The organism is Mucilaginibacter segetis (assembly GCF_016522075.1).
GTDB lineage: Bacteria > Bacteroidota > Bacteroidia > Sphingobacteriales > Sphingobacteriaceae > Mucilaginibacter > Mucilaginibacter segetis.
In genome coordinates this window covers 519,043-576,713 of record NZ_JAEHFW010000003.1, presented here as the reverse complement: position 1 = coordinate 576,713, position 57,671 = coordinate 519,043, and the positions used below count along the sequence as shown (strand labels likewise).

At 39.6% G+C, this 57,671-nt stretch carries 57 protein-coding genes (2 of these 57 only partly in view); 27 read left to right on the top strand and 30 right to left on the bottom strand.

The window, feature by feature from the left end:
• Positions 1 to 443 carry the 5' portion of an orotidine-5'-phosphate decarboxylase gene (gene pyrF, locus I5M19_RS16300; protein WP_200067700.1) on the bottom strand. Its footprint begins 388 nt before the window's first position, so only the first 443 of its 831 coding nucleotides appear in the window; the start codon lies at positions 441 to 443; its stop codon lies beyond the left edge, outside the window.
• Positions 444 to 698: 255 nt separating this feature from the next.
• Here pyrF and rho point away from each other — a divergent pair, with 255 nt between their 5' ends.
• The 3 genes from rho to purS all read left to right on the top strand — a co-directional run bounded on the left by rho (position 699) and on the right by purS (position 3,333).
• On the top strand, positions 699 to 2,288 hold the full coding sequence (gene rho, locus I5M19_RS16295; protein WP_200067420.1) for a transcription termination factor Rho: 1,590 nt from the start codon (positions 699 to 701) through the stop codon (positions 2,286 to 2,288).
• Between the two features lie 87 nt (positions 2,289 to 2,375).
• Positions 2,376 to 3,098: a CDP-alcohol phosphatidyltransferase family protein gene (locus I5M19_RS16290; protein WP_200067419.1), complete on the top strand. Its 723-nt coding sequence runs from the start codon at positions 2,376 to 2,378 to the stop codon at positions 3,096 to 3,098.
• Positions 3,079 to 3,333, top strand: coding sequence for a phosphoribosylformylglycinamidine synthase subunit PurS (gene purS, locus I5M19_RS16285; RefSeq protein ID WP_200067418.1), 255 nt, complete (start codon positions 3,079 to 3,081; stop codon positions 3,331 to 3,333). The genes I5M19_RS16290 and purS overlap by 20 nt, the downstream gene beginning before the upstream one ends.
• On the opposite strand, the gene I5M19_RS16280 is transcribed toward purS, so the two are convergent.
• Both I5M19_RS16280 and folK read right to left on the bottom strand, forming a co-directional pair.
• Entirely contained in the window at positions 3,330 to 3,707 is a 378-nt protein-coding gene (locus tag I5M19_RS16280) for an Hpt domain-containing protein (RefSeq protein ID WP_200067417.1), read from the bottom strand. The genes purS and I5M19_RS16280 overlap by 4 nt on opposite strands.
• A gap of 8 nt (positions 3,708 to 3,715) precedes the next feature.
• A complete protein-coding gene (folK, locus tag I5M19_RS16275; RefSeq protein ID WP_200067416.1) occupies positions 3,716 to 4,207 on the bottom strand; it encodes a 2-amino-4-hydroxy-6-hydroxymethyldihydropteridine diphosphokinase in 492 nt (163 codons plus the stop codon).
• A gap of 91 nt (positions 4,208 to 4,298) precedes the next feature.
• Between folK and sppA the strand changes: the two genes are divergently transcribed.
• From sppA to I5M19_RS16245, 6 genes are all read left to right on the top strand, one after another.
• Positions 4,299 to 6,062 (top strand): signal peptide peptidase SppA, encoded by a 1,764-nt coding sequence (gene sppA / locus I5M19_RS16270; RefSeq protein WP_200067415.1) that lies wholly within the window; start codon positions 4,299 to 4,301, stop codon positions 6,060 to 6,062.
• Positions 6,063 to 6,133: 71 nt separating this feature from the next.
• Entirely contained in the window at positions 6,134 to 7,810 is a 1,677-nt protein-coding gene (locus tag I5M19_RS16265) for a DNA polymerase/3'-5' exonuclease PolX (RefSeq protein WP_200067414.1), read from the top strand.
• A 50-nt stretch (positions 7,811 to 7,860) separates the two neighbouring features.
• The gene (rfaE2, locus tag I5M19_RS16260) at positions 7,861 to 8,364 is read left to right on the top strand and encodes a D-glycero-beta-D-manno-heptose 1-phosphate adenylyltransferase (protein ID WP_200067413.1); all 504 of its coding nucleotides are present in this window, start codon (positions 7,861 to 7,863) and stop codon (positions 8,362 to 8,364) included.
• Positions 8,365 to 8,381: 17 nt separating this feature from the next.
• Positions 8,382 to 9,350 (top strand): glycosyltransferase family 9 protein, encoded by a 969-nt coding sequence (locus tag I5M19_RS16255; protein WP_200067412.1) that lies wholly within the window; start codon positions 8,382 to 8,384, stop codon positions 9,348 to 9,350.
• Positions 9,351 to 9,422: 72 nt separating this feature from the next.
• Positions 9,423 to 10,040, top strand: coding sequence for a porin family protein (locus I5M19_RS16250; protein ID WP_200067411.1), 618 nt, complete (start codon positions 9,423 to 9,425; stop codon positions 10,038 to 10,040).
• Positions 10,041 to 10,106: 66 nt separating this feature from the next.
• On the top strand, positions 10,107 to 10,583 hold the full coding sequence (locus I5M19_RS16245; RefSeq protein ID WP_200067410.1) for a SixA phosphatase family protein: 477 nt from the start codon (positions 10,107 to 10,109) through the stop codon (positions 10,581 to 10,583).
• Here I5M19_RS16245 and dprA read toward each other — a convergent pair.
• The gene (dprA, locus tag I5M19_RS16240; RefSeq protein WP_200067409.1) at positions 10,580 to 11,677 is read right to left on the bottom strand and encodes a DNA-processing protein DprA; all 1,098 of its coding nucleotides are present in this window, start codon (positions 11,675 to 11,677) and stop codon (positions 10,580 to 10,582) included. The genes I5M19_RS16245 and dprA overlap by 4 nt on opposite strands.
• A 125-nt stretch (positions 11,678 to 11,802) precedes the next feature.
• Between dprA and I5M19_RS16235 the strand changes: the two genes are divergently transcribed.
• A complete protein-coding gene (locus I5M19_RS16235) occupies positions 11,803 to 12,180 on the top strand; it encodes a BlaI/MecI/CopY family transcriptional regulator (protein WP_200067408.1) in 378 nt (125 codons plus the stop codon).
• Complete coding sequence (locus tag I5M19_RS16230) at positions 12,177 to 14,183, top strand: M56 family metallopeptidase (protein WP_200067407.1); 2,007 nt, start codon at positions 12,177 to 12,179, stop codon at positions 14,181 to 14,183. The genes I5M19_RS16235 and I5M19_RS16230 overlap by 4 nt, the downstream gene beginning before the upstream one ends.
• Here the strand turns inward: I5M19_RS16230 and rsmG are convergent.
• From rsmG to I5M19_RS16215, 3 genes are read right to left on the bottom strand one after another with little or no spacing between them, the layout of a single operon-like run.
• Entirely contained in the window at positions 14,180 to 14,812 is a 633-nt protein-coding gene (gene rsmG / locus I5M19_RS16225) for a 16S rRNA (guanine(527)-N(7))-methyltransferase RsmG (protein WP_200067406.1), read from the bottom strand. The two genes, I5M19_RS16230 and rsmG, sit on opposite strands and share 4 nt — an antisense overlap.
• Positions 14,802 to 15,407, bottom strand: a complete 606-nt coding sequence (locus tag I5M19_RS16220; RefSeq protein WP_200067405.1) for an RNA polymerase sigma factor — start codon at positions 15,405 to 15,407, stop codon at positions 14,802 to 14,804. Before I5M19_RS16220 ends, rsmG begins: the two co-directional genes overlap by 11 nt.
• Positions 15,398 to 16,516, bottom strand: coding sequence for a glycosyltransferase (locus I5M19_RS16215; RefSeq protein ID WP_200067404.1), 1,119 nt, complete (start codon positions 16,514 to 16,516; stop codon positions 15,398 to 15,400). Before I5M19_RS16215 ends, I5M19_RS16220 begins: the two co-directional genes overlap by 10 nt.
• Before the next feature lie 179 nt (positions 16,517 to 16,695).
• Between I5M19_RS16215 and tgt the strand changes: the two genes are divergently transcribed.
• From tgt to I5M19_RS16195, 4 genes are all read left to right on the top strand, one after another.
• Positions 16,696 to 17,826 carry a tRNA guanosine(34) transglycosylase Tgt gene (gene tgt, locus I5M19_RS16210; protein ID WP_200067403.1) on the top strand — a complete coding sequence of 377 codons (1,131 nt, stop codon included), beginning with the start codon at positions 16,696 to 16,698 and terminating at the stop codon, positions 17,824 to 17,826.
• A complete protein-coding gene (locus I5M19_RS16205; RefSeq protein WP_200067402.1) occupies positions 17,826 to 18,938 on the top strand; it encodes an LptF/LptG family permease in 1,113 nt (370 codons plus the stop codon). The genes tgt and I5M19_RS16205 overlap by 1 nt, the downstream gene beginning before the upstream one ends.
• Positions 18,939 to 19,838 carry a DMT family transporter gene (locus tag I5M19_RS16200; RefSeq protein ID WP_200067401.1) on the top strand — a complete coding sequence of 300 codons (900 nt, stop codon included), beginning with the start codon at positions 18,939 to 18,941 and terminating at the stop codon, positions 19,836 to 19,838.
• A 795-nt stretch (positions 19,839 to 20,633) separates the two neighbouring features.
• Positions 20,634 to 20,912: a LapA family protein gene (locus tag I5M19_RS16195; RefSeq protein ID WP_200067400.1), complete on the top strand. Its 279-nt coding sequence runs from the start codon at positions 20,634 to 20,636 to the stop codon at positions 20,910 to 20,912.
• Positions 20,913 to 20,967: 55 nt separating this feature from the next.
• Here the strand turns inward: I5M19_RS16195 and ispE are convergent, their stop codons facing one another.
• Positions 20,968 to 21,771: a 4-(cytidine 5'-diphospho)-2-C-methyl-D-erythritol kinase gene (gene ispE / locus I5M19_RS16190; RefSeq protein WP_200067399.1), complete on the bottom strand. Its 804-nt coding sequence runs from the start codon at positions 21,769 to 21,771 to the stop codon at positions 20,968 to 20,970.
• Between the two features lie 164 nt (positions 21,772 to 21,935).
• Here ispE and I5M19_RS16185 point away from each other — a divergent pair, with 164 nt between their 5' ends.
• From I5M19_RS16185 to I5M19_RS16155, 7 genes are all read left to right on the top strand, one after another.
• Complete coding sequence (locus I5M19_RS16185) at positions 21,936 to 22,148, top strand: hypothetical protein (RefSeq protein ID WP_200067398.1); 213 nt, start codon at positions 21,936 to 21,938, stop codon at positions 22,146 to 22,148.
• A gap of 304 nt (positions 22,149 to 22,452) precedes the next feature.
• Entirely contained in the window at positions 22,453 to 25,830 is a 3,378-nt protein-coding gene (locus I5M19_RS16180) for an SMEK domain-containing protein (protein WP_200067397.1), read from the top strand.
• A gap of 397 nt (positions 25,831 to 26,227) precedes the next feature.
• Positions 26,228 to 27,049, top strand: coding sequence for a thymidylate synthase (locus tag I5M19_RS16175; RefSeq protein WP_200067396.1), 822 nt, complete (start codon positions 26,228 to 26,230; stop codon positions 27,047 to 27,049).
• A 64-nt stretch (positions 27,050 to 27,113) separates the two neighbouring features.
• A complete protein-coding gene (locus I5M19_RS16170; protein WP_200067395.1) occupies positions 27,114 to 27,596 on the top strand; it encodes a dihydrofolate reductase in 483 nt (160 codons plus the stop codon).
• Between the two features lie 114 nt (positions 27,597 to 27,710).
• Positions 27,711 to 30,680 carry a protein translocase subunit SecDF gene (secDF, locus tag I5M19_RS16165; protein WP_200067394.1) on the top strand — a complete coding sequence of 990 codons (2,970 nt, stop codon included), beginning with the start codon at positions 27,711 to 27,713 and terminating at the stop codon, positions 30,678 to 30,680.
• 100 nt (positions 30,681 to 30,780) lie between these two features.
• Positions 30,781 to 32,094, top strand: coding sequence for an NAD(P)/FAD-dependent oxidoreductase (locus tag I5M19_RS16160; protein ID WP_200067393.1), 1,314 nt, complete (start codon positions 30,781 to 30,783; stop codon positions 32,092 to 32,094).
• Positions 32,095 to 32,098: 4 nt separating this feature from the next.
• Positions 32,099 to 32,965 (top strand): hydroxymethylglutaryl-CoA lyase, encoded by an 867-nt coding sequence (locus I5M19_RS16155; protein WP_200067392.1) that lies wholly within the window; start codon positions 32,099 to 32,101, stop codon positions 32,963 to 32,965.
• Here the strand turns inward: I5M19_RS16155 and I5M19_RS16150 are convergent.
• The 3 genes from I5M19_RS16150 to fbaA form a co-directional block, all read right to left on the bottom strand.
• Positions 32,962 to 33,387, bottom strand: coding sequence for a GNAT family N-acetyltransferase (locus I5M19_RS16150; protein ID WP_200067391.1), 426 nt, complete (start codon positions 33,385 to 33,387; stop codon positions 32,962 to 32,964). The two genes, I5M19_RS16155 and I5M19_RS16150, sit on opposite strands and share 4 nt — an antisense overlap.
• Positions 33,353 to 33,853, bottom strand: coding sequence for a low affinity iron permease family protein (locus tag I5M19_RS16145; protein WP_200067390.1), 501 nt, complete (start codon positions 33,851 to 33,853; stop codon positions 33,353 to 33,355). The genes I5M19_RS16150 and I5M19_RS16145 overlap by 35 nt, the downstream gene beginning before the upstream one ends.
• A gap of 84 nt (positions 33,854 to 33,937) precedes the next feature.
• Positions 33,938 to 35,017, bottom strand: a complete 1,080-nt coding sequence (gene fbaA / locus I5M19_RS16140; protein WP_200067389.1) for a class II fructose-bisphosphate aldolase — start codon at positions 35,015 to 35,017, stop codon at positions 33,938 to 33,940.
• Positions 35,018 to 35,316: 299 nt separating this feature from the next.
• On the opposite strand from fbaA, the gene accD reads away from it, so the two are divergent.
• Positions 35,317 to 36,216 (top strand): acetyl-CoA carboxylase, carboxyltransferase subunit beta, encoded by a 900-nt coding sequence (accD, locus tag I5M19_RS16135; RefSeq protein ID WP_200067699.1) that lies wholly within the window; start codon positions 35,317 to 35,319, stop codon positions 36,214 to 36,216.
• A gap of 93 nt (positions 36,217 to 36,309) precedes the next feature.
• On the opposite strand, the gene I5M19_RS16130 is transcribed toward accD, so the two are convergent.
• The 4 genes from I5M19_RS16130 to glmM form a co-directional block, all read right to left on the bottom strand.
• Positions 36,310 to 36,525 (bottom strand): hypothetical protein, encoded by a 216-nt coding sequence (locus I5M19_RS16130; RefSeq protein WP_200067388.1) that lies wholly within the window; start codon positions 36,523 to 36,525, stop codon positions 36,310 to 36,312.
• Between the two features lie 79 nt (positions 36,526 to 36,604).
• On the bottom strand, positions 36,605 to 36,880 hold the full coding sequence (locus I5M19_RS16125; protein WP_200067387.1) for a hypothetical protein: 276 nt from the start codon (positions 36,878 to 36,880) through the stop codon (positions 36,605 to 36,607).
• A gap of 79 nt (positions 36,881 to 36,959) precedes the next feature.
• Positions 36,960 to 38,096, bottom strand: coding sequence for a cysteine desulfurase family protein (locus tag I5M19_RS16120; RefSeq protein ID WP_200067386.1), 1,137 nt, complete (start codon positions 38,094 to 38,096; stop codon positions 36,960 to 36,962).
• 60 nt (positions 38,097 to 38,156) lie between these two features.
• Positions 38,157 to 39,548, bottom strand: a complete 1,392-nt coding sequence (glmM, locus tag I5M19_RS16115) for a phosphoglucosamine mutase (protein WP_200067385.1) — start codon at positions 39,546 to 39,548, stop codon at positions 38,157 to 38,159.
• Between the two features lie 123 nt (positions 39,549 to 39,671).
• Here glmM and I5M19_RS16110 point away from each other — a divergent pair, with 123 nt between their 5' ends.
• Entirely contained in the window at positions 39,672 to 40,253 is a 582-nt protein-coding gene (locus tag I5M19_RS16110) for a phosphatase PAP2 family protein (RefSeq protein WP_200067384.1), read from the top strand.
• Positions 40,254 to 40,255: 2 nt separating this feature from the next.
• On the opposite strand, the gene I5M19_RS16105 is transcribed toward I5M19_RS16110, so the two are convergent.
• The 9 genes from I5M19_RS16105 to I5M19_RS16065 all read right to left on the bottom strand — a co-directional run bounded on the left by I5M19_RS16105 (position 40,256) and on the right by I5M19_RS16065 (position 46,398).
• A complete protein-coding gene (locus tag I5M19_RS16105; protein ID WP_200067383.1) occupies positions 40,256 to 40,705 on the bottom strand; it encodes a MarR family winged helix-turn-helix transcriptional regulator in 450 nt (149 codons plus the stop codon).
• Positions 40,706 to 40,735: 30 nt separating this feature from the next.
• A complete protein-coding gene (locus I5M19_RS16100; RefSeq protein ID WP_200067382.1) occupies positions 40,736 to 40,897 on the bottom strand; it encodes a DUF5522 domain-containing protein in 162 nt (53 codons plus the stop codon).
• Positions 40,897 to 41,835, bottom strand: coding sequence for an MBL fold metallo-hydrolase (locus I5M19_RS16095; RefSeq protein WP_200067381.1), 939 nt, complete (start codon positions 41,833 to 41,835; stop codon positions 40,897 to 40,899). The genes I5M19_RS16100 and I5M19_RS16095 overlap by 1 nt, the downstream gene beginning before the upstream one ends.
• Entirely contained in the window at positions 41,836 to 42,441 is a 606-nt protein-coding gene (gene coaE / locus I5M19_RS16090) for a dephospho-CoA kinase (protein ID WP_200067380.1), read from the bottom strand.
• Entirely contained in the window at positions 42,441 to 43,388 is a 948-nt protein-coding gene (locus I5M19_RS16085) for a CdaR family protein (RefSeq protein WP_200067379.1), read from the bottom strand. The genes coaE and I5M19_RS16085 overlap by 1 nt, the downstream gene beginning before the upstream one ends.
• Before the next feature lie 124 nt (positions 43,389 to 43,512).
• Positions 43,513 to 43,839, bottom strand: coding sequence for a preprotein translocase subunit YajC (gene yajC, locus I5M19_RS16080; protein ID WP_200067378.1), 327 nt, complete (start codon positions 43,837 to 43,839; stop codon positions 43,513 to 43,515).
• Between the two features lie 16 nt (positions 43,840 to 43,855).
• Positions 43,856 to 44,311 carry a DUF1573 domain-containing protein gene (locus tag I5M19_RS16075; protein WP_200067377.1) on the bottom strand — a complete coding sequence of 152 codons (456 nt, stop codon included), beginning with the start codon at positions 44,309 to 44,311 and terminating at the stop codon, positions 43,856 to 43,858.
• An 8-nt stretch (positions 44,312 to 44,319) separates the two neighbouring features.
• Positions 44,320 to 45,267 carry a transcription antitermination factor NusB gene (nusB, locus tag I5M19_RS16070; RefSeq protein ID WP_200067376.1) on the bottom strand — a complete coding sequence of 316 codons (948 nt, stop codon included), beginning with the start codon at positions 45,265 to 45,267 and terminating at the stop codon, positions 44,320 to 44,322.
• 45 nt (positions 45,268 to 45,312) lie between these two features.
• Positions 45,313 to 46,398, bottom strand: coding sequence for a Glu/Leu/Phe/Val family dehydrogenase (locus tag I5M19_RS16065; RefSeq protein WP_200067375.1), 1,086 nt, complete (start codon positions 46,396 to 46,398; stop codon positions 45,313 to 45,315).
• A 197-nt stretch (positions 46,399 to 46,595) separates the two neighbouring features.
• On the opposite strand from I5M19_RS16065, the gene I5M19_RS16060 reads away from it, so the two are divergent.
• Entirely contained in the window at positions 46,596 to 48,383 is a 1,788-nt protein-coding gene (locus I5M19_RS16060) for an ABC transporter ATP-binding protein (RefSeq protein ID WP_200067374.1), read from the top strand.
• Between the two features lie 123 nt (positions 48,384 to 48,506).
• Complete coding sequence (locus I5M19_RS16055) at positions 48,507 to 48,827, top strand: DUF3276 family protein (RefSeq protein ID WP_200067373.1); 321 nt, start codon at positions 48,507 to 48,509, stop codon at positions 48,825 to 48,827.
• Between the two features lie 54 nt (positions 48,828 to 48,881).
• Here I5M19_RS16055 and I5M19_RS16050 read toward each other — a convergent pair whose 3' ends face one another.
• A complete protein-coding gene (locus I5M19_RS16050; RefSeq protein WP_200067372.1) occupies positions 48,882 to 49,367 on the bottom strand; it encodes a DUF5362 family protein in 486 nt (161 codons plus the stop codon).
• A 61-nt stretch (positions 49,368 to 49,428) separates the two neighbouring features.
• A complete protein-coding gene (mgtE, locus tag I5M19_RS16045; RefSeq protein ID WP_200067371.1) occupies positions 49,429 to 50,799 on the bottom strand; it encodes a magnesium transporter in 1,371 nt (456 codons plus the stop codon).
• Between the two features lie 199 nt (positions 50,800 to 50,998).
• Here mgtE and ychF point away from each other — a divergent pair, with 199 nt between their 5' ends.
• Positions 50,999 to 52,102, top strand: coding sequence for a redox-regulated ATPase YchF (gene ychF / locus I5M19_RS16040; RefSeq protein ID WP_200067370.1), 1,104 nt, complete (start codon positions 50,999 to 51,001; stop codon positions 52,100 to 52,102).
• Between the two features lie 54 nt (positions 52,103 to 52,156).
• On the opposite strand, the gene I5M19_RS16035 is transcribed toward ychF, so the two are convergent.
• From I5M19_RS16035 to I5M19_RS16020, 4 genes are all read right to left on the bottom strand, one after another.
• Positions 52,157 to 53,185, bottom strand: a complete 1,029-nt coding sequence (locus I5M19_RS16035) for a LacI family DNA-binding transcriptional regulator (protein ID WP_200067369.1) — start codon at positions 53,183 to 53,185, stop codon at positions 52,157 to 52,159.
• A 114-nt stretch (positions 53,186 to 53,299) separates the two neighbouring features.
• On the bottom strand, positions 53,300 to 54,538 hold the full coding sequence (gene fucP / locus I5M19_RS16030; RefSeq protein WP_200067368.1) for an L-fucose:H+ symporter permease: 1,239 nt from the start codon (positions 54,536 to 54,538) through the stop codon (positions 53,300 to 53,302).
• A gap of 75 nt (positions 54,539 to 54,613) precedes the next feature.
• Positions 54,614 to 57,586, bottom strand: coding sequence for a discoidin domain-containing protein (locus I5M19_RS16025; RefSeq protein WP_200067367.1), 2,973 nt, complete (start codon positions 57,584 to 57,586; stop codon positions 54,614 to 54,616).
• A 25-nt stretch (positions 57,587 to 57,611) separates the two neighbouring features.
• A protein-coding gene (locus I5M19_RS16020) for a GH92 family glycosyl hydrolase (RefSeq protein ID WP_200067366.1) crosses the window boundary here: on the bottom strand, positions 57,612 to 57,671 show its end. It continues 2,220 nt past the right edge of the window; 60 of the gene's 2,280 nt are visible here — the last part of the coding sequence; its start codon lies beyond the right edge, outside the window; its stop codon occupies positions 57,612 to 57,614.

Here is a 57,671-nt window from a genome sequence, read left to right as displayed (position 1 = left end):
AGTGCTAAAAGTATCACCCATTTGCCATCATATTTTAAATAAGGGGTAACACTGTCATTCCCCATGTATGGAGTAACGGTTATGGCATCAAAGCCCATTTCAGATATGTCCTCTCTGAAAAAGGCTTTAGCGTAATTGTCAGACGTATTACCGATGTCTCCGCGTTTGGCATCTATTATACTCAAACAATTTTTTGGTAAATATTTGTATGTAGCTATAAGGCTTTGCAGGCCGTTAACACCCCGGCTTTCATAAAAGGCAGCATTGGGCTTATAAGCGATACATAAATCATGGGTGGCATCAATTATGCGCCTGTTAAATTCAAATACCGGATCGGGATAGGATTTTAAAAATTCGGGGATCTTATCTATATCAGTATCCAGCCCTACACATAAAAAAGTTCTTTTTTGTTTGATCTGATCAATTAACTGCGGGCGTGATATCATGAAAAGTAGTTTATTAAAGGTTCAAAAAAACTAAAAATAAAAGCTAATCGGTATATTTTTTTTAATAAATTTGCATTCTAAGATAATTTCATTAAAATTGCAGAGTTTTCCCTTGCATTTTCTTGCACTAAAGAAACAATTTTTATCACCTTGTTATATTAGCTAATACATACCTGGGCATAAATTTTGCATATACAGGGTTGCAAAACAATCTTTCAAATAAAAAAATCCTTTTGAACTATAATTCATATCATGTCTGATACAATCGAATTGAACGACAAACTCGTTTCTGAGTTGCGCGAAATTGCAAAAAGTTTAGGTATAGCTGAAACAGATGAGCTCAGGAAAGCACAGCTCATTACCGCTATTGTTGAACAGCAACAATTAATAGAAACTGCACGCAAACAGCAAAATGCCGTAAATAATAATTACACTGAAAAAACCGCGGAACCCGCGGAGAAAGTTGAAAAAACACGAAAAAGAACACGCAGCGTAAAAGCAAAGAACGAACCCCGCGTTGAAGTGCCTTTAGATGACACCAACCTTTTTGAAGAAGAGGAGGACGAACCGGCAGAAGATTCAGATTCAACAAACAAGGCTGATGCCACTGCAGACGGTTCTCCGAAAAACGAAAAAACATCCTCATCAGAAACACGCACTCAAAAATTTGAGCGGCGGGTAAATAACAGCCAGCAGAAAAACCAGGAGGCTCCTGTAAATTTAGATTTTGATAATGTTATTGTAAACGAAGGTGTACTGGAAATTATGCCTGATGGATACGGTTTCCTCCGTTCATCCGACTATAACTACCTTACCTCGCCCGATGATATTTATGTATCACAATCACAAATAAAATTATTCGGCCTTAAAACAGGTGATACCGTACGCGGTAGCATAAGGCCGCCTAAAGAAGGTGAAAAATATTTCCCGCTGGTACGTGTAGAAGCCATTAATGGCCGCATACCTGCAGAAGTGCGCGACCGCGTTCCGTTTGATCACTTGACGCCGCTTTTCCCTTCCGAAAAATTAAGTTTGTTTACTGATTCGGGCAATTATTCAACCCGTATAATGGATCTGTTCTCTCCTATCGGGAAAGGCCAGCGTGGTTTAATAGTAGCGCAGCCAAAAACAGGTAAAACCATATTACTTAAGGATGTGGCAAACGCCATAGCCAAAAACCACCCCGAAGTATACCTTATTATCCTTTTGATAGATGAGCGCCCCGAGGAGGTGACCGATATGGCCCGCAGCGTACGCGCCGAAGTAGTTTCCTCTACCTTTGATGAACCTGCCGAGCGCCACGTTAAAATTGCAAATATTGTATTGGAAAAAGCAAAACGCATGGTAGAGTGCGGGCATGATGTGGTGATACTGCTGGATTCCATTACCCGCCTGGCACGTGCTTACAATACCGTTGCACCGGCATCAGGTAAAATATTATCGGGTGGTGTGGATGCCAACGCGCTGCATAAACCAAAACGCTTTTTTGGCGCCGCACGTAACATTGAGGATGGCGGCTCGTTAACCATTATTGCTACTGCTTTAACTGAAACCGGCTCAAAAATGGACGAGGTTATCTTTGAAGAATTTAAAGGTACCGGTAATATGGAACTGCAGCTTGATCGTAAATTATCTAATAAACGCATATTCCCGGCTATTGACATTACGGCATCAAGCACACGCCGCGATGATCTGTTGCTTGACCGCGATACCTTACAACGCATCTGGATACTACGTAACCACCTTGCCGACATGAATTCACAGGAATCAATGGAGTTTTTACAAGCTCAGATCCGCGGTACAAAAACCAACGAGGAATTCCTTATATCCATGAACTCATAATATCTTTACTATAATGAAGTTATAACTTAGCACAATGTTAATTTATAACTTCATTTATTTTAATATAATTATGATACCTTCAGCATTATGAAGCAAAGGGTAAAAAAACATCTTCCAAATGCCATTACATGTGCTAACTTGTTTAGCGGTTGTATAGGTATTGTTTTCACCTTTAATGAAAATTTAATTTTTGCGGCGTACGCCATTTTTGTTGCAGCAATATTTGATTTTTTTGATGGCTTTGCTTCCCGTGTGCTTAAATCGTATTCAGGCATCGGTAAAGATCTGGATTCGCTGGCGGATATGGTAAGCTTCGGCGTGTTACCATCAGCCATAATGTACGAATTACTTTTACAGGCACATCAGATACCCAATGTAAGCAGCTGGCTTAATTTCATCGCCTTCCTTATACCTGTTTTTTCAGCATTACGGTTGGCAAAATTTAATAATGACTGCCGCCAGGCCGATAGTTTTATAGGATTACCTACACCTGCCAACGCCATACTGATAGCTTCTATACCATTAATATTACAGCAGCACGCCGGCCTTACACATTATATATTAAATCCGTTCGGGTTATCATGCCTGGTGCTTATAATGTGCATATTACTGGTGGCAGAGATACCGCTGATGTCGTTAAAATTCAAGAACCGCGATTTTAATAAAAATATTTATCGTTATTTATTGCTGCTGTTTTCGGCAATACTCATTCTATTTTTTAAATTTGCGGCAGTTCCGGTGGTTATTGTTATGTATATCACCCTCTCGTTAATTCAACTTAAATTTGCAGATGACAAAATTCCTGGCTGAGATAGATGTAATGCCAAAAAAAGAAATACTTGATCCACAAGGTAAGGCTGTAACCGGCAGTATGAAAAACCTGGGTCTTTCTGAAATTCAGAACATTAGGATAGGGAAACACATTTCGCTTGAAATTGACGCGGAGAACGCGGAGATAGCCAATGAAAAAGTAGAAAAAGCCTGCACCAGCTTATTAGCTAACCTGATAATGGAAAGCTATACTTTTACGGTTAAAGCGGTTTAAAGTCCCGCTTCTTTTTCGGTTTTAATATTATTTAATGCTATTAAGTTAGCATTAACCGTAGATTTAACCTGGTTAAATTTTGTTATAATTTCCTGCGGATCCGGTGCGCCGGCTTTACACGCCAATTCCACTTCCTGTATGGTTGCCTGGCTCATTGGCATACCAAAAAAACCCAGATTAGGTTTTAATTTGTGCGATGCTGAAGCAGCTGTTGGCCAATCCTGAGTTGCAATAGCATTGCTTATCATATCAAGCAATTGAGGGGTTTGATCTAAAAACATCGCGATAGAATCAACTATGAATTCATCGCTGCCATCGGCTATTTCATATAAAAATGAAAGATCCAGATCTTTGGAGGAAGTACTGTCTGACATATAAAGGTTTAATCTTCAAAATTATAAATTTTTACTATCAAATTATCTTTTAGTTCTTTTTTGAGTAAGAAAATAGTTTTCCCTAAAACCGGATGTACAAGATCTGACGCTATCTGGTTAAGCGGTTCCAGAGTAAACCTGCGTTTATGAAGCTCAGGATGCGGTATTGTAAGTTCCGGAGAGCTAATTATATCATTACCGTAAAATAAAATATCAATATCAATTATACGGGCTCCCCACTTTATTTCGCGGCGACGGCCCATTTCCAGTTCAATATCCAAAATAATTTTTAATAATTCACCTGCCGTCAAACCTGTTTGCAGCTCAATAACCTGGTTAAGGTAATCAGGTTCATCAGTTTTACCCCATGATTGCGTTTCATAAACGGCTGATTTATTAAGCCGCTTCCCTACCCTGTTTTCAATATGCCCGATAGCTTCGTCAAGGAACAGCTCACGCTTGCCCAAATTACTGCCTAATAGTAAAAAAACATTAATCATGTTGTAACAAATATTATGGATAAAGCTCTTAATAACATTATAACCATATTGAATTACTAAGTTTGCATAATTAAAAGATTTATAATAGTTAATGAAACAATTTTTCAAATTTGTACTGGCCACAGTAGTAGGTATAATTTTAGCAAGCTTAATTCCCATATTTATATTTATTGGTATTATAGTAGCAGCCAGCGGCGATAAACCCGTTGAGGTTGACGCTAATTCAATTTTACATATTAAAATAGATTACCCGGTAAACGAACGCACGCCTAATAATCCTCTTTCGGGTTTAAGTTTTTTAGGTATTCCTGATGATAATGTTGGCTTAAATGATATACTGGCCGATATTAAGAAAGCCAAAAATGACGACAATATAAAAGGTATTTTCCTGGACGAGAGTTATATGTTATCGGGCCAGGCCACTACAGAAGAGATACGTAACGCGCTGATCGATTTTAAAAGATCAGGAAAGTTCATAATTGCCTATTCAGAAATTTACACACAAGGGTTTTACTACCTGGCTTCAGTTGCCGACAAAGTGTACTTAAACCCTAACGGAATATTTGAATTTAAGGGTTTCAGCTCCGAAGTTACTTTTGTTAAAGGCGCTTTGGATAAGTTGGGAATTGAGGCACAGATCATAAAAGTAGGTACCTTTAAAAGTGCCGTTGAGCCTTTAATACGTACCAACATGAGCGATGCTAACCGTTTGCAGGTAACCTCATACTTAGGTTCATTATACGATCATTTTTTGAGCGGCATAAGCAGCAGCCGTCACATTAATAAAGATTCTTTATTTAATTATGCCAACACCGGGCTAATTCAGGAACCTGAAGATGCCCTGAAATACAAACTGGTTGATGGTTTAAAATACAAGGATGAAATTTTAAATGATCTGAAAGCACGTACCGGCATAAGCGAAAGAAAAGATCTGCATAGTATAGAATTAGGCGAATATGCAAAAGCCAATGTTAATACAGGCGACAAAACCACTTCTCAGGATCGGATAGCCATTGTTTACGCTTCTGGCGAAATTAATGGCGGCGATGGCGACGACAACAGCATAGGCTCCGAAACAATATCAAAAGCATTACGCCAGGTACGACTGGATAGTAAAGTAAAGGCGGTGGTGTTCCGTGTAAACTCACCGGGTGGCAGTTCGTTGGCATCAGATGTAATATGGCGCGAGGTTATGCTTACCAAAAAGGTAAAACCTATCATCGTATCCATGGGTGATTATGCGGCATCCGGAGGATACTATATATCATGTGCGGCCGATTCCATATTTGCCGAGCCAAATACCATTACCGGGTCTATTGGTATCTTCGCGATACTGCCCAACATGCAAAAGTTTTTTAATGATAAACTGGGCGTAACCTTTGACGGAGTAAAAACCGGCAAATATGCCGACCTTGGTGATATCAGCCGGCCCTTAACACCGGAAGAAAAAGCCATCCTGCAAAAAAATGTTAACCACGGTTACGATACCTTTACCAAACACGTGGCAGAGGGCCGTCATAAAACCCAGGCTTATGTTGATAGTATTGGTCAGGGTCGCGTGTGGACGGGCTCTCAGGCTATTAAAATAGGATTGGTTGACCGCTTAGGTAATATAAATGATGCCGTGCGATCTGCAGCGGCAAAAGCCGGCTTAGATAATTACAGATTGGTAACTTATCCTGAACAAAAAAGTATATTCAGCAAATTTGGACAGGGCCTGAGTGCGCAGATGAGCGCGCACTTTGTAAAAGCTGAACTGGGTGATAGCTACCGCTATTATGAGCAAATAAAGGGTGTTACCAAAATGATGCGTGTACCGCAGGCCCGCATGCCTTATGATATTGTAATAAAATAAAACATTCAAAATATTTTTGGGGAAAGCCGCCTATTTTGGGCGGCTTTTGTATTTTTACCACAAACCAAATTATGGAAAACAAACCCATAGCCCGTACACTTCGCCTGCTATCGCAATTAATGGAATTGCATGGTGTAAACCCGTTCAAAATAAAATCGATAGCAAATGCTGCGTTCCGGGTTGATAAGCTCCCCTACCCAATTGCCGGTAAAAAATTGGATGAACTGGAAAAAATTGATGGTATTGGTAAAAGTATAGCCGCTAAAATTGCAGAGTTACTGGAAACAGGCACCATAACAGAACTGGAGGATATGCTTGCCGAAACCCCGGAAGGTATTGTAGAAATGATGGGGATAAAAGGCATAGGTCCGAAAAAGATCGCTACCATCTGGAAAGAACTCGGCATTGAGAATATTGGCGAGCTTTACTATGCCTGCAACGAAAACCGGCTGGTAGAAGCCAAAGGCTTCGGACTTAAAACACAGGAAGAGGTTAAACGCTTAATTGAGTTCAGGATGGCGGGGAATGGCAAATTCCTTTATGCGCAGGTAGAACAGGAAGCCAAAGAACTCCTCGGCCAGGTCAAAGGTATTTTCCCAGATGCCTTAGTGAGCATTGCAGGCGAGTTCAGACGATATTGCGAAATCATAAGCGAACTGGTGATCGTATTGGGCAGCCGGAATCAACAACTTGCTTATGATACGTTACTAAAATCAAACATTATAAAAAACATCACCGGAAAAGATTTCCATATTAACGGCGAAATGGAAAACGGTCTGCTGGTTGATATTTATTGTGTTGAAAAACGGACTTTCTACGAAGAGCTATTTTTGCAAACCGGTGATAAGGAGCATACCGCGGAAGTTTTAAAGCGTGCCGTAACGCTAACCGACCAACCGGAGAGCGAGGCGCTAATTTATACCAAAGCCGGCCTCTCATTTATACAACCCGAATTACGCGAGGGTACGGCATTTATAAAAATGGCCGAAAACGACACATTACCTGAGTTGATCCACTATCATGACCTGAAGGGCACATTACATAATCACAGCGATTGGAGCGATGGGGTAAATACCATTGAGGAGATGGCCCTGTACTGCCGGGATGAACTTAACCTGCAATACCTGGGGATGTGCGATCACAGCAAAAGCGCTTTTTATGCAAAGGGTTTATCTATTGAACGGGTGTTGCAGCAACACGAAGAGATAGATCATCTGAATAAAAAAATAAAAGACTTTCATATATTTAAGGGAATAGAATCAGATATATTGAACGATGGTTCACTGGATTACCCGGACGAAATACTGAAGAAGTTTGATTTTATTGTAGCATCGGTACATACCAACCTTAAAATGCCTGAAGATAAGGCTACCGCCCGTTTAATAAAGGCTATTGAAAACCCTTACACCACTATTTTGGGGCACCCTACCGGCAGGTTATTATTAAGCCGGAAGGGGTATGATATTGATTATAAAAAGGTGATAGATGCTTGCGCGGCAAATAAGGTGATCATCGAAATAAATGCTAACCCGGTAAGGCTCGATCTGGATTGGCGCTGGCACCGTTACGCTTTAGAAAAAGGTGTGATGCTATCGGTAAACCCCGACGCGCACCGCAACAGCGGATTTTTGGATATGGAATTCGGGATAAATGTAGCCCGTAAAGGTGGCCTTACTAAAGATATGTGCCTGAACGCTATGTCAATGGATGCTATAACCAAGCTTTTTGAAGAGAGAAAGCCTAAATAGAGCAAATTGCTACAACAAAACTGTATTGCTTAATTGCCTACCTTTATAAAATGCGAAACAGCCTCGAACAAACCTTGTTAGCTAAAATAACTGATGCGGCTGCGTTGGCCGCAAAAATTGAACATTGGAAAGCTGAAGGCAAAAAAATAGTTTTCACCAACGGAGTTTTTGATCTGCTGCATTTAGGGCATATTACCTATATGGCCAAAGCTGCTGAATTAGGCGACAAATTGGTTATCGGGCTAAATGCTGATGCATCTGTAAAAAGGATAAAGGGTGAGGACAGGCCTGTTAATGATCAAAACAACCGTGCCGCGCTGCTGGCCGCGCTTTTTTTTGTAGATGGTGTTGTTCTTTTTGAAGAAGACACTCCCCGCGATCTGATAGTTAAATTGATGCCCGATATTTTGGTAAAAGGCGCGGATTATACGGTAGAGAATATCGCGGGAGCAAAAGAGGTATTGGCAAACGGCGGCGAGGTTCGCACTATAAGCCTGGTTGAGGGCTATTCGTCCACCTCTATCATCAACAAAATAAAAGGCAAAACAGCCTAATGCTTTAATTCGCGCAGATGAAGATACTGGTTATCCGTTTTAGCTCCATGGGGGATATAATTTATACCACCCCTGTGGTACGCTGTTTAAAAAAGCAGCTACCGGATGCCGAAATTCATTTTTTAACCAAACCGGCCTTTCAATATATTTATAACAACAACCCCTATTTAGATAAGCTACTGCTTTTAAAACCTGAACTATCGGACACCATAGCCGACATTCAAGCCGAAAAATACGACAGGATAATTGATCTGCATAACAATTTGCGCACCACTATTATTAAGCTGCGTACACGCATTAAGTCATCTACTTACAAAAAGCAACGCATACGTAAATGGCTTAGCCTGAAGCTGAATTTAAAACTGGTTCCGCCGGTGCATCTGGTTGACCGATATTTAAAAGCTGTTGCTTTTTTAGGTGTAAAAAACGATGGCTTGCCTATTGATTATTATATAAAAAAGGAATATCAGCTTAGCGAATTACTGCCGCCCTCGCATCAAAGCAATTACATCGCTTTTGTTATTGGCGCTACCCACTTCACCAAACGCATGCCTAACCATAAAATAATTAATATATGCAGGCAGTTAAAGCATCCTGTGGTTTTATTAGGGGGCGCAGATGTTAAGGCTAACGGAGAAATTATAGCCGCCGCGCTCGGCGAAAAAATATACAATGCCTGCGGACAAACTACGCTGGACGAATCTGTTTTTCTGGTATCAAAAGCGGCAAGCATCATCGGTTTTGATACCGGCCTTACCCATATTGCCGAAGCATTTAATAAACCTATTGCATCCGTTTGGGGTGGTACCGCACCTGAGTTATTGGGTGTGCAACCCTATATGGTGAAAGACGTTTTGGTTGCTGAGATAGATCTTTCCTGCCGCCCATGCTCTAAATTTGGTTTAGAGAAGTGCCCTTTGGGCCATTTTAAATGCATGAATGATTTGCCCGAAACCCCTATTACCAACTTTATTAACGAGTATTAAATTTAAACTTTCTGAAACTAAATATTTAAGAAATATTATTATTTTCAACAAAATTTTAAACCATAAATCACAATGAAAAAACTATTACTTTCTATTGCATTATTTTCGGCAGTCACGACGGCTTTTGCTCAATCAGCTTCATTTGGAATAAAAGGGGGTGTTAATTTCGCGGACGTAGCAGCCTCAAGCGGCAGCTTTTCTGCTACTTTAGGCTCGCTAACTACTTTTTCGGTAGGAGCATTTACGGATATTAAAGCCGGTGCAATATCTGTACAACCCGGTATATATTATACCGGCAAGGGCTTTAAAACTGTAACTACGAGCACCGAATCGGTAAGCCTTGATCTGAAATATGTTGAGGTACCTGTTAATTTTGTTTACCACGTTCCGGCTGTAGTGGGCGATGTATATTTTGGTGCGGGTCCTTATGCCGCCATAGGTGTAAACGGAAAAGCTAAGGCAAAATCAGGCAGCGACTCATACGAAGAGGATGTTACCTTTGGCGACGGTCCGGAGGATATTAAAAAAACAGACTTTGGTTTACAGTTTATCGGAGGTTTTCATTTTTCAAAAGGGCTGTTGATCGGTGTTAATTATGACCTGGGACTTTCTGATATTTCAAACGATGACAGTACTGATGGCACTCTAAAACACCGCGTATGGGGTATTTCGGTCGGCTTCACTTTCTAAAAGCTGTTTAACAATTTAAATTAAAAGAGGGGCAAACATTGCTCCTCTTTTTTTATTCTATAATAAATGAAAAAGCTTTTATTGATACGGCATGCAAAGGCAACCCACGAAAGTGGTTATATTGATTTTGAGCGCCCGCTTACTCCCGAAGATTTACAGGAAGCCGAAGTTATGGCCTCGCGTTTGCGTGCCGAAGGCATTTTCCCTGATATATTGGTTTCGAGTCCGGCTTTGCGCACCTTATCAACAGCGAATATATTTACGCAGATTATGCAGTTGCCTAAAGCAAATACCGACAAACGTATATATGACGCCAGCGAAAATACATTAATGGAAGTGGTAAGTGAACTACCTGATAATTATTCTTTTATCGGTTTGGTAGGCCACAATCCGGGATTTAGCCAGATCTTTTATTTGTTGTGCAATTGCATTAAGGATACCCCCACCTGCACCGTAGCTGTTATAGAATTTGATGCGGATAGCTGGAACGATGTAGAGCCCTATACCGGAAAACTTATTTACTACGATACGCCGCAAGTTTAATTTATACAGTAGGTTTTACCGGGCATAGATCTTATAAAACCTTGCAATTCCATATCCAGCAAGGTCATGGTCAACTGACTCATAGGTAGTTGTGCCTTTACCGACAGATCATCAATAGCCAGCGGCGTTTGATGTTGTTTTATGATCTCATATATAACCATTTCCTGCGCAGAAAGATCAATAGGTAATACCATTTGTTCCGTTGCTTTCAGATCGCTGTGCTTTTCCCAACCTAAGCTATAAGGCAGATCGGCCACGCAAGTAAGCAAAGCGGCCTTATTATTTCGGACAAGAAAGTTACAGCCTTCCGAATATTCATCCCCCAACCTTCCCGGAAAAGCAAAAACATCGCGGTTATAGGAGTTAGCAATTTCGGCAGTTATTAATGCACCTCCCTTTATACCTGCTTCTATCACCACAGTAGCATCAGCCATACCGGCAACAATGCGGTTACGTTGCGGAAAGTTCTCCCTGTCGGGAATGGTACTCGAGGGGAATTCAGTAATAATCCCTCCGTTCTCCTGCATTTTTTGAGCCGTGGCTTTATTTTGACTCGGATATAGTTTATCCAGTCCGTGGCCCAATACACCCACTGTGGGCATACCCAACCTGATACATTCTTTATGGGCAGCTACATCTATCCCTAATGCCAACCCGCTTACAATTAATACATTATAAGATTGCAGTTCTTCCACCAACTGTTTACATAGCTGCCTTCCATAATCAGTAGCGTTACGTGTGCCAACAATACTCACTACCCGCTGTGTATTCAGATCGGCAATCCCTTTACTATAAAGTAATACCGGGGAATCGGCACAAAATTTTAGCTTTTTTGGATAGCGGCTATTCGTAAAAAAGATCACGTCAACCCCATTTTTTTCGATAAAAAACAGCTCTTCCTCAGCCCTTTTCAGAGCCCCGTCAAAATCAAGGTAACTTATCCGTTTCTCGCCGATGCCGGGTATCTGCAATAATTTGGCTTTGCTCGCTGTAAAAACAGCCTCGGCGCTACCTAAATGAGTAACCATTGCCTTTACAGACGATGGCCCTATGTTTTTGATAAAAGTAAGTGCAACCTGATGGAGTATGGACATAGTGTATAACGAAGCTTAAAAATATAAAAAAACCCAAAAGATTTATTGCAAATAAAAAACTACAAAAATAGTTTGCAAACTATATAAATAGTTTTACCTTTACGTAACTATAAAAATAGTTTGCTATGATACCAAAAGAATTAACCAAAGCCGAGGAGCAGATAATGCAGATACTATGGCAATTAAAAGAAGCGATAGTAAAAGATATTTTAGAACAAATGCCCGAACCTAAACCAGCGTACAACACCGTATCAACCGTGGTAAGGGTACTGGAAGGAAAAGGGTTTATTGACCATAAGGCCTATGGCAACTCGCATGTATACTCCCCGGTGGTAAGTGAGGAAGACTATAAAAAATTCACGTTTGATAAGCTGATGAATAACTATTTCGGGAATTCGTATAAAAGTCTGGTATCATTTATTGCTGATGAAAAAAATTTGGGTATTAAAGAATTAGATGAATTGGAAGCACTTATTAATAAACTTAAAACAAAAAAACAATGAGCTGGCTGCATTACCTTATTGAAGCAAATATTTACCTGGGAGTATTTTATTTATGCTACTGTTTGTTTTTAGATCAGGAAACGCATTATGCGCTGAGCAGGGTTTATCTACTGTTTAGCTGTATAATAGCATTTATATTACCGGTTACGCAGTTGAGCCTGTTAAAGCCTGCAGAGCAACCCGTAATACAGCAGATTAGATATACGCCCAATATAACTCAGCATGCAGCCCCGATTAATTTTACTACACCAAAACAAGCACCTGCGTTTACCCTACAGGACGCATTAATATATGCTTATACAGCCGGGGTAATTTTAGCTTTAATCGTGTTATTATACCGCTTTTACCAGTTATTTCGCCTGGCACGTGGTAACAGAGCAATTTATGCTAATAAGTTTCCGGTTATCCGCGTTAAAAATAACACTGCCTTTTCGTTTTTTAATTACCTGTTTATTGGCGATGATATTTCAGATCAGCAAACTATAATAGCGCATGAGCTGGTGCACATTAAGCAAAAACATTCCGTAGATATTATTTTCCTGGAAATCATTAAGATCATAAACTGGTTTAACCCCTTTGTTTATTTAATACAACGCAGCCTTAAAACCGTGCATGAATACATTGCCGATGAGCAAACTGCGGCTCACGAAAATGATGCCATTGGCTACTCTTCGTTTTTACTGAACAATGCTTATGGCTTGCAAGGGTCATCAATAGCACATTCATTTTTCAATTATAACCTATTAAAAAAGAGAATAATTATGTTAAACAAAAACCGCTCAGGTGGCTTAGCGAGGCTAAAGTACCTGTTATTAGTACCATTATGTGCGGGTATGCTGTGCAGTTCCACATTGGTGTTCAGTAAAGATTACGCTGTAATTGACCTGGCGTTTAAAAGCGACAAAATAAAACACCTTAAAATGACCAATGCAGGAGTTACGGCAATATCAGATCATATTATTGTTAAAGCTAAGGGTGTTTCCCAAACATTTACACCTGATAATATTACAACTGAGGATATTGCGGATATTCAGAAAAACAATCATATACAAATTGAGGTGGTAGAATATGACAGTGATTCGGCAGATCTGCCTTTTGTAAATCCGGAGGTTATTATATTAACGGATACCATACCAACTATTGAAAAACCATTACCACCCCCACCACCGCCGCCTGTTTATTTAAAACCCTCGTTTCGGGAGTTTGGGCAGTATCTGGAGTCAACAATTAAATATCCTGAAAGAGCGCTGGTTAAAAACATGACGGGTGGCATGATATTGAGCTTTAATGTTGATAATCAAGGAAAAATAAGCGGCATTAAGGAATCAGGCAGCTCTGCAAACGGCTTTTTGGAAACAATAAAAAATGCGTTTGATGCTTATACAGGTAAAATAAACGACAAACCCGGTAACTACACTATCGGTGTAAATTTTGAGATCCCGGGGAAAAAAGGAGTGCGTTTTCCAAAGCCTTCGGTTACAAAAAAAGACAATTTTATAGGTGAGATTTATGTTTTAGGGATGACCGAAAAGCAGAAAGAAGCCCTGCCCCCACCCCCACCACCTGTACAAATTAATAAAAGGCCGCCACCACCACCACCGGCTGAAGTTACAAAAAGACCACCGCCGCCGCCACCCTATCATCCGGATTATGCAGACCTGATCAAATATGTGGCCAGACATGCCCGTTACCCTACTGTAGCCCATGATAACCACGTAACAGGTAATATAATTCTATCTATGCGGATTGATAACGAACATAGGATAACAGATATTAAAGTTAATAAGGGTATAGGTTCCGGCTGTGATGAAGAAGCAAAAAGAAGTTTAAGTACCTATCCGGATACCATTAACAGATCACCAGGTAATTACACGTTAGTTGTTACTTATAATTTATTAGATCAAAACGACGAAGCGCCTTACCCGCCAAAACCTTTGGATGATGATATTATAAACATGAAAAATTTTATAGGCCAGGTAGTTGTAGTTGGATATGCAAATTAATATTTGCCCTTAACATGGATCACCTGCTTGGTGTCAAAAAACTCCTCTTCAAAATAGTTTTTGAGGTAGAATTGCTGAACGGCTAAACCCGATTCGGCAATTTCTTGTGTAAGGTCTCCTCCTTTTAAATACAATATCCCGTTGGGTAATTTATTTTTTGATGCTTTATTGAACTTGCCTTTTACCCAGGGGTAAAAATCTTTTAATTGCGTTACAGCGCGCGAAATCACAAAATCATACTGATCTGTAACCTGCTCGGCGCGGGAGTGCGAAGCCTTAATATTAGTGATACCTACTCCCTTTGCCACCTCCTGCACTACCTTTATTTTTTTACCGATAGAATCCACCAGATGAAACTGTGTATCGGGAAATAATATGGCCAGCGGTATACCCGGGAAACCACCGCCTGTACCTACATCCAGCACTTTTTCGCCGGGTAAAAACTCCATTACTTTGGCTATACCCAGGGAATGCAGTACATGCCGCTCATAAAGCAAGTCGATATCCTTACGGGATATTACGTTGATCTGGTTATTCCAAAAGGTGTAAAGTTCCTGCAGCTTACCAAACTGCTCCTGTTGTACAGCAGAAAGTTCGGGAAAATATTTTAACACAATATCAGATGTCATCCTTATTGTAACGGTTAATGATATTACCAAGCAGGTACCGTGCTCTGAATAGTTGTGCCTTTACCGTACCCAGTGGCAGATCAAGCTGCTGTGCTATCTCCTCATAAGACTGTTCGTCAAAATAACGGAGTGTTATCAAATTCCTATATCTGGGCGGCAAGCTGTCTATCAGTAATTTCAGTTCTTCGGTACGTTGTTTTTTTATAGAAGTTTCTTCGGGGTTTAATACATCCGATTTTATTTGCAGGGGTATTTCATCCCCATCCTCATCAAGCATACCATGGATAGATTGCGTATGCAGCTTTTTTTTGCGGATAAAATCAATACAATTATTAGTAGCCACCCTGAACAGCCAGGTACTGAAAGCAAAATCGGGTTGATATTTATCCAGTTTTTCAAAAGCTTTTGCAAAGGTTTCTACCGTCAGATCCATAGCATCCTCTTTATTATTTACCATTTTAAGTACCATAAAATATATGGAATCCTTATAACGGTGCATCAGGTCGGCATAGGCTTTTTGATTACCCTCACGTGCTTTAAGCACCAATTGAAAATCGTTTTTTGCGTTCTCGGTGAAATGTGCGTTTACTTCCATCGGGTGGTTTTTATAAAAGTACCGATCAATCCAAACACATTCAGGTAGAGATAATAGATCATATCAAAAAAAGGCAAATACCATATCATGTTATTACTGCCCAGTTTTTTGAATATTTTGTAATAAACAAGGATTTGCAATAACCACCTAAACGCAAATGCTCCGATCGCCAGCATCGGTTCAAACTTAAATACAAGGCACAATATAAATAAAACATAAAACAAAAAGCCGCTTACCGCATCAAAACTTAACATGCGGCGGTGTTTATTCTTGTATATTTTACCCACGCCCATATGTCTTCTTTTTTGCCTGAACCAGCTACCCAACGTTGTTTTGGCCTCTGTGTAAGTGAAGGTATCCGGATGTATCTCAATTGCGGTATTGTCTGCCGTAGCATTTTGGTTCACGAACAGATCATCATCTCCTGATATAATATGCATATGAGCAGCGAAGCCCTTAACGCTAAAAAACAATGTTTTTGTATAGGCAAGATTGCGCCCTATGCCCATGTATGGATCGCCTTTTAAGGCTGATGACAGGTAGTTTATACCGGTTTTTAATGTTTCGAAACGAATGAACGGATTAAGAAAATTATTGCTGCGGTAATAAGGCGAGTATCCTAATACTATTTGAATATTGCCTGTAAATTTGGCGGCCATGCGGGTTATCCAATTCAGGGTTGCAGGCTTGCAATCGGCATCTGTAAATAATAAGTGTTCGTTTTTGGCGGCTTTTATACCTAATGTTAATGCGAACTTTTTGCCGGTTTTAAAACGTTCGTGCTCGGTAATGGTTACTATTTTAAGGTGCGCGAATTCGCGTTTGATATCTTCCAATACTTCATCAGAATTATCTGACGAACAATCGTTGACTATCACAACCTCATAGTTTTTATAGTTCTGCTGTAAAATGTAAGGCAGGTTTTCGGCAAGGTTACGGGCTTCATTCCGCGCGCTGATGATCACCGAAACCGGGATATCCGGATCGGGCAGAACTTCTTCAGGAGTGTATTTGGTTAGCTTGCTGTGATTACCTATTAAATAATATAGCTGAACAATAAAACAGAGCTGAAATAAAACGAAAAGCGCGACGTGTATATAAACTTCCAAATTATATAAAATGTAAATGCAAATTTGTTAAAAAATCAACGAAAAGCAGGAATTTGTTTATAAATGTTTTAATGGCAATTATTATAAAAGAGTGTTAAAGGCTGCAAAAGAAGCTTAATAATCAACAGCATAACATTACACGCTTAATATGCTACCTTTTGTTAATTTTGCAGCACTAAATGAAATTTACTCTACAAGCACAGGATGCCCTTTCAAAAGCAAGGGCGGGCGAAATAGTTACTGACCACGGCGTTATACAAACGCCTATATTTATGCCTGTCGGCACTGCCGGAACTGTAAAAGCGGTGCATCAGCGGGAGCTTAAAAATGATATTGAAGCACAGATCATACTGGGCAACACCTATCATTTATACTTAAGGCCAGGCTTAGATACGCTGGAAAAAGCAGGCGGCCTGCATAAATTTAACGGCTGGGACGGCCCTATATTAACCGACAGCGGCGGCTACCAGGTATATTCGCTAAGTGAGGTGCGCAAAATAAAGGAAGAAGGGGTTACATTCCGCTCTCATATTGACGGTTCAAAACACCTGTTTACACCTGAAAACGTGATGGATATTCAGCGCATTATTGGCGCTGATATTATTATGGCCTTTGATGAATGCACCCCCTACCCGTGCGATTATAATTATGCCAGAAGATCAATTGATATGACGCACCGCTGGCTTAAGCGCTGCTGCGACAGGTTTGACGGTACGGAAGCTAAGTATGGTTACAGTCAAACCCTGTTCCCGATTGTGCAAGGTTCTGTATATAAAGATCTCCGGGTAAAATCGGCAGAAGTTATTGCCTCATTTGAACGTGAAGGGAATGCCATAGGCGGTCTTTCGGTTGGTGAACCTGCCGAGGAAATGTATGCCATGACGGAAATTGTTTGTGATATATTACCACAGCAAAAACCACGTTATTTAATGGGTGTAGGTACACCGGTGAATATACTGGAAAACATCGCTTTAGGAATTGATATGTTTGACTGTGTAATGCCCACACGTAATGCACGTAATGGCATGCTTTTTACAAAAAACGGTATCATTAATATAAAGAACGAGAAATGGAAGAATGATTTTTCTCCTATTGAAGCGGAGAGCGATCTGTTTGCCGACCAGGTATGTACTAAAGCTTACTTACGGCATTTAATACACTCCGGGGAGATGCTTGGAGCGCAGATAGCCACCTTACACAATCTGCATTTTTACCTGTGGCTGGTGAAGGAAGCACGCAAAAAAATAATGTCCGGTGAATTTTACGACTGGAAAAAAATTATGGTGAGTCGCTTAGGTCAACGATTATAATGAAGGACATTTTAGATAAATATTTAAAGGTAATTGACTGGTATATCATCAAAAAATACCTGGGTACATTTGTATTTACCCTGATGATATTTCTGGTCATCTCCGTGGTATTTGACATATCTGAACACCTTGATAATTTTTTAACCAAACACTCTCACATTAATGAGATACTAAAATATTACGCGGGATTTATACCTTATTACATGAACCTGCTATCGCCGCTTATCAATTTCCTGGCGGTAATATTTTTTACCGCCAAAATGGCTAACCAAACAGAAATTGTGCCCATTCTTACCAGCAGGGCAAGTTTTACACGGTTTTTACGGCCGTATTTTGTTTCTGCTTCGCTTATTTTTATCGTATCGTTTTTTGCGAACCTTTTTCTTATACCCTATACCAACAAACTTAAAATAGATTTCGAGAACAAGAACTTTTTTATAGGCGACGATCCTTCAAAAAGCGAGGTACACTTACAGTTAGATAAACATACTTTTGTTTACCTGCAACGATATGAAATAAACGCGCATACGGGCTACCAGTTTATGCTGGAAAAATTTAATGGCGATACCTTAAAAGAACGGCTTACCGCACCCAGTATATCTTATGATTCTTTAAAAAACCGCTGGAAAATTATTAGTCCTTCTATAAGGCATGTTGACGGATTAAAGGAAAGTTTTGTGCAAAACGGGCCTCCTATTGATACCGTGTTGGATATGCGCCCCATTGATTTTGAGGTACATGATAATGTGGCTATAAACGTATATAGCGCCATGTCTTTAAGCACCCTTAATAAACTAATTGCCAAAGAACAGATACGCGGAAGCGGGTCTATAACGGATATGCTGTTCGAAAAATATCGTCGTTTTGTTGATCCGTTTTCATCCTATGTATTGGCATTTATAGGTGTATCCATATCATCACGCAAGGTAAGAGGCGGCGTAGGTTTACCCTTGGGGATAGGTATATTTATATGTTTTACCTACATTGTTGTTAACCGCTTTGCATTGGTATTTGCTGTAAAAGGTGGTTTTTCCCCGCTAATATCTGTATGCATACCTAACGTTATATTTGGTATACTTGGGTACTTTTTGATACTAAAAGCACCTAAGTAAATGGCGCAATCACCCGCGGTAAATGGCCTAAACAAGAACCTTGTGATCTTACATTTCACGGTTTTTGTATGGGGTTTTACCGGAATTTTGGGTCAGCTTATCTCTATTTCAGCCGTAAATCTGGTTTGGTACCGCGTGCTGATTGCCAGCTTTTCGCTTTTTTTATACTTCAAATTCAATAAAAAGGCCTACAAAATTAACCGAAAAACGGTCCTGAAAATGCTGTTTACCGGCGCATTGGTAGGCGGCCATTGGGTATTATTTTTCGCATCCATTAAGCTTTCTACTGTTCCTGTAACGTTGGTTTGCCTGTCATCCATCACATTATTTACCGCTATTTTTGAACCGCTCATCAATAAAAAAGCCATCTCTAAAATGGAAATTATTGCGGGTATATTAATAATTACAGGCATTACATTAATATTCAAATTTGAAACACAATACACTAAGGGTATAATTGCCGGCCTTATAAGTGCGGTTTTAGCAAGCCTGTTTGCCATTATAAACGGGCGATATATTAAAAATTATGAGGCACCAGTTATTGCCTTTTATGAACTATCCGGGGCATTTTTGTGGATAAGCATTTACCTATTATTTACCGGCGGATTTAATTCTGCAACGATTCCCAAGCCAGCAGACATAGGTTATTTATTAATACTCGGTACTGTTTGTACATCGTTAGCATACGTTGCAGGGGTATCAGTTATGCGGGAGCTTTCTGCATTCCGGGTGGCGTTAATTACTAATTTGGAACCGGTATACGGCATTGTAATGGCCTTCGTTTTTTTTGGCGACATGAACAAAATGACCACCGGATTTTGGGTTGGCGCGTTAATTATTCTCTCTACTATTTTTCTTTTTCCACTGGCCCAACAACGGGTAAATCGTCGCAAAAAATAATTTATATCAAGCATTACTCCCATGGGGTAGGGGTAAACTACCGATACCCCTACAGCTTGTTTTAGCCCCTCTGCGCGATCCAAATTTTTAAAGGTAGAATTTCCCGTCATATGGTTTAAAGTACGTTTATACGTAAAATATAAAAATCACATAGTGTATATACTTTAACAAGAACAATTGATAGTATAACACCTTATTCCATCCTTAAAATTTATTAAAATCCTATACATTACAACTTTAATTATAAAAAATATTTAATTAATAATCAAAGAATTATATAATTTAACTAAAGTTTTAATCAAATAAAAATATATGTTTTTAAAAACATATTACTAATAAAAATAGCAAAGCAAAAATTTATAAATTAATTAACAATATATAGTATTTATATTCAATGAGTTAAAATAATTTATATGAATAAATAATTTGCTATAAGATAATTGGTTTTAATATGCGTCATAGTGTATTGAACACAAAAATTAGAATTTCAAAATAATTGCCACATCTTGAATAATGTATACAAGCACGAAGTTCAATTGAAAATATTGACGAGAATTGACGCTAAATTGAGATAAAAAAATTGGTGTGATCCCACATTGTAAACGTGCAATTTCACGCAAACAAAACAGCCTTACGGCAATTTTGGTAGTAAACGAGAAAAAGGGCATTTCCAATAAGCGACCAAATCCGCAGATCAGTTTCAACTGCGGCTAACAAAAAAAAGGCGGTATTGATCGGGGATTTTTTTTACACAATTAAAATCCGCATCTTGTATAAAAAAATTGCAGAAAGCTCATGAGCATCAAAAATATTTTCAGCATTGTTTTAGCGGTATTGCTTACCATCATAATTATGCAAAATACCGATACGGTTAAATTCAACATCTTGTTTTGGGATACTGAAATATCTAAGGTAGCCATGCTCGGGGCGATAGCGGTAATAGCATTTATTTTGGGCGTGTTAGTGGGCCGACCTAAAAATAAAAAATATGATATTGAGCAATATCACGACAGCCTTCATGAAAATGACAAGACCGATACACTAAGTGATGAAGACCGGGATTACATCAGCTGAAAATAGAACTGCATCCTCCCCTGTTGCTCCGGGCCAAACAAAAGTATTGGCTAATTTATACATTATAAAATAACTGCCCGAATTGCTGCAAGCGCTCCAGGTCGGGAGTAGTCTCAAATATCCCAAAAACGGATGCTCCGCTCCCGCTCATACTCGCATATATGGCGCCTTGTTCGTACAGCTCTGCTTTTACGCCACGTATAACGGGATGATCAAGAAAAATATGACGCTCAAAATCGTTCCTGATATGCGTTTTCCAGTTGTTTAAGGGCATTTTTACCTGTTCATATAACGAATCATCTACCTGCATGGGTTTTACCCCTCTGTAGGCCTCCGAGGTAGATATATGCACATCAGGCATCACTAATGCCAGTTTATATGCCGACAGGTCTAAATTTATGGGTTCAAACTCATCTCCCTTATCAAACGCGAACACAGGCTTGCTTTCGATAAAAAAAGCACAGTCGGCCCCGAGCATCCTGGCGTAATCTATCATCTGATCGGTTGTTAAATTCAGCCTGAACTTTTCGTTCATCAGCTTGATAAAAAATCCGGCGTCGGCAGATCCTCCGCCCAGTCCCGCTCCTATCGGTATATGCTTGTGTAAATGAATAGCAATCGGCGGCAGGTCGAAATCCTTTTTCAACAAATGGTATGCTTTAACGCAAAGATTGGTGTGCCAATCGCCGGGGATGCCTAAACCAGATGCTTCAAAACTTAATTCATCAGCCTCTATAGCCTCCAGCACATCATAAACTTTAACCGGATAAAAAACGGTTTCCAGGTTATGATAGCCATCAGGGCGGCGCTCCGTTATATTAAGGCCAATGTTTATCTTTGCGTTCGGGAATACGATCATTCAATATTTTGATTAAAACCGCATGTATTTATACACATCAGTAGGATACCAAAAATAGATTATTTTAGTTTTATCTAGCTTTTCAAGTTAAAAATGACCGAAAAGGACAAAAATAAAGGGAAAAGGGATAAAGTTTTTATAAATTTACGATACTAAAATAATCAATGAAAAAGGTATTCGACAACGGTGTATTTTGCTATAAAACCCCTATTATATTTAAAGACAAAGATAACAAAAAGTGGTTCATCAGGTACGCTACGAAATACCCCGGTGATGAACAATTTAAAGAACTTAAAGAATATGGCAGGTTGTATACTGGAAAGTCGTTAAACCTGATTAAAAACCTACGTGAACGTGCTACTGAATTTAAAGACTGAAACTTGGTCGAATAGAACTAAATCGTATTTAGCTTCGTCAGCATTAAACCTTTCTCCTGATTGCTTCAAAGTGCTTGTGCGGTTATATTTTATTTTCATTTTTGTCGTACTTTTAATCACAGTATAAAAATACAACATAATTATCTCATTTCCAAATATTTAGATGTTTAATTGGAAGTTTTCTGTGTTATTTTTAACTATGATTTAAAAGAACATGCGTAACCCGCTAAGCTTATTCGTACAATTTATTTGTCGCTCTATTATAAAGTAGTATTTTGTCATACCAATTACTTTATTACATAAAATGAATCAGGAATATAAGCTTTATCGTATTTCACAACTACTGTCAAGGTTTAAAGAACAAGTAAAAATTTTAAATTCAAACAGTGAATTCAGCATCAACATCCATGCTGAGAATATTCTAATTCAAGTGTTAAACACCGTTTATGACTGCGATTTAGAGAATGTGAATTACAGTGAAAACAAAGTCTACCCAAGCATAGACCTACGAGACAAGAAAAGTAAGATTGCAATTCAAGTTACATCTACCGCAAATCTTGAAAAAATCAAACACACACTAAGTGAATTTGTCAATAACAATTTACATAATGAGTTCACCAAATTATATGTATATGTTATAACTGAAAAGCAAAAAAATTACGACCAGGAAAAAATAGATAAGCTTTTGGATTCTAATTTTTCATTTGATACGAAAGATATTATTGATAGAACCGATATCTATATAGAGCTTAATAAACAGAATAAATTAGATAAAATAGATAAGGTGTGTAAACTTTTGGAAGAACAGTTTGCAGACAATAAACCTGAAAAGGACAAATGGGACTTGTATTGTAAGGGATTGAATGAATATGATATATATATTCAGAATTATTACCAATATCTTGACATAAGGGGATTTTCCCCAAAAATCAACAACACAGTGGTTAAAATTTGTTTGCAGGAAATTTATGTACCACTGCAACTAAAATTTGACACGGAAGATGTTGAAAATTTTTCCGAATATGACAGTACAAAAAAAATTAAATATTCAATTGAAGAAGCATTAACTAATTTTGACAAGTTAGTAGTTTTAGGCGACCCCGGTTCAGGAAAGACCACCACACTTAAACACTTAGCATTAGCTATTTGTTTAAATAGACCTGTCAAAACCTTATTTAGTGACTTAGTTCCTGTACTAATTAAAGGTAGCGAATTTGGTAAATATGTCTTGTCAACTTCAAAAAGCTTATCAGAATACATTATCGACCATTTCGATAAAAAGTACGAGTTTCTTTTCAGTCAAAAATTGGAAAGTAACCAATTGTTGGTCTTAATAGATGGTATTGACGAGATAAACGTTACAAGTCTACGGCACACAGTGGTCAGTAGGATAAACGCTTTTATAGCACAATATCCAAATATTAAATTAGTGGTATCTTCAAGACTTGTCGGTTACAGAGAAACAAGGTTGAATGGTTTCTTCCAGCACCTTGAAGTGATTAAATTTGGAGATAAACAAATTAAACATTTCATAAAGAATTGGTATTTATCAGTTTCTTCGCAATCTGATAATAACAACGAAATAGCGATTCAAAATGCCGATACTCTTTTTCAATCGATAAAAAAAAACATTTCCGTGTTAAATATGGCAAGCAACCCCTTGCTCATAACAATAATAACTTTGATACATTATCAAGGGGGAACATTACCCGAGAGAAGAGCATCTTTATATGATATAGCGACATCTACTTTTTTAGAAAATTGGGTCAAACAAAGAGAGTCGCAAAAAAAATCAAACTTTGATAAAGAGACAATCATCGCAATCTTAGCACCAATTTCATATCACATACACCAATATTTTACCACAGGATTAATTACAGAAAGTGACCTAAAAACATTATTTCAAAAAGAATACAGGAATATATTTCCTTATCAAACAGCAAAGGAAGAATTGCAAGATATTAAGGAGATTATCGACTTTTTAAGAGAAGATGCTGGATTTCTTTTTGAAAAGGGACTGAATGAAAATGGCGAATCCATGTTCGGTTTCGTTCATCAGACATTTCAAGAATATTTCACGGCACTTGAATTCAAGACACGCTGGAAAGAAGGCAGGTTTAAGCAAGACTTCGAAGATTACGTATTGAATCCAAACTGGAACGAAGTTATCAAACTTACAGCGTCTTTATTTAAATTCAGTGAACAAAGTCGTCTCGGAAGACAGTACGCAACTGATTTTGTAAAAGATATCCTTTCGATAAAGGATTCGATTCCGGAAATGTATCGTCCTCTTAAACTGGTAGTTCAAATTTTGAAGGACGATACCGAAATTGATTTTGATTTTGTTGAGCATTTAATCGACAAAATATTTAATACTATACTTACTTTAAAGTCAGATTATCACGATAACAATAGAGAAACGCACTTATTTAGGAATTTAGTTGAAAATCTCCTTGAAACCAAGTTCTATCAAGGGTATATTTTGCAACGTATAATAAATGAAATTACTGACCAAAGTACTAATGATGTATTGAAGCAAAACCTCATTCAAATCTCAATGAATGCGGGAAATGTTCCATTAGTTCAGGAAGAATTGACGAAAATATTGTCTTCGGACAATGACGAGATTAAAATTAGACTTTATAATTACAATATTGTATATCCTGTATCCGAAATCGTATTCACTCAAAAATTTCAAGAAGAAATTGTAAAATATGTAAATTCTGAAAATTTTATCAAGACTTATTCTGGTCATCTGCCTACGCAGTATCACTGTGCATTCGAATACCATAAAAAAGGTGATAACTTTTTAAGTTTCCTTCACGAATCGAAAAACAAAGACTTGTCTCAAAAAATAATGGAACAACGGCTGTTGTCAATCAATTTAATCAGAGATGAAAAAATTAGACTTGATTTCATAAATTTCCACGTGTTCTCTATTGGATTAGACGATATCCCAACGCTAACTGAGTTTGTACACCTGTTAAAAGAAAAATACGCTGGAATTCAACTGCCGAAAATTGAAAAACGAATAAAAGAATTGGAAGATTTTGAATCGTATGGTTTAGAAGAATATGAATTACTCGACTTTAAGTCTACCAAAATTTATAAGGTTAAAACTAAAAATAAAACGTTCGCTTTCTCAAAAAACAATAAAGATTTCGATTTTCAAGACTACCCCTTTGAGAAAAAAAATTTACAAAGGTATTTTGGTAACGATACGGATACTTTTTTCACTTTTCTAAATTTAATTTTGCCGAGTAAAATTGATTTTAATCTTGAAATAAAAGTCGCAGACCTAAATACTTTGTTGCTTTTTATAAAATATCAACATACCATCCACTGGAATGCAGTTATGGATATTAGCGAAGTGTTTAGTTATGCTTTGGAAGTCTTGTTTAATTGTTCGCAATCAAATTTCATATTAATAATTAATTGGATAAAGCAATCAGATATGGGTTATAGGAGATTTGAGTTGCCTTATGATTTTGATAAACAGAAATTTATTACAAATGTCGGCTTATCTAAAATTCAAGTCTCCGACAAACTATTTTTGTTATTCTTAATCGGAGAGAAATCAGATTATGAGAATCTTATCAAGCCGACAATACAACTGTTAAAATCAACAAAGTCATTAAAAAAAGCAAAAGAAATTAAGAACATATTATATTCAGTATTGTAATATAAGTACCTAAATCAATTCAAAAAAGTATTTGATTTCCTTTTTAGTTTCAACATGTAATTTCTGGCTATAATCAGCGGTTTTTTGTGTATTAAGGTCTTATTGATTAACTAATATAATTCGGCTTTAACTACGATAAAAAATCTTAAAATAGTTGAACAACAGATTTTGATTGATGACGATAAAAGTTTGAAAAACCATCCAATGAAAGGGTACAAAAAAAGGGACAAAAACATCTAAAAAATTTAATTTTTACATTTTTAAAAATGTATTTCCAGCTTAGAAATGCACTTTATTTTTAAATTGACTTTGATTTAAGAATAGATTATTTTTATTTGTAGTGGTTTAAAAATTTGAGCGGGCGTTTGCCGGCTCCGTCAATCTAATAAAAACAAAGATGAAACAATATCTCGATCTGATGCGGCATGTGATGGAGAACGGGGCGCAAAAGCACGACCGCACAGGCACCGGTACGTTAAGCGTGTTTGGCTATCAGATGCGTTTTGACCTTAACGATGGGTTCCCGATGGTGACCACTAAAAAATTACACCTCAAATCTATCATCCATGAACTTATCTGGTTTTTAAGTGGTGATACCAATATCAAATACCTCAAAGAAAACGGTGTGCGTATTTGGGATGAGTGGGCTGATGGAGAAGGCAACCTGGGCCCGGTATATGGCTACCAATGGCGAAGCTGGCCAAAACCCGGCGGCGGCCATATTGACCAGATAAGCCAGGTGGTGCAGCAATTGAAGACCAACCCGGACTCGCGTCGCATTATGGTATCTGCATGGAATGTTGCCGATGTTAACCAAATGGCGCTCCCCCCCTGCCATAGTTTGTTTCAGTTTTATGTGGCCCCTGCCGATATCTCAAAAGGAGAAACGCGTGGGAAACTTTCGTGCCAGCTTTATCAGCGCAGTGCGGATATATTTTTGGGTGTGCCCTTCAACATTGCCTCGTACGCTTTGCTTACTATGATGATGGCGCAAGTGTGCGATCTGGACTATGGCGATTTTGTGCACACCTTCGGCGACGCGCACATTTATAACAACCACTTAGAGCAGGCAAGATTACAGCTTAGCCGCGATCCGAGGCCACTGCCGACCATGAAAATAAATCCTGACGTTAAAGATATCTTCAGTTTTAAATTTGAAGACTTCACCTTAGAGAATTACGACCCGCATCCGCATATAAAAGCTGCGGTAGCGGTATAATCGTCATTGAATCATTGAAAAACCCGTCAATGATTCAATGACTCAATGACCTAATAATTATTTCATGACCATTTCTATAATAGTAGCTATAGCAGAAAATTATGCCATTGGTAAAAACAACCAGTTGCTTTGGCATATGCCAAATGATCTTAAACATTTTAAAGAGATCACATCGGGCCGTAGTATTATTATGGGCCGCAAAACATATGAATCGGTAGGAAAACCATTGCCGCGCCGACGTAACATTGTAGTTACCCGGCAGGATATTAATATTCCGGGATGTGAGGTAGTTAAATCAATAGATGAGGGGCTGGCGCTTTGCGCGCACGAGGATGAGGTTTTTATAGGCGGTGGCGCTGAAATTTACCGACAGGCAATGGACAAATCCGATCGTATATATCTTACAATCATACATAAAGAGTTTGATGCGGATACCTTTTTCCCCGAGATAGATTACCTGATGTGGGACGAAGAAAGCAGGGAATACCACGAACCGGATGAAAAAAATCCCTTACCCTACTCTTTTATTACGCTAAACCGCCGGTAACAAAAAAACTAAATATTTTGTTTTCAATTAAAAATTTCATGCTTGTGAAATTTTATTAGATTTGCCGTCTTATTTAAAACGCTTATAAACTAATTAATTATATTTCAATACGCGATGCAAGGTAAAGGGGTTATTAAATTTTTCGCAATTCTGTTGGCTGTAGTATGCCTGTACCAGTTTTCATTTACATGGGTAGCTCAAAAAGTTGAGAATGATGCAAAAGCTTATGCTAAAGGTAATGCTGAGAAAGAAAAGGCATATCTCGATTCGATAGCTACTCAACCGGTTTACCCGGTATTCGGTCATACTTATCAGTACTGTTTAGACAGGGAACTGGCTTTAGGTCTGGATCTGAAGGGCGGTATGAACGTAACTATGCAAATATCGTTACGTGAGTTAGTACAATCGCTGGCAAATGATAATAATGATCCGGCGTTTGTTAAAGCGCTTGACAATGCACAGCAGGAAAGCGTTACCAGCCAAAAGGATTATATTACCTTATTTGTTGAGGAGTATGAAAAACTTGTACCTAACGGCAAGCTTGCTCCTATTTTCTCTAACCAGGACAACCAGGATCATTTAAAGTTCAATGCCTCAAACAGCGAGGTTGAAAGCTATCTGAAAGATCAGGCGAGTACAGCAGTACAGCAATCATACACGGTGTTAAATACCCGTATCGATCAATTTGGTGTAACACAACCAAACATACAGCTGCAAAAAAGCACTAACCGTATATTAATTGAATTACCGGGTGTAAAAGAGCCGGAGCGTGTACGTAAACTTTTACAGGGAACTGCTAAACTGGAGTTCTATGAAACGTTTGACAATACCGAGGTATACCCGTTGCTGAACAATGTAAACAGCTTATTAGGCGCCAAAAATAAATCGGAAGAAAAGGACAGCACCAAAACAGCAGAGACAACAGCTGCTGCTAAAGATACTTCTGCTAAAGGCAACTCATTACTTAGCAAGTTAAAAAATAACACTAAAAATGATTCTGCAGGCTTAAACAACCAGGCAAAATTAGCCGCTCAAAATCCTTTGTTCGCGGTAATGTCATTAGTGACCACTCAGGGTGCTAACGGACAACAGCAATTAGCTCCCGGTCCTATTGTTGGTTATTCCGCACAAAAAGACACTGCTAAAGTAAATGCTTACCTGCGCAGTGATGATGTAAAATCCATCATCCCGCGTAATATGAAATTTCTTTGGGGTGTAAAACCAATCGAAAAAACTAAAGTATTCCAGTTATACGCTATTAAACTTTCGGGTGCCGAAAACGGTCCTGTATTATCAGGAGATGTAATAAGCGATGCACGTAACGATGTTGACCAGATAAAAGGCGGTTACGAAGTTACCATGTATATGAACTCGCAGGGCGCGCAAAAATGGAAAACCATTACTGCGGCAGCCTCATCAGGCCCCAATAAAAAAGCCATAGCAATTGTATTGGATGATAATGTTTATTCTGCCCCAACCGTTCAGAACGAAATATCAGGCGGTGTATCATCTATATCAGGCGGTAACTTCACCTTAGAAGATACCAAGGATTTAGCTAACGTATTAAAAGCCGGCCGTTTACCTGCTCCTGCCCGTATTATCGGCAGCGAAGTAGTTGGGCCGTCATTAGGTCAGGAAGCTATCAGCGCAGGTTTGTTATCATGTGTTTTAGGTTTAGTGGTGGTATTGGTATTTATGATAGCCTACTACAACCGTGCAGGTACTGTAGCGGTGGTAGCAGTTATTGTTAACGTATTTTTCCTGATGGGTGTACTGATAAGCTTACGTGCGGTATTAACCTTACCGGGTATAGCGGGTATCGTATTAACATTAGGTATGGCGGTTGATGCCAACGTACTGATATATGAACGTGTACGTGAGGAGTTGGCGTTAGGCAAATCGTTACGAATAGCCATTGCCGATGGTTTTAAACACGCGCTTCCGTCCATCCTCGACTCTAACATCAGTACTTTCTTAACCGGTGTTATCCTGTTCGTATTTGGCTCAGGGCCAATACAGGGTTTCGCTACTACGTTAATGATCGGTATCGCTACCTCATTATTCTGCTCACTGTTGATCTCCAGATTAATATTTGAATGGATGATAGAAAAAGGCTGGGACATTAAATTCTCACACGCCTGGAGTTCACATACCTTTAAGAACGCCAATTTTGGTTTCGTAAAAAACAGGTTTAAATTCTATATATTCTCAGGGATATTTATAGCGGCAGGTTTAGTATCCATGTTTACACAAGGCTTTAACTATGGTGTTGATTTTAGCGGTGGCCGTACTTACATAGTGCATTTCCCTAATCAAAATGTAACTACAGGTGATGTTCAAAATGCCGTAGATAAAGGATTAGGAAGTGGCTCAATTGTAAAAACCTTCGGTGCTGATAAAATTAGCATTACCACCAATTACATGATCAATAGCACATCTTTAACTGCTGATGATAGTGTAGAGAATGCGTTAGTTTCATCTTTAAGTACAACCCCGGTTACCAAGATCACTACTAAGGATATCGTAAGCCGTCAAAAAGTTGAGGCTACCATAGCTAATGAGTTAAAGGCTTCTGCAAAGTGGACGATCATCATCGCTATCCTGGTTATATCAGCATATATATTATTAAGGTTCCGTAAATGGCAGTTTAGCTTAGGTGCGATGGTGGCAACCGCGCATGATGCCCTGATGGTATTATCGTTCTTCTCCTTATTTAAGGATGTACTACCGTTCTCTTTAGATATCGACCAGGCGTTCATAGCAGCTCTGTTAACCGTTATCGGTTATTCCATTAACGATACCGTGGTAGTGTTTGACCGTATACGCGAGTTCCTTAACCTGCACCATGCTAAAACAGATGACCCTAAAGAGGTAATTAATCACGCTATTAACAATACGTTAAGCCGTACAATTATTACGGCGCTAACAGTAGTGTTTGTGTTGGTAGTGTTATTTATATTCGGTGGCGCGGTTATTCGTGGTTTCTCTTTCGCATTATTGGTAGGGGTATTATTTGGTACCTACTCATCAATTTGCGTAGCAACCCCGGTAATTGTGGACTTTGGCAAAAAAGACCTCAGGTAATAAAAAATGACATTATATTTAAAAGGCTCCAAAGAACATTTGGAGCCTTTTTTGTTTTACAACAAACAGGTTTGTTTTTAAAAAAAATCTACAAGTTAATATGAGCCCTACTAATCAGTCCAAATTTCCGTTAGTTGTTATTATAGGTGGTGGTTTTGGCGGCCTGCAGGTTGCTAAACATCTGGCCAATAAACCCGTAGAGGTTTTGTTGCTGGATAAGCACAACTATCATACTTTTCAGCCACTGCTGTACCAGGTAGCTACAGGTAGTTTGGAGGCAGAATCCATTGGCTTCTCTTTACGTAAGAATTTTGAAGGACAAAAAAATTTGCGGTTCCGGATAGCGGAAGTAAACAGAGTTAATACGGATGCCAACACTATTGACACCACTATAGGTACCATTGCTTATGATTATCTGGTGATAGCTACCGGATCAACCACCAATTTTTTCGGTAACGAGGATGTAGAAAAATATGCCATGCCGATGAAATCAATACCGGAGGCATTAAATTTACGGTACATGGTGCTTCAAAATCTTGAAGAGGCCATTTTAAAGCCCTCTAAAGACGAAAGAATGCCATATCTGTCCTTTGTGTTGGTGGGTGCCGGACCTACCGGTGTAGAGCTTGCAGGGGCTTTGGCTGAATTACGCAATCATGTACTGAACAGGGATTATCCGGAACTGCCCAAGGATGAAATGAAAGTTTACCTGGTTGATTTTTTGCCCAAAGTATTAGGACCGTTCTCTGACGAAGGATCAAAGGCAGCCGAGGACTTTTTAACCGGTATGGGGGTTGACCTGATGCTGAACGAAAAAGTACAAAGTTATGATGGAAACGTAATAAAATTTGAGAGCGGTAAAAGCATCCGTACAAAAAATGTAATTTGGTCGGCCGGAGTTATGGGCGTTATTCCGGAAGGGATCGCCAAGGACAGTATTGAGCGCGGCAACCGCATACGGGTAGATAATATTTGCCGTGCCGCTGGCAGTACAAATATATTTGCCATTGGTGACGTTGCCGCCATGATAACTGATGAAACACCTAAAGGGCATCCGGGCGTAGCGCAGGTAGCCATACAAATGGGTGAGCTTACCGGAAAGAACATTGCAAGACTGGTAAACGGCGAACAGCCAAAGCCCTTTAAGTATAATGATAAAGGATCATTAGCCACTATAGGCCGCAATAAAGCCATTGCTGATTTAGGTAAGCTAAAATTCCAGGGATTTTTTGCCTGGCTGGTGTGGATGTTTGTGCACCTGATATCACTGATGGGTGGCCGTAACCGGGTAATTGTATTTATAAACTGGGTGGCCAGCTATGTAAACAATAACGGCGGAAGCAGGCTGATTATACGTAATTTTAAAACCGAAGAACTGGTGGACAAAAACGAGCAAGTTTCAAAACCTGATTAACGCCATGAATGAAACACCTGTAAAAATAACGGAATGCCCGCGTGATGCCATGCAGGGAATTGCAGAGTTTATACCAACACACCTAAAAGCCGCTTATATTAACCTGCTTTTACAGGTAGGTTTTGATACCATCGATTTCGGAAGCTTTGTATCTGCAAAGGTCATCCCGCAATTGCGGGATACCTCTGATGTGTTAGACAGGCTGGAGCTGCAAGACTCTTCATCTAAGTTATTAGCCATAATCGCCAATCATCGCGGTGCGGAAGATGCGGTGAGTTATCCGGAGATCACTTACCTTGGGTACCCGTTTTCTATATCAGAAACCTTTCAGCTGCGGAACACCAACTCAACCATTATAGAGGCTTTTGATCAGGTAAATAAAATAAACGACCTGTGTAAAGCGAAAAATAAGAAATTGCGCATTTATCTGTCTATGGGCTTTGGTAACCCCTACGGAGATGAATGGAACACGGAAATTGTGGCTTACTGGGCACAAAAAATGTTTGCGATAGGCGTAGCTCAGGTGGCGCTGTCTGATACTATAGGTGTGGCTACTCCTGAACAGATCAGAGAATTATTCCCTGCCTTAAAACAAATATCCGGCGAAACTGAAATAGGTTTGCACCTCCACTCCACTCCTGACAGCTGGCAGGAGAAAATAGCAGCCGCCTATGAGAGCGGCTGTACACAATTCGATACTGCTTTAAAAGGATATGGTGGCTGCCCCATGGCCAAAGATGAGCTTACAGGCAACATCGCTACAGAGAACCTGATAGCTTACCTTGAACATCAAAACAGCTTCACCGGGCTTAATTTGGATAAATTAGCAGAGGCTATGGAATATTCAAATAAGGTATTTAAACAGAACTAAACCTTTATCATTTTATAATGCCTGATACCGGCCTCTTCAAACTCCGGACCTGTTTTTTGGAAGTCGAATTTTTCATAAAGCGGAACGGCCATTACTTGCGCATGCAGATAAATATAATCCGCATCAGCAGGCAGATCAGCCAATACAGCTCTTACTAATTCCTGTGCCACTCCCCTGCCTCTGAATTTTCGCAACACCGCAAAGCGCTCCAGTTTATAACCTTTATCTGTTTCACGCCAGCGTGATGCACCTGCAGGCTCGTTATCAACTGTGGCTAAAAAATGGTTAGATTCTTCTTCGTGTTCCCATTCCAGTTCGGGTGGGCAATTTTGTTCGCCAACAAATACTTCGCGCCTTATGGCAAACACTTTTTCGAGATCAGCAGCGTCAGTTACTTTCTTTGCTTGTATTTTTCCGGGCATTATTATAGTGTGGTTTTGATTTATAGCTGCTTAATTTAGTGTTATGATTCTCTTCGGCAGCGTCAATTGAATGTGTACAAGTAAGGTCGTCTTCTTTTTTTGCTAAATTATATAACCTTACATAAAATTTGTGTAACTGATCGAGTTCCTTTTCACTCAGATCCTCAATATTAACCATACGGTTACTTGCTCCCTGGTGCGATGCAAGTAATTCATTTAATTTTAAATGAACAGCTTTTGAATCCTTATTCTGCGATTTCTGTATCAGGAAAACCATTAAAAAGGTTACAATAGTTGTACCTGTGTTAATAATTAACTGCCAGGTGTCAGAATAATTAAATACCGGTCCGGTAACTATCCATATTAAAATAATAGAGGCAGCAATGATAAATGCTGCGGAACTGCCGGTTGCTACGGTTGCCCAGTTCGCAAATTTCTCGAACAGATTTTTCTTCTTTTTGGCCATGATTGGTTAAATTTTTATGTATAACCTAAAAAAAGCGTCAATGTTGTAACACTGACGCTTTTTTACTCTTAACAGCTATATCGCTTATAACTTGCTGGTTGCATCAATGCAATTCAGGTCGCCAAAAGCGGTAGTTAACCTTTTAACAAAGCTATCCTCTCCCTTACGTAACCAAACGCGCGGATCATAATATTTTTTGTTCGGCGAATCATCACCATCAGGACTTCCTATTTGTGTTTGCAAATAACCTTCCTTTGATTGATAATAATCTTTTATGCCTTCCCAAAATGCCCATTGCATATCGGTATCAATATTCATTTTTATTGCACCGTATGATATGGCTTCGCGAATCTCTTCCTGGCTTGAACCTGAACCGCCATGGAAAACAAAGTTGATAGGTTTTTCGGCAGTAAGGTTATGTTTCTTTTTTAAGTACTCCTGTGAGTTGTGTAATATAACCGGTTGCAGTTTAACATTACCCGGTTTGTAAACCCCATGCACGTTGCCAAATGCAGCCGCAATGGTAAAACGCGGACTAACTTTTGATAACTCTTCATAAGCGTAAGCTACTTCTTCGGGTTGTGTGTATAAACGTGAGCTGTCAACATCGCTGTTATCTACACCATCCTCTTCGCCACCTGTTACGCCCAACTCTATCTCAACGGTCATACCCATTTTGGCCATGCGTGCCAGGTATTTGGCTGATATTTCGATATTTTCTTCAATAGGCTCTTCGCTTAGATCAAGCATATGTGATGAAAATAGAGGTTTGCCGGTTTCAGCAAAGAATTTTTCACCATGATCTAACAATCCGTCTATCCAAGGCAATAACTTTTTAGCTGCGTGGTCGGTATGTAATATAACAGCAACACCGTAATGCTCTGCCAATAAGTGTACGTGTTTTGCTGCAGACACGCCACCTAAAATGCATGCCTGTAATTTGGAGTTATCCAATGATTTACCCGCGTAAAATTGCGCGCCACCATTTGATAGCTGAATAATAACCGGTGAATTAACCGCCTTTGCCGTTTCCATAACGGCATTAATAGAGTTAGTACCGATAACATTTACAGCAGGTAAAGCAAACTGATGCTGCTTTGCCGCTTCAAATAATGCCTGCACCTGATCGCCATGCAGAACGCCTTTATAGTTTTTTAAATCCATGAGCTTATGTTTGGGCTTCGAAGTTATAAAAATTCCTGGTTTTAGCTATAAGTATATTAATATCTGCCGCAAAAAATGTGTAAATAATACACATTATAAATTATGCGGAAGAGAATGTAATTCGAAGCTTGTATTTTTTATCAAACCAGTACTTTATGTGTTAATTAATATAATAACGTATGAATTGCAAAAGAATTTTAATGCTATAGAGCAAACGCGTTTATAGAAACATTAACATTTCCAAACTTGTTATGATATTTTTTGTTTCTTTGCAATACTTGAAAGACTTTGAAAAAGACATGGCGTGGTTTAAACGAGAACTCAAAGGCATAATTACGACTACTGAGGAAAAGAAAGAAGCTCCTGATGGTATCTGGAATAAATGCCCTAATTGCAAAAAGCCCTTACATTACTCTGAACAGGTTGAAAATCAGTATGTATGCCATTACTGCGGTTTTCATTTACGTATCGGATCGAAAGAATATTTCTCTATCCTTTTTGACGATAATCAGTTCACAGAGTTATTTGGCGACCTGATATCGGGCGATCCGCTGCATTTTACCGACACTAAAAAATATACCGACCGGCTAACTGAAACCCGAAAAAAAACAGGGCTGAAAGATGCTATACGTGCAGGACATGGTACCATGAACGGGCAGGAATTGGTTATTGCCTGTATGGATTTTAACTTTATAGGCGGATCAATGGGTTCTGTTGTTGGTGAAAAAATAGCGTTGTGTATTGATCATAGTATTAAACATAAGATACCATTCCTGATGATATCAAAATCCGGCGGGGCACGTATGATGGAGGCTGCATTCTCTTTAATGCAAATGGCTAAAACATCCGCAAAACTTGCCTTGTTAAGTCAGGCAAAAGTCCCTTATATTTCTTTACTTACCGATCCTACTACCGGTGGCGTTACCGCATCGTACGCTATGCTGGGCGATATTAATATAGCGGAACCGGGCTCACTGATAGGCTTTGCGGGACCGAGGGTAATAAAAGAAACTATTAAGAAGGATTTACCTAAGGGCTTCCAAACTGCTGAATTTGTGCAGGAACACGGCTTTTTAGACTTTATAGTTGACCGCCGCGAGATGAAGGAAAAATTATCATCATTTCTGAAAATGCTGGCCCCTGCGACAAATACAGCCCCGGCAAAACCCGCCACTGCAAAAAAAAGTGAACAGGCTTAATTAGCATTGAAAATATTTATAAGAAAAGGGCGATCTGTTAAAGATCGCCCTTTTCTTTTTTGTGCCCTCTGTAAGGGCGGCTGGTATTATATATTAAGTTCCTAAACCTACTACACCTTCTTCGGCACCGCGGTCTTCAGTTCCCTGATGCAGATCGGCTAAACTACCGTCCTTATGCAGTACTTTATAATCCTTGTCCTTATCAGGTGCCAGGTTTGGTTTTTCTGTTTCGTTATTTTCAACGGGTTCATTCTCCCGTTCTATGTTATCATCCGAATAAATATCCGGCAATCTTTGGCTATTCATCATATTTCCTCCGTTACTAACCTCACTACTATAATGAAGTGCTATTTTAAATTAATTTTGTGATTAAATCCCTTACTGTAGATTATATACCTTCGGTGCCGGGTTCATGACCTACCATTCGTCCGGTAGTTCTTCCCTGCGGGCGATCTTCGAAATGCACTTTCGGTGATCCTTCCGATGGGAATTCATGTTGTTTAGGGGGTGTAACATCAACTTGTTCGCTATAGGATGCATCGTTGCCTTCCTGTTGCTGCTGACGTTCGGTTTCGTGAGGATAACCTGATTGTTCCTGTTCAGACTCCCTTTTTTCAGGTATCTCGTTCGGGTTATGCTGTTGGTTTTTACTGTTATTTTCCATGGTATTAGTTTTTAATTGTTAATTAATAAACAACCAAAACAGTACCATGTTTTAACAAACCGGAAAATAATTTACATTTTCAGGCATTTACCATACACAATTCACGCAGTTTGTTTACTGTATAGTCCACTTCTTCCTTAGTATTATACTTGGAAAACGAGAAACGAACCGAAGGCCTGTCGGGATTTGCACCAATAGCGGTAAGCACGTGTGAACCAATATCCGTACCTGAGCTGCACGCACTGCCACCTGAAGCAGAAATACCCGCAATGTCCAGATTAAACAACAGCATGTCGGCCATTTCCATCGCAGGGAAAGACACATTAAGTACAGTATATAAACTTTTTGAAGGATCAACCTCGCCGTTAAATTCCACACCGGGAACTTCCTGCTTTAATTTACCGATCATATAGCTTTTAAGCTCCTGTATATGCCGCTGATGCTCATCCATTTCGGCATAAGCCAATTCAAGCGCTTTAGCTAAACCTACTATGCCATACACATTCTCGGTACCGCCACGCATATTGCGCTCCTGTGAGCCTCCGTATATCATTGGGTTAATTTTAACCTTGTGGTTTACGTGTAAAAAACCTACACCTTTAGGGCCATGCAGTTTATGAGCCGCGCATACCATAAAGTGCACTTTAAGCTTCGACAGATCATGCGCGTAATGTCCTACTGTTTGTACTGTGTCGCTATGAAAAATGGCATTATATGCTTCACAGATGTCTCCTGCCTTTTGCAGGTCGGTTATGGTTCCTAATTCATTATTGGCGTGCATCAGGGATACAAAGCTACGGTCGTTGTCCTTTAGCAAAGTTTCCAGATGATCGTAATCCACATTTCCATTTCCGTCAACATCAGCATAACTCAGTTTAATTACACCTGCTTTTTCCATAGCCTGAAGCGTATGCAACACGGCGTGGTGCTCTAACTTGGTGGTAATGGCGTGCGTTAATTTATGATCAACAATGCCACAGCGGATAGCGGTATTATCGGCCTCTGTACCGCCACTGGTAAAAAAGATTTCGGCAGGCGAAGTATGCAATAAATTAGCAATGGTTTTGCGCGATCTTTCTATAAGCGTACGCACCTCACGACCATGTGAATGGATAGATGACGGATTGCCAAACTGACCCTCCATAACTTTGTACATCTCTTTTAAAACTTCAGGGTCAAGAGCGGTGGTGGCAGCATTATCAAAGTAAACACGCATTGCAGTAATAATTATAAATAGCAGTAACCAAAAAATTTATGCTTTCAGCATTTCATCCGGTTACTCGTTTAAATTCAAAATTTCTTTTATATCAGTTATTATTTTATTTGCCAGGTTATTCGCAACAGTTTCCGAGTTTCCCTCGGAGTATATGCGAATAATGGGTTCCGTATTTGAACGCCGCAAATGTACCCATTCTTTATCAAATTCTATTTTGAGGCCATCAATTGTTGAATGTGGCTGATTTTTGTATTTATCCTTAACTTTCATCAGCAGCGCATCAATATCCATCTCAGAGCTCAACGTAATTTTATTTTTGGAGATATAATAATTTGGATATGTGCTTTTTAAAACAGATACCGGCTTACCATATTTTGCCAGATGTGTTAAAAATAAGGCAATCCCTACCAAAGCATCACGACCATAATGCAGTTCGGGATAAATAATACCTCCGCTGCCTTCGCCTCCAATAACTCCGTGCACCTCTTTCATTTTATTAACCACGTTTATTTCGCCCACAGCAGATTCAAAATGCCCTGCCCCTGCCCGCTCGGCCACATCGCGCAAAGCACGTGATGATGACAGGTTAGATACCGTATTACCCATTGTATGCTGTAAAACGTAATCGGCTATAGATACTAACGTATATTCTTCGCCAAACATTACTCCATCCTCGCGTACAAAACAAAGGCGGTCAACATCCGGATCAACAGCTATACCAAGGTCTGCGTTCTTTTTGATAACTTCCTGGGATAATGCCCTTAAATTTTCAGGTAAGGGTTCCGGATTATGGGCAAACTGGCCATCGGGTTCACAAAACAACTTGTAAATGGTTTTTACACCCAATGCCTCTAATAAGGCAGGCACAAATATACCCCCTGTTGAGTTAACGCAATCTATCACCACGCTAAAATCGGCTTTGGTTATAGCAGCCACATCAACTAAAGGTAAGGCCAGTATCTTATCAATATGTTTTTGCAGGTAACTGTCATCACTGATCAGCTTACCCAGATCATTAACTTCGGCATAGGTAAAATCGCTGTTTTCAGCAATGCTTAAAACCTCTTTACCATCGGTATCATTTATGAATTCACCCTTTTCATTTAACAGCTTTAAAGCATTCCATTGTTTGGGGTTATGGCTTGCGGTGATGATAATGCCACCAGCCGCCCGTTCATCAGGTACGGCTATTTGTACAGTTGGCGTGGTAGATAATCCCAGATCAATCACATCAATACCCATACCCACTAAGGTTCCGGTAACTAAACTGTTTACCATACTACCGGATATACGGGCATCGCGGCCTAAAACAATTTTTTTTATGCCCGACCTTTTTACCGCCCAACTGCCAAACGCAGAGGTGAATTTAACAATATCCAAAGGGGTTAATCCCTCGCCTGCTGCACCTCCAATGGTGCCCCTGATCCCCGAAATTGATTTTATTAATGTCAAACCGAAATAAATTTAACGGCAAAAATAGGATATTTAAAGCGATAGCTTTGTAAAATTTGCAATAGTTTATGGCTAAATTTATTATTTATATTTGTTGCTCAACTCATTTTATTTGCAAAGCTAATGCCCGACCAGCTATTACAATTTGACCGGCATTTATTTCACTTCATTAATCACGACCTGTCAAACTCGTTTTTTGACTGGCTGATGCCACTTATGCGCAACGCTAAGTTTTGGATACCGCTCTATTTATTCATTATTATATTTTTTATATGGGTGTATAAAAGGCGTGGCCTTGTAATTATTGTGTCGTTAGCGATGTGTGTGGGCTTTGCCGATTTTACCAGTGCCAGCATGTTTAAATACTTTGTAAAAAGAGACAGACCGTGCCGTGACGCTATAGTTTCATCAACTGTTATTGCAAGGGTACCCTGCGGCACGGGTTATAGCTTTCCCTCTACCCATGCTACTGATCATTTTGCTATAGCTGTATTTTTGTGTTTTATTTGCTATAAAAAGTGGCCGTGGGTGATGCCCTTAAGTTTATTTTGGGCCGCTCTAATATGCTTTGCACAGGTATATGTTGGCGTACACTTCCCTGTTGATGTATTGTGCGGTGCTATTTACGGCGCGTTAGTTGGCTGGGCGTTTTCACTTTTCTGCAAGAGGGTGCAGCACGCGTTTAATCTTTCTAAAAACTGGTAAAATTAACCGCGCATTTTATCAAGCAAATCACTTAATTGGGCAGCTTCTTCTTCGGTAATGTTATTTTTAAACAGGTCTTTCACTTTTAATTCCTCATCCATTTTTGCAAGAGTTTGCAAGCCCTGTTCGCTTATTCGTATATCCACCGCCCGGCGATCGCGATTGTTGGTGCAGCGCGAAACCAGGCCCTTTTGAACCAGGCGTTCAACTATACGTGAAGCATCAGACATTTTATCTATCATTCGCTCCTTTAATAAATTAATGGTTGCCGGTTTAGGATATTGGCCCCTTAGAATACGTAATATGTTAAATTGCTGCTGAGTAAGATTATACCTTTCAAATTCGGAGCGCATAGCATTATTTAGCCAGCCATATGTATACGAGATATTGATTACCGTTTTGTGGTAATTATCTTCAAAATTGGTGCTTTTTATATCTTCCTCTATCCCCATTGTTATTGAGTACTTTACACAAATATAAATTTATTTATCTTTTGTTTTCGTCGTTTGTTTCTCTCTGCCATAATTCCAGGGGCAATGCATACACCTGTTTTTACAACAATAACCGCGTTTAAGGTGATATTCTTTTGTGAACACCAAATTACCATCGGGGTTAATGTAATAGTCAACGTTTTCCTTTTGCATCAGTTAAGCAGTTTTACAAAAATCTCATCCTTAAAATACTCCTTTAAGTGCGCCCCGTTTCCGTGCAGCGTCCATATTTGCTTAGGTTGAGTCTTACTTATGGTGTAAATAATATCGTTCCAGTCGGCGTGGTCAGATATAAACAGTGTATCGTTTGCATTTACCTGCAGATTTTTCCATCCTGAAGCAAATAAACGCTTTACTCCGGTTGCCCTTATATAACTATCGAACGTAAAAGGCGGCACTATGTAAACAAATTCCTGCTGCGTTTTCATGAGCTTACGGCTGTATATCTGATGGTTACCCAGGTTGAACCCCAGTTTTTGATAAACGGCAATAATGGGCATTATACGATGGTGTACCAAGATCTGTTTTTGCGGGGCAAAATCGTTAATCAGCCTGATAAGGCGCTGGCTTTTACCGAGGGCGTAAGCACCAAGCAGAATATTGAGCTTGATATCATTAAGCTTTTTTATTTCCTGTTCGGGGTCGGGGTGTAACACTTTCGGATCGGCAAATGTACTTTCAGTGATCAGTACATCCGCTTTAACAAATTCCACCGGCTCACAGGTGGCATCCGGCTGTAACTTATAATCGCCTGTGTAAAGGTATCTCACGCCTTCATATTCCATTAATACCTGTGCTGAACCGGGTATATGCCCTGCCGGTATAAAGGTAATTTGAACACCGTTTATATTGAATGGATGATGATAGCCCGTAGCCATTGTGCTATCCGCCATGTTTTTACCATATCTTAACAACATAAACTCGAGTGTAGCCTGTGTGGCATATACCATTTTATGACCGCTTTTGGCATGATCTGCATGGGCATGAGTTATTACCGCGTTATTTACCGGCTGCTGCGGGTCCAGATAAAAATCGCCGTATTTGCAATACAAGCCATTTTCATTAAAAAAAACAAAATCCTCGATTATCATTTACTTTGTTGCGAGCGCCAGGTAACGCTTGTGCAATTTTAACACCTGGGGTATTACCAGTTGTGTATCATCATTTATTATCACATCATCCGCCATATCAAGCTTTTGGGCTTCGGTAAATTGGCGATCATTACGTTTATTGGCTTCGTCAAAGGTGATGCCGTCGCGGGCAATCACACGTTGCAGGCGCACATTCAGCGGTGCCGATACCATCAGCGAGCGATCGCACATTTTATAGGAATCACTTTCAAACAATAAGGCTGCTTCCTTTAAAACGTAAGGCGTGTGGTTATCGCCATCAAATTTTTTAGCCCAGGCATCAAAAGCACGAAAAACCGCCGGATGCACCAGCGTATTCAATTTAACCAGCTGGTCGCTATTATTAAATACTATGGCTGCGATGTGTTTGCGATTAAGGCTGCCGTCCTCAAAATAAGATTCGCTCCCAAAAGCTGCCTTTATCTGTTCTATTAATAAACCATCGGTACTCATTAATTCTTTAGCCTGATCGTCGGCATAAAAAACAGGTATCCCCAAAACTTCGAAGATCTTACAAACCGTTGTTTTACCGCTGCCAATGTTACCCGTTATCCCTACTTTTAACATTATTTTTTAACTATAAAATCAATATTACGGGGCTCTACTTTCACAATTTTACTGTATGAGGGGATATGGGTAAGCTTTACAGGTAACACGCTATAGCCACCCAGTTTCCATTTATCCAGATCGGCAACTGCCTCAAATACATCCTCGTTGGTATCCGGATATTTTGTTAATGAGGTAGTAAACGTTACTTTAACCTTCTGTGGAAAGATCTTTACATCATAGTAATTGTGATTATTGATCAGTTTTACGGGTATTTCCAGAGTTTTCTCGGTAAACTCATCCACCGGGATATTCACCATTACACTTTTTGGCAATACTTCTAAATTACCCTCAGTAGATGGTCTTAATTTAACCCTTGCATTATAACTTTCGTTAAGGCCGTTTAATACTACAGAGTCGGTTTCCCAGGAATCTATCTTACTTAATATCTCTGCCGGGCCACTAATGGTAACAAAAGCCGGTTTAATACTCACCGGGGCCGATTGCGCAAATTGTTTTTGATATTTCAGCAAGGTAATTAACTTAACAGGTACTTTTTTTACCCGTCGACTTGAAAAGTCGAAAAATAAGGTATCCGGATTTACGGCAATTATCTCGTTGTTTATTTGCTTCTTAAAATTGATCTGTTTTAGCTGCGATGACAAAACTACATAGTTGCGGTTTTCAAGTGTATGCAAATCAACCTCGATCACCTTTTTATCATCATTCATTCTTGAAAAAAGCATTTGCCAGCCACTGCCCTGAACTATAGTGTTAACCGTATCGGACTGCAAGGGATGAAAAGCCCTTTTTTGAGGAGCATTCTTAAAGCTGATTATCTGTTTAACGGTAAACTTATACGGGTTGGATAACGCCGTAAAAACCCAGGCTAATATGGCTACCACCAGGCAAGTAATAAACGCCGAAAGGCGCCTGCGCTCGATTGCTGATAATTTTATTATTGCCATTGGTATTGCCTTTACCTGCTAAAGGTAGAGTTTTAATTTTATTAGCTGAAAATGCAAAAGCGAAAGGAAAGGCATCCGTTAACAGATTACCAATGCCTTTCGCCTTATTAAATGTTGATGTTTATTATTTGGCAGCAGCAGCCGGCGCATTAAGCGCTTTTGAGGCTTCTAATGAAACTGCCGACTTATCAAAACGGATACGGGCACCGTTTTCAACCTCTACTAAAAAGGTAGTATCGGCAACTTCGTATATTTTACCATGTATACCGGCTGTGGTAACTATTTTGTCGCCCTTTTTCAGTTCCTGTACGTATTTTTTTTGATCTTTTTGCTTTTTAACCTGCGGGCGTATCATAAAGAAATAAAAAACTACAGCAATTAACCCGAACATGATCAATTGTTGTACACCAAGGCCTCCGCCGCCCGCTTGTAATAAAATAGTTGCTATCATTTTTAAAATTTAATTTTTAGTTTGCTGTTAATACTTCGCCAATTAAATGCACCCGGTTTTCTGCCGGATTGGTGTTGGCGGTTATTAATATCTGTTTATCCTGCAAACCCATTTTTGAAGTACTGTCGAAAGTAACTTTTATGGTTGCAGTTTCGCCTGGCTTAACAGGGGTTTTTGGCCATTCAGGCACGGTACAGCCGCAAGAAGCAACAGCGTTTTTAATAATCAACGGCGATTTTCCCGTGTTTGTGAATTTAAAACCATAGGTAACCTTTTCGCCACGCTTAATTTTACCAAAATCGTGCGTCTCTTTTTCAAATGTCATTACAGGCGCATTAGTGGCACTTACATTTCCGCTATCGGCGGCTACCGCGTTAGTTGAGTCGGCTTTGTTGGTATTTGTACCGCCGGCCTGGTTGCAGGCTGTAAAAAACAAGCCAGCAACTACTGTGCATAAAAACAACTTTTTCATTTTTATATTTATTCTATTAATCCTCTGCCTATTTTTCTAATCTTATTATCGGCTTTAAGTTCAAATAAAATCTTGTCTAAGATACCGTTTATAAATGAATTACTTTTAGGCGTACTAAACTCCTTAGATATCTCCAGATATTCGTTTATAGTTACCTTCACCGGAATTGAGCTAAAATTAATAAATTCTACAATAGCCATCTTCATTAATAAAGTATCCATCATGGCAATGCGGTCGGGTTCCCAGTTCTGTGTTTTTTCGGCAATAAGCTCCTGATACGGATCATTGTAACGAATGCTTTGTTCAAACAGGTTTATAATAAACTCCCTGTCTTCCACCCAGTTGCCACTTACCTCGGCTAAATGGTTTTGCTTCGGTTCATCATTTGAAAAGTTTTTAAACGTTTTCGCTATCAAAGCCTGCAGCACCTCCTTATCAACCGGCCAGTAAATAAATTTATCTTCAAAAACCTGCTCTGCAAGTGATGACTTAAGTATTACCTTTTTAAATATGAATTTAATGATGTCCTTATCGGTATGCAGCGTATCATCCTTTTTTTCGAGATAGGCAACATACTCCGGCGATTTTTTCAGGGTTATAAATAATGACTTTGCCAGTTCGGGATCAAAAGACCAGGAAACCTTATATTTTTTTAACGCCGCTAAGTAATCTTTATTTTGATTGAGGGAAGTAATAAACCTGTTGGTTAATAATTTAACATCAGCGTTCAGATCTTCGGCCGTGGGTAAGTGCTTATTTGCACGTTCCTGGGCGTCTATGCCGGTGTATTCAACTACTTCGTTGATCAACGAAAGCATCCATATATACATCTCAAACACTTCATCTATGCTGTTGAGCAACTGCTTCTCGTGATGCTTGATATCTTTTGTAACTGACTGGTGAAACGCGTAAAGCGATTGTAACACTTTTACCCTAAGGTGCCTTCTGTTTAACATGTTGGTAAGAACGATTATCGGGTTTACCACCCGCTTTATAAATTATTAATAGGTTGATTTTACTTTCTTAATATCAGCAATACGTTTTTCGGCTATTTTGTTTGCCGAATCAATGGTAGAAATATTTTCGGCTTTAGAGAGCTTTAAAACATTCAAGGTTGCTTCGTAAATATTTTCGGTAAGCTGCAGGGTACGCTTTTTACTGAAACCCATTAACTCCGAATAGCAGTTAATTATACCGCCGGCGTTTATTACGTAATCCGGCGCAAATAATATTCCCCTCTCCAACAGCATTTGACCGTGCACCTTTTCGTCCTGCAACTGGTTATTGGCCGAACCGGCAATAATACGGCATTGCAGTTTATTAATGGTTTGGGTATTTATAGTTGCTCCCAACGCGCAAGGTGAATAAATGTCAGCGTTAATGTCAAATATGGTATTATTAGATACCGCTTCAGCACCGTATTTTTTTGACACCTGCCTTGTACGTTCACCATTAATATCGCTTACATAAACCTTTGCGTTCTCGTCCCGGAGCAGTTTAACCAGATTCTCGCCTACATGGCCAATACCCTGTACAATAACCGTTTTTCCGGTAATGCTATCATTACCATACAATTCCTTTACGGAGGCTTTAATACCCATGTATACCCCCATTGCGGTTATTGGCGAAGGATCGCCGCTGCCTCCAATAGTTTCGGGTACGCCGGTAACATGCTCCGTCTCCATACGGATGTATTCCATATCGCGCGGATTGGTACCTACATCCTCTGCTGTAATAAATTCTCCGTTAAGATTTTTAATAAAGCGGCCAAACTTACGCATCAGGGCTTCTGTCTTGTCTTGGCGTGAGTCGCCGATGATAACCGCCTTACCGCCCCCCAGGTTAAGCCCGGCGATCGACGATTTATACGTCATGCTTTTAGAAAGACGGAGAACATCATGCAAGGCCTCTTTTTCGGTCTTATAAGCCCACATCCGTGTACCGCCTAAAGCCGGCCCTAAAGTAGTATCATGTATAGCAATTATTGCTTTGAGACCGCTATCCGGGTCGCTGCAAAAAACTATCTTTTTATGACCGTAGGTATCAAGCTGATTAAAAATACTATCTGTTGTTTGTTGAGACTGCATCAGGAAGCGGAAAAGTGTAAATGTTTCGGCACTACAAAAGTAGATGTTTTTTTGGTTGCTACAAAGGTATTTGCTTAATAGTTACCCGGTAATAATCATAAGCGCCTTTGTTATGACATTTAAATGTAACTCCCTTCCTTTGTATTGTAAATATCATTGCCGTATTTTTGGCTTTATATTTCTGCTCATTTTTACCCATGAAAGAACTCGCATACCTTAATAAATTTTTTTTAAAATACCGTTGGAGGCTTGTTCCGGGTGTGCTGTTCGTTATCATATCCAACATATTCGCTGTACTGCCTGCCCAGGTTATACGTGTAGCTTTTGACCTGGTAACTGAAAACATTGGTGTTTTCCAACTATTTGCCGGGTTTAACAGGCAAAGTATTATTTATGATATTTTTGGCTCCAGCCTGATGTTGTTTGGGATACTGGTTTTAATACTGGCACTGTTACGCGGATTATTCTTGTTTTTTATGCGGCAAACCATCATTCTGATGTCGCGGCATATTGAGTTCGACCTTAAGAATGAGATCTATAATCACTATCAACAACTTTCTCTCGCATTTTACCGCAGGCACAATACCGGTGATCTGATGAACCGTGTAACAGAAGATGTAAGCAGGGTGCGCATGTACCTGGGGCCCGGTATAATGTATACCATTAACACGGTTATTCTTTTTATACTGGTGATATATGCCATGCTGAGGGTTAACGTAACATTGGCGATTTTTTCGGTATTGCCATTACCCATACTGGCGGTAATAATTTTTTACGTTAACGATGTCATCAATTTCCGCAGCGAGCAGATACAACAACGGTTATCTATACTTTCCAGCTTTGTTCAGGAGAATTTTTCGGGTATCAGGGTCATCAAATCATACGTACGTGAAAAGTTTGTACGTAAAACGTTTGCGGACGAAAGCGAAACTTATAAGGGCCATTCCATGGCAATGGTAAAGGTGCAGGCCATGTTTTATCCGCTAATGTTATTACTGGTGGGTTTAAGCAACGTTATTACCATGTATATTGGAGGCATTGAAGTAATGAAGGGTAACATTACCCCCGGTAATATAGCCGAATTTATTGTTTACCTTAACATGCTTACTTTCCCGGTTATTGCCCTGGGTTGGGTAACATCACTTATACAGCGGGCGGCAGCATCGCAAAAGCGGATCAACGAGTTTTTACATCAAAAATCAGAGATCATTTCTCCTGCGGCGCCTGCACAAACCATTGCCGGTAAAATTGAATTTCGTGACATATCTTTCATTTATCCGGATACAGGCATTAAAGCACTTAAAAACGTTTCCTTTACTGCAAACCCGGGTCAAATGATTGCTATAATCGGCCGTACAGGCTCGGGTAAATCTACCGTAGCTAATTTAATATTACGCATGTATGATACCGTAACAGGACAAATATTAATTGATGGCACCCCGGTTGATCAACTCAATTTGGATGATTATCGCTCTCAGATAGGTTTTGTAGCGCAGGAGGTATTCCTTTTTTCAGATACGATATCACGTAATATTGCCTTTAGTGCTGATGTAATGGATATGCCCAAGGTTGAACAGGCGGCCAAAAACGCGGCGGTTTATAACAATATTATGGAGTTGGAAAATGGCTTTGATACGCTTATAGGCGAACGCGGTGTAACACTATCCGGCGGGCAAAAACAAAGGGTTAGTATAGCCAGGGCTATTGTTAAGCAGCCACAGGTGCTTATTTTTGACGACTGCCTTTCGGCTGTTGATACCCGCACGGAAGAGGAAATATTAAATAACCTTGGAAATATTATGCAGGGGAAAACAAGTATTATAATTTCGCACCGTATTTCCACCATAAAAAATGCTGACAAAATACTGGTAATGGATAATGGTGAAATTGTTGAACAAGGCACCCATAACCAACTTTTAAATTTAAAGAGTGCCTATTTTGAACTCTACGAAAAACAATTACTGGAAGAAGAGGAGAGCGTATAAAGGTGGCTAAGCGGCATATATCAACCATAAAGAAAAAGTGTAATTAAATTATAATTAACACTTAACATTTAAAAAAATCTTTATATTTATGCCAACCAAAACTATTACGATAAAAAAAACTATATGGGAGATTTTGACAACAGAGAGCGTGAAGAGGTTTACTCAAAGAAGGTTAGAGCAGGGAAGCGGACTTATTTTTTTGATGTAAAAGCCACAAGATCAAACGATTATTATGTAACTATTACCGAAAGTAAAAAGCGTTTGGAAGACGGTGTATTTATTAAACACAAAATATTTTTGTATAAAGAAGATTTTGAAAAGTTTGCCGAAGGATTGAAAGACACCGTTGACTATATTAAAGAACACCAGGAAGTAGTTGAAAAACGCTACGAATTTTCTGAAGCACCGGCGGTAGCCAAAGCTGATGAAGATTTTACTTTTTAAAGAAATTTATAAAACTGAATATATCCCCCACCTTAACCGGCGGGGGATTTTTTATTAATGGCCCATAAGCGCGGCTAAACCGAGGCCCCCTATTAACATAGTTATAAAAAACAGCGCATATAATATGATTATTACTATTGTAGTAATTCCCCATAGCTTAAAAAACGATTTAAGTTTTACAAAAGCGGAGTTAGCTTTTTCGGCATCATTATATGATATACCATCTTTTATACGACTGCCAAACTGATACAGATAAAGCGAAAAAAAGAAATTAAATATGGCTATGAGGATATAAAAAACGGTCATAAAACCTCCCATACCAGCACCATAAGGCATTCCAGAATTTGGCATACTTCCCATTTTTGAGAATATGGCACCTATAAATAATGATAATAACAGTATAAAACCCGTCATTACAAAACCAACAATCCCTAAAAAGTTAGCCCATTTACCGGCTTGTTGTAAATAATACTGAGATTCGTTGGTTAAAAGCATACCCTTCTCAGCTTCGGGCTGCGTAAATTCTTCGTTAATTTCCATTGTTTGGTTTAAGTTTTAATTTCCATAAAGATAAAAACTATTAAAAATCAAACAACAATTTTTAAAGTAAAACACCCTGCATTATAATAACGGCTATTGTAAAATAGATGATAAGGCCGGTAACATCAACCAATGTTGCCACAAAAGGTGCAGATGATGTAGCCGGGTCGGCCCCTAATTTTTTAAGTAACAGCGGTAGCATTGAACCGGCTAACGAGCCCCATAGCACAACTCCTACTAAAGAAAACCCTATAGTTAGCCCTAACAGTGGCCAATGCGGCCCATACAATGTACTAAACATGCTAAATACTGCAATACGGAAAAATCCTATTAGTCCGAGTGTTACCCCCAGCATAAGGCCTGATATAATTTCGCGGCGCATAACCCGCCACCAGTCGGCAATGGTAACTTCGCCTAAGGCCATAGCTTGTATTATTAATGTTGATGCCTGTGAACCGCTGTTACCCCCGCTGGAGATAATCAATGGAATAAACAATGCTAATACAACGGCCTTTTCAATAGCGTGCTCAAAAAAGCCCATAGCGGTAGCTGTAAGCATTTCGCCCAAAAATAAGATAATAAGCCACCCTACCCGCTTTTTTACCAGCCTGAAAAGGTTGATATCCAGGTAAGGTTCGTCTAAAGCCTCGGTACCCCCTATTTTCTGGATGTCCTCGGTGTACTCTTCGTTAGCTATCCATAAAATATCATCAACAGTAACAATGCCCAGCAGTATATCGTCATCATCGGTAACAGGCAGCGCGGTACGGTTATTCATCCTGAAAACATTAATGGCTTCTTCCTGCGGACTTGCCGCGCTAAGCGCTATCAGCCGGCCATCCATCAGGTCTCTTACCTTTGTTTCGGGTGTTACCAATAATATATCGCGTATGCGTATATCATCTAACAATACACCATTTTCGTCTATCACATAAATTACATCAATGGTTTCCGAGTTTTTGCCGTAGCGGCGTATGTGCGATAATACCCGGTTAACATCCCAGTTCTTTTTAACGGCAACATAGTCGGGGGTCATCATACGCCCTACGCTGTATTCGTCGTATCCAAGTAATGACAGGGCTTCCTTACGGTCGGCAGGTGAAAGGTGTAATATCAGTGTTTTAACCGCGTCACCATGCAATTCGCTAAAAAAAGCGGTACGGTCATCGGGTGGTAACTCAACAATAATATCGCTTACCCTTTGGCCTGAAAGTTTTTTTAAAATACGCTCCTGAGTAGGAAAATCCAGTATCCGGAACACATTAACGGCCCTGTTAAGTGACAGGGTTTCTATAAACAGCGGACCGTGCTCGGGAAATTCATCAATAAGGTGTTCAACGTCAGATATGTTAAGGTTGTTCAAATAATCCTGTAGTTGTACGGTGTCTTCCTGTTCCAATAACAATTCTATTTGCTCAACCATTTCTTCCATAAAATATAACGTTTTTACATGTGAGTAATATGCTGCATAGCGTAGTAACGCTGGCAAAAGTCGTTTATTTTTTCAAAAGATAAGGTAGTTTTTTCTGTTATCTTTGCGGCTTTAAAAAGAGGCAGCAATATAGGAGCCAGGAACAAAACGCTCTTTTTGACTTCTGTTTCCGGGTTCGTGATTCAAAAAAATAAAAAAAATGGGTTTACAATGTGGTATAGTTGGTTTACCGAATGTAGGTAAGTCGACACTTTTTAACTGTTTATCAAATGCTAAGGCACAGGCTGCCAATTTTCCGTTCTGTACTATTGAGCCAAATGTAGGCGTAATTACTGTTCCGGATGAGCGGCTGACCAAGCTTACAGAGATCGTTAATCCGAAAAACGTGGTGCCTAACGTTATTGAGATAGTAGATATTGCGGGCCTTGTTAAAGGTGCCAGCAAAGGCGAAGGTTTGGGTAATCAGTTTTTAGCTAACATCCGCGCTACCAACGCCATATTGCATGTTCTGCGTTGTTTTGATAACGATAATGTGATTCACGTTGATGGCTCGGTTAACCCTATACGCGATAAAGAAATCATTGATACCGAATTACAGTTAAAGGATCTGGATTCGATAGAAAAGAAGATCCAGAAGGTTGAAAAAATGGCCAAAACGGGCGGCGATAAAGAAGCTAAAAAAACATATGATGTACTGACCATATACCGTAATCATTTGTTGGAAGGGAAATCTGCCCGTACTGCACCCGTAGCAGAAGAAGATAAGGAATACATTGAAGATATATGGCTGCTTACCGCTAAACCTGTAATGTATGTATGCAATGTTGATGAAGCATCAGTTATTACAGGAAACGATTACGTAGAAAAAGTTAGAGCAGTAGCTAAGGAAGAAGGCGCCGAAGTACTGGTTATATCTGCGCAGATAGAATCAGAGATCGCTCAATTAGAGACTTATGAAGAACGTCAGGAGTTTCTGAATGATCTGGGGTTAACGGAGTCGGGCGTTAATAAACTTATAAAAGCAGCTTACAAGTTACTTAACCTGGCCACTTACTTTACCGCGGGTGTACAGGAAGTGCGCGCATGGACCATCACTAAAGGTTTTACCGCACCACAGGCTGCAGGTGTTATACATACTGATTTTGAAAAAGGATTTATACGTGCGGAGGTTATAAAGTATGAGGACTTTGTACATTTTAACGGCTCGGAAGCGGCAATAAAAGAGAACGGCAAATTGGGTATAGAAGGTAAAACCTATGTGGTGGAAGACGGAGATATTATGCACTTCAGGTTTAATGTATAACACATTATTATTTACCGGGAGTTAGGATCACCTAACTCCCGGTATTTATATCTGCTATATTACGTTGGCTGTCATTTTTGATGAATCTCTTATATTCAGTTCGGTTTTTAAAACAATAGCCTGTGGCTCTTTGCCGTTAACTGATGAGTTAAGTTTATTCAACAAAACGGTGATCACTTTGTCGGCTATTTCCTCTATTGGCTGAGCGATGGCCGTTACCGACGGCGAGAAAAGCTGAAACACGTCATAATCATCAAAAGATACTACCGCGAGATCTTCCGGCACTTTGATACCCATGCTGTTTATAACCTTTAATCCGCATGTGCCAACGTGATTGGTGCCAAAAATAACCGCGTCAAGCTCTTTATGTTTTTTAAGGAAGGTAGTAATAGGCTTTATAATAAACTCTTCGTTCTGATTAAATACTATTTCCTGTATTATTGGTTTAAGTCCGCTTTCTTTTAAGGCATCCTTATAACCTTTCATACGAGCCGTCATTTGTGTTTGTGAGGAAGAGAACGTAACGAAGCCTATATTTTTGTAACCTTGCTGTATTAAATGGCGGGCAGCATTATAAGTGCTGTATAAATTATCTATCTCCACATAATCCGTTAATACATTGGGTAAGTGCCTGTCAAATAAAACAACCGGCATTCCATCTTTTAACAATTCGTCAATATCACCTTCAATACCCTCCGGCGGGGCAATAATATAACCATCAACATGCCTGTCCCTGAACATATTAATAAGCTCCTGCGTTTTCAGGGTATCGTTATCGGTACTGCAATAAATTATCTTATATCCATTTTTATAGGCGCGGTCTTCAATCAGTCTCGCTATGCTCGCGAAGAAAGGATTGGAAATATCTTCAACCATCAAACCGATAATATTTGACTTACCGGTGCGCAGGCTTTTGGCCAGCGAATTTGGTTTATAACCAACCTCATCTACAAACTTCTGTACTCGTTCAACTAATTCTTTCCCTATCCGCTTTTCCTGTGCGCGACCGTTAAGAATGAAAGAAACAGTAGTTTTAGATACGTTTAAATGATTGGCTATATCAACTATCGATAATTTTTTCACTTGCTATGTAATAACATCAAATATAAAATAATATTTGGAACTAAGGTGTTATTTTAACACTATTAAATCGATTTACTGCTAATGTCAGAAACACGAAAGATAGTATTACAATATCTATGCTGCCATATTTTTATTGAAATGTTTATAGGTATATCCAAATAAAAATATCACTACATAGCATATTATGGGCAAATAATAAGAAGTAGCAACATTATGGTTGGCGATGAGGCCCATCAACGGAGGAAAGATGCCACCGCCTACTACGCCCATTACGATGAATGAAGAAGCTTGTTGCGTTTGCTTGCCCAGATTTTTTAACCCTAAACTGAATATGGTAGGAAACATAATACTAAAGAAAAAATTAATAAAAAGCAGCCCTATAAATGACACCCAGCCAAAACCCTGCGCTACTATTACACACATAATTACGTTACACAATGCAAAGGTGGCCAGCAGCTTGTTAGGTGCTATGTAACGCATTAAAAAGGTTCCTGCAAATCGCCCTATCATCATCATTACCATACTGAGCGAAAAAAAGTAGCCGGCTTTTTCGTCGCTAAAATGCATCACATCATGCCCGTAGTTGATAAAGTAGGCCCAGGTACCACCCTGCGCCGCAACATTAAAGAGCTGAGCAATTGCTGCAAATACAAAGTGTTTATGCTGAAAAAGCTTTTTATCTACATGATCTTCGGGAGGTACGGCGTATGCGTCGGTAGCTATCACGTGCGGATCAGCTAACGAGGGAATCTTAACAAATGAAAAGGCAATCCCTATAAGCGCTATTACCGAACCGATAACAATATACAAATGCTTTACCGATACCAGATCGTTAGAGTGCGCCTGCCCGGCTTTTAAAATAAAATAACTGCCTATAGCAGGGCCGATAACGCCGCCTAAGCCATTGAAAGACTGTGAGAAGTTGATACGCTGGTCGCTGGTACGCTGATCGCCTAAGGAGGCTACAAAAGGGTGAGCTACGGTCTCTAATGTTGCCAGGCCACATGCCAAAACAAATAAAGCTATCCGGAAAAAATTAAACGATTCAGCGTCAGCTGCGGGTATAAATAAGAAGGCGCCAAAAGCGTATAGGAACAAGCCAAGCAAAACCCCTTTTTTATAGCCGAATTTTTTCATGAACAAGCCCGCCGGAATACCCATTACTGCATATGCGCCAAACATGGAAAATTGCACTAAACCTGAACGTGATTTGGAAATATGCAACACATTCTGAAAATGCCTGTTCAATACATCGCCGAGGGTAAGTGCTACTCCCCATAAAAAGAACAATGAGGTTACAAACAATAGCACTACCAGATACCTTTGTTCCGTAAATTTAGGTTTAGCATCCATTAATGAGGGGTTTATGTCTGGTTAATATTGGTTCAGTAAATTAACACAAAACTTTAATGCTAACAAATACCGCCATCAGTTTTTAGCTAAAGGATCGTTATATGGCTGCACCAATAATTTTATCCCATCCTTACCTAACAATTGCTCATCAAATTCAATTTTTATGGTTTTTGATTCGCCTTTCATCAGGGAAAAATAATTGTCGCTCATAATAGCGGGAAGTATCTGTTCGCCTGTTCTTTTGTTAAGCGCCTGTACCCTTATAGCAAAAGCTGCCGCTTTAGATGATACCGGGTTGGCCACCTTTACCTCAATATAGTATTTCCCATTTTCCTTTTTTGCAGTAGATGATACTTTTAAGTTAACCTTAGGCAAATTGTTTATCGCGCTAAAATCGGTACGTTTATTACCGCGCCAGTAAAAGTTATCTGAAACAAGTTTACCTGCTGCATCTGTGAGCTTCAGTCGGATGAAATGAACATCGGTTAGGCCATTGCTTTTAGGCTGGCCACCGTATACTTCAAAATCCCAAAGAGAATATCCCCATCCCGAACCGCGCTTTTGACCCAACATACGTACATATCGTGCTTTAACCTCATCAAAAATAATTTGCTGTACACCTACATGGCCTTCGCTGCCGCTGTAAACATCTTTCCATTGTTTGGCATCGTCAGATACCTGAATCTTAAATTCTTTACCAAAGGCCTCTTCCCAGTTCAGTTTAACACCGTTCACGGTTTGTTCCGTTTCCAGGTCGATGTATATCCATTCGTTATCATCGGAATTACTTGCCCAGCGACTACCGGAGTTACCATCAGTTACCAATGAAGGCTCGCCATTAGTTGTAGATGATGCAAACGCGGGCTTGCCTTTTGCCAAATTTTCGTGCTCCTCCTCAAAAGCTATGGTGAAACAATTTAACGCGGTGTTTGACAATGCGTCGATATTATTTTTTGATGTGCTATACTGCTTTACCAGGCTGCCATCGCTATTATAAACCTCGGCGGATGCGGTTAGGCCGCCTACATCGTTACGTGTGGTATTGATAACTTTAACCGAGTTATCTACCGGATTCCATTGAATATGAACAGGCTCGCAAGCTTTTTTTGCCCCCCAGTAAGCACCTGTTAAATCATAATAGTAATCATAAGTTTGCCAAACCAGTGACGGGTAAGCCGACTGGCTCATCCATGTCATGATACCGGAAGCATCTTCCCAAATATTATCCTCCCAGCCTTCGTACATCGCTTTATTGGTTTCGATGTTCAATAATTGCGCTTTGCGGCAATAGTCGGCAATACCGGTAGGCTTGCCATAGCGTTTGGTAATGGCCTCGTCGTATCTGTCGGGTCCGGCGTTAGCTGCGGAGGGTCCGAAAAAGTGCTTGTTCCACATTTCGTTGCGCGGCCACAATTTATCTTCGGGTATGAATTTCTTTAGACTTTCCAGATTGGTAAACACCGGTGTGCCTATCTCGCTGCGCAGCCCCCAGCCCCGGTTACCCCCAAAACCGTTAGGATATTGGGTAAAGTACCAGCGCGGATCAAAATTTGTCCAGGGCCCGCTGCCTGTTAAATTACCGGCATGGGAGTTAGGCTGATAGTACCTGTCGTTACCGTCATAAGTGCTGATGTCCTCGCGTAACCAGCCATTTATAGGCGGCATGGGATCTCCTTCGTTATCGCCACACCAAATTGCAATGGAAGGGTGATTACGGAACCTCTTTATTTTTTCAACTGCGTTTTCGTTAAAATTATTTACATCATCCGGCAGGTTAGGGATGGAATTGAGCCAAAAATCATCCCATACCATTATCCCGTATTTATCGCAGGCATCATAAAACTCCTCATCGGTAGTGGAGCCTATCCAATTACGGATGATGTTAAAGTTCATTTCTTTATGAAAACGCACTTTGGTATCGTATTCATTACCCTTGCAACGTAACATATACTCCGACATGCCCCAATTGCCCCCTTTCAGGAATATTTTAGTGCCGTTAACAGATACATGCAAAACATTGCCCACCGTATCGTAACTATACCTTTTGATACCGAATTTTATTTCTTTGGTATCGGCAACCTCATCGCCCAGTTTAACACTCAGTTTACAGGTATACAAATTAGGATCGCCGTAACCGTTAGGCCACCATAATTTGGGGCCATTAATAATAAGCTGTTTAAACCTTTTGCTATCCAGCTTAACATCGGCAGTACTGTTACCGCCCACAAATATTTTTTGTGAAAAGCTGATGTTACCCGGATTAATTATACCGGTTATTGTACCCGACTGAAACACCGCTGAGCTATTCTTAACTTTTACATCAACCGATACATCTGCACGTGCATTTGTAGGTAGTTGGGTGCGTATCCATGGATCATGCATGGTTAGGGTTCCGGTATTACTTAGATACACATCGTCAGTTATCCCCATATTTAAACCAGGGACGTAAGGCATCCAATCCCAGCTTGCACTGGGGATATAGGTGGGACTGGCATAATTTACCAGAGGGGTTTTAGGGCAGTAAACTAATACTGCTAATATGTTACTCCCACTTTTATTTAATAAAGCGGTAATATCATACTGCCCGCGCTGCATAAATCCATTAAGGCTGCCTATTTGCTTGCCATTCAGGTATATTTCTGCTTTACGGTTAATGCCTTTAAAATTTAACCATATCTTTTCTTTGTTAAAATTATCCGGTACGCTAAATTCGGTACGGTACCAAAAATTCCTGTCGTATTTTTTTTTGTCGACCTGGTATATATTATCTCCAAAATTGGGATCTTTTTCTAACCCATCGGCAACGTATGATGCGAATACTGTACCCGGCACTACTGCTTTTACCCAGTTTTTTGTAGCGTAACCGGCCTTATACATATTTGCGCTATCGGCACCTAGGTCCGCCTGGGCTTTTACCTTCCATATCACTTTATTATTGCCGTTGTTGAGATAATAAACACCGGTTTGCGCTGATACGCTTATTTGCAGGCAAAATAATAACAGCACTAAGCATCCCGCCTTTTTAAGAGAATAGAATTCAGATATCATGTATTTCCAGATCGTTTATATATTTTTAATTATTCGCTTTAGAAAGAGAAAAGGGTTTGTCTTCAGGAGCAAGCCCCCGGGCTTT

Coding starts and splice junctions, on each gene's coding strand:
- coaE (WP_200067380.1), bottom strand. CDS start 42,441: ATGTTAAAAGTAGGGATAACGGGTAACATTGGCAGCGGTAAAACAACG.
- sppA (WP_200067415.1), top strand. CDS start 4,299: ATGAAACAATTTTTCAAATTTGTACTGGCCACAGTAGTAGGTATAATT.
- I5M19_RS16155 (WP_200067392.1), top strand. CDS start 32,099: ATGAATGAAACACCTGTAAAAATAACGGAATGCCCGCGTGATGCCATG.
- I5M19_RS16235 (WP_200067408.1), top strand. CDS start 11,803: ATGATACCAAAAGAATTAACCAAAGCCGAGGAGCAGATAATGCAGATA.
- I5M19_RS16100 (WP_200067382.1), bottom strand. CDS start 40,897: ATGCAAAAGGAAAACGTTGACTATTACATTAACCCCGATGGTAATTTG.
- I5M19_RS16250 (WP_200067411.1), top strand. CDS start 9,423: ATGAAAAAACTATTACTTTCTATTGCATTATTTTCGGCAGTCACGACG.
- nusB (WP_200067376.1), bottom strand. CDS start 45,267: ATGTTAAACAGAAGGCACCTTAGGGTAAAAGTGTTACAATCGCTTTAC.
- I5M19_RS16105 (WP_200067383.1), bottom strand. CDS start 40,705: ATGGGGATAGAGGAAGATATAAAAAGCACCAATTTTGAAGATAATTAC.
- yajC (WP_200067378.1), bottom strand. CDS start 43,839: ATGATAGCAACTATTTTATTACAAGCGGGCGGCGGAGGCCTTGGTGTA.
- I5M19_RS16220 (WP_200067405.1), bottom strand. CDS start 15,407: ATGGAAGTAAACGCACATTTCACCGAGAACGCAAAAAACGATTTTCAA.
- I5M19_RS16185 (WP_200067398.1), top strand. CDS start 21,936: ATGAAAAAGGTATTCGACAACGGTGTATTTTGCTATAAAACCCCTATT.
- rfaE2 (WP_200067413.1), top strand. CDS start 7,861: ATGCGAAACAGCCTCGAACAAACCTTGTTAGCTAAAATAACTGATGCG.
- I5M19_RS16290 (WP_200067419.1), top strand. CDS start 2,376: ATGAAGCAAAGGGTAAAAAAACATCTTCCAAATGCCATTACATGTGCT.
- I5M19_RS16205 (WP_200067402.1), top strand. CDS start 17,826: ATGAAGGACATTTTAGATAAATATTTAAAGGTAATTGACTGGTATATC.
- I5M19_RS16200 (WP_200067401.1), top strand. CDS start 18,939: ATGGCGCAATCACCCGCGGTAAATGGCCTAAACAAGAACCTTGTGATC.
- I5M19_RS16245 (WP_200067410.1), top strand. CDS start 10,107: ATGAAAAAGCTTTTATTGATACGGCATGCAAAGGCAACCCACGAAAGT.
- dprA (WP_200067409.1), bottom strand. CDS start 11,677: ATGTCCATACTCCATCAGGTTGCACTTACTTTTATCAAAAACATAGGG.
- I5M19_RS16125 (WP_200067387.1), bottom strand. CDS start 36,880: ATGGAAAATAACAGTAAAAACCAACAGCATAACCCGAACGAGATACCT.
- I5M19_RS16120 (WP_200067386.1), bottom strand. CDS start 38,096: ATGCGTGTTTACTTTGATAATGCTGCCACCACCGCTCTTGACCCTGAA.
- I5M19_RS16065 (WP_200067375.1), bottom strand. CDS start 46,398: ATGCAGTCTCAACAAACAACAGATAGTATTTTTAATCAGCTTGATACC.
- I5M19_RS16160 (WP_200067393.1), top strand. CDS start 30,781: ATGAGCCCTACTAATCAGTCCAAATTTCCGTTAGTTGTTATTATAGGT.
- I5M19_RS16095 (WP_200067381.1), bottom strand. CDS start 41,835: ATGATAATCGAGGATTTTGTTTTTTTTAATGAAAATGGCTTGTATTGC.
- I5M19_RS16055 (WP_200067373.1), top strand. CDS start 48,507: ATGGGAGATTTTGACAACAGAGAGCGTGAAGAGGTTTACTCAAAGAAG.
- I5M19_RS16025 (WP_200067367.1), bottom strand. CDS start 57,586: ATGATATCTGAATTCTATTCTCTTAAAAAGGCGGGATGCTTAGTGCTG.
- I5M19_RS16195 (WP_200067400.1), top strand. CDS start 20,634: ATGAGCATCAAAAATATTTTCAGCATTGTTTTAGCGGTATTGCTTACC.
- I5M19_RS16130 (WP_200067388.1), bottom strand. CDS start 36,525: ATGATGAATAGCCAAAGATTGCCGGATATTTATTCGGATGATAACATA.
- I5M19_RS16175 (WP_200067396.1), top strand. CDS start 26,228: ATGAAACAATATCTCGATCTGATGCGGCATGTGATGGAGAACGGGGCG.
- I5M19_RS16230 (WP_200067407.1), top strand. CDS start 12,177: ATGAGCTGGCTGCATTACCTTATTGAAGCAAATATTTACCTGGGAGTA.
- I5M19_RS16255 (WP_200067412.1), top strand. CDS start 8,382: ATGAAGATACTGGTTATCCGTTTTAGCTCCATGGGGGATATAATTTAT.
- rho (WP_200067420.1), top strand. CDS start 699: ATGTCTGATACAATCGAATTGAACGACAAACTCGTTTCTGAGTTGCGC.
- I5M19_RS16170 (WP_200067395.1), top strand. CDS start 27,114: ATGACCATTTCTATAATAGTAGCTATAGCAGAAAATTATGCCATTGGT.
- I5M19_RS16145 (WP_200067390.1), bottom strand. CDS start 33,853: ATGGCCAAAAAGAAGAAAAATCTGTTCGAGAAATTTGCGAACTGGGCA.
- I5M19_RS16180 (WP_200067397.1), top strand. CDS start 22,453: ATGAATCAGGAATATAAGCTTTATCGTATTTCACAACTACTGTCAAGG.
- folK (WP_200067416.1), bottom strand. CDS start 4,207: ATGATTAATGTTTTTTTACTATTAGGCAGTAATTTGGGCAAGCGTGAG.
- fbaA (WP_200067389.1), bottom strand. CDS start 35,017: ATGGATTTAAAAAACTATAAAGGCGTTCTGCATGGCGATCAGGTGCAG.
- ychF (WP_200067370.1), top strand. CDS start 50,999: ATGGGTTTACAATGTGGTATAGTTGGTTTACCGAATGTAGGTAAGTCG.
- I5M19_RS16110 (WP_200067384.1), top strand. CDS start 39,672: ATGCCCGACCAGCTATTACAATTTGACCGGCATTTATTTCACTTCATT.
- I5M19_RS16150 (WP_200067391.1), bottom strand. CDS start 33,387: ATGCCCGGAAAAATACAAGCAAAGAAAGTAACTGACGCTGCTGATCTC.
- tgt (WP_200067403.1), top strand. CDS start 16,696: ATGAAATTTACTCTACAAGCACAGGATGCCCTTTCAAAAGCAAGGGCG.
- secDF (WP_200067394.1), top strand. CDS start 27,711: ATGCAAGGTAAAGGGGTTATTAAATTTTTCGCAATTCTGTTGGCTGTA.
- I5M19_RS16060 (WP_200067374.1), top strand. CDS start 46,596: ATGAAAGAACTCGCATACCTTAATAAATTTTTTTTAAAATACCGTTGG.
- I5M19_RS16085 (WP_200067379.1), bottom strand. CDS start 43,388: ATGGCAATAATAAAATTATCAGCAATCGAGCGCAGGCGCCTTTCGGCG.
- fucP (WP_200067368.1), bottom strand. CDS start 54,538: ATGGATGCTAAACCTAAATTTACGGAACAAAGGTATCTGGTAGTGCTA.
- I5M19_RS16265 (WP_200067414.1), top strand. CDS start 6,134: ATGGAAAACAAACCCATAGCCCGTACACTTCGCCTGCTATCGCAATTA.
- rsmG (WP_200067406.1), bottom strand. CDS start 14,812: ATGACATCTGATATTGTGTTAAAATATTTTCCCGAACTTTCTGCTGTA.
- ispE (WP_200067399.1), bottom strand. CDS start 21,771: ATGATCGTATTCCCGAACGCAAAGATAAACATTGGCCTTAATATAACG.
- accD (WP_200067699.1), top strand. CDS start 35,317: ATGGCGTGGTTTAAACGAGAACTCAAAGGCATAATTACGACTACTGAG.
- I5M19_RS16050 (WP_200067372.1), bottom strand. CDS start 49,367: ATGGAAATTAACGAAGAATTTACGCAGCCCGAAGCTGAGAAGGGTATG.
- mgtE (WP_200067371.1), bottom strand. CDS start 50,799: ATGGAAGAAATGGTTGAGCAAATAGAATTGTTATTGGAACAGGAAGAC.
- I5M19_RS16280 (WP_200067417.1), bottom strand. CDS start 3,707: ATGTCAGACAGTACTTCCTCCAAAGATCTGGATCTTTCATTTTTATAT.
- purS (WP_200067418.1), top strand. CDS start 3,079: ATGACAAAATTCCTGGCTGAGATAGATGTAATGCCAAAAAAAGAAATA.
- I5M19_RS16075 (WP_200067377.1), bottom strand. CDS start 44,311: ATGAAAAAGTTGTTTTTATGCACAGTAGTTGCTGGCTTGTTTTTTACA.